Origin of the sequence: Brevibacillus migulae, from assembly GCF_004521915.1 — a bacterium.
Classification (GTDB): domain Bacteria; phylum Bacillota; class Bacilli; order Brevibacillales; family Brevibacillaceae; genus Brevibacillus_F; species Brevibacillus_F migulae.
This window is the reverse complement of the sequence record NZ_SDKD01000002.1, coordinates 1-56,714: the sequence shown is the minus strand read 5'-3', so window position 1 is coordinate 56,714 and position 56,714 is coordinate 1. Positions and strand designations below refer to the sequence as shown.

Sequence of the window (56,714 nt, the reverse complement as noted above, 5' to 3'; positions counted from 1 at the left end):
CTGTTTGATCAAGGGTCCAATTGCTACTGCCGTTACCAGCGTACCAACCGATACCGGCCCACCGAGCAAAAATCCTGCCAGAGTGACCGTGCATTCAATCCCGATTCTGACTTTGCTGATGCCCCAGCCCATTCGTTCATGTAAGGCAAGCATGAAGCTGTCACGCGGTCCTGCCCCCACTCGCGGTGAGATATACATCCCCGTTCCAAACGTGTAAATAAGCAGACCGGCAGCAAACAAGCCGATCCTCTCTCCCAGCGTTTCGCCAACAGGGAGCCAGTTCAACCACATGAACAGGTCGATAAACAGCCCGAAGAAAATCATGTTCAAAAACATCCCTGCATTCGGCTTGATCCTGCCGATTACATAGGAGGCGAGAATAATGAATGCGCCAGCGATTTGCGACCAGATCCCGATCGTCAGTCCAAATGTCTTTTGCAGTCCGATATGCAGCGTATCCCACGGCGCAACTCCTAGATTCGCCTCAATCATCATCCCGATCCCGTAGGCCATGACAGCCAACCCTGCCATAAAGACGCTGTAGCGAATCACTAGCGGATGAAGCAACATTGCTCTTTCCATGATGTGTTTCCCCTCTTTTTTTGGGTAATGCCCCCATTTTTCATGGCTTATTTTGCGCTCAGGGGAGGGGATTGGCTAAACAGCGTCCATCGATTTCTCTCCATCCTTGCGATCACCATCCTTGGCCTTTTGTTTTTCCGCAGCCTTTTTCCACCCGAAAGATATGTACGATACGTTGTCCCCTATACCTGACGAAGTTATTCCATGTTGCCAGCAGTCTTTTCCCCATTTTCATACAATTCATATTCTTTGTCTACCCAAAGCAACTCTTTCCTGATGATTGGGAGCATAACAAATGTAAAAAACCGCCAAAAGAGGCGGTTAGAAGGGAATTAAACCAATTTATTGATTGTCTGTGCCAAGGCAAAGTCTTTTCCGGTCAATCCGTTCGCCTTGCGGGTGGAGAGCGTGAGTGTCAGCTGATTGTCCATGAGCTTGATCTCTAGGTGCTCGTGGTCCTGCCCGATGTACTCGGCGATCTGGTTGATCAGGCGAACAGCGGAATGAAAATCATCACAAGAAAAAGTACGGGACAAAGCCAGCGGATGATCAACCAATTTCCAGCCAGGAATTTTCCCGAGGTTAAACTTCACCTGTTCCAGCGTTAATTTACTCATGTGGTTCCCCTCCTTTTGGCAAAGTGAACGTAATGCCTTACCACATCCTATTCACGTCCATCGGAGGTTAGTCACAACAATCTTGTCCGTATGCTTGCCTATTTCTTGTGGGCGAAAAAGATCATCCGCGGAGAACGCTGTGAATCAAAGCCGGTGTAGGTATAGTCGCCAAACAATTGAATCGCAGTAAACCCGGCCTCGACAAGCATCGCCTTCATCTCGTCCGCCTCGAATAGCCGCACTTGCTCCATATACTCACGCGGTTCATCCGCTTCCGCATCCTTGACGACAATCTTTTTCTTCACATAGCCGTCCTCGATCCAGCGTGTTTCCTCGATGTAGAGTCCCTCGATCTCTTTGGTTGATTCCGGGATCAGATTCGCTTTTACGTAAGCCGGGTTCAAATAATCAATGACGACCTGACCGCCTGGCTTCAACGACTTCGCCATATTGGCAATCACTTGTTTGTGCTCCTCGTCCGTGGAAAAATAGCCAAAGCTGGTGAACAAATTCACCACAATATCGAATTCGTCCGCAAATGGGATCTTGCGCATGTCGTATTGATAAAAGGCTAAATGGTCGTATGTGTTCTGATCTTCAGCAAGCTGCAATAAAACAGGAGATAAATCAACCCCGACAACCTCATAGCCTCGTCTGGCAAAAGCGCGGGCATGTCTTCCGCTTCCACAGCATAGATCAAGCACGCGCCCCGACTCTTTGATCGGCAAACAAGCAAGCAGATTCGCTACCTCTTGATCTGCAGATTCTTCGTCCCGATGACGATAAACCAGGACGTAATCTTCGCGAAAACTGCGTTCAAACCAAGCTTCTTCCATTCTTTTGGCCTCTCCTTTTGTAAGTTGCTTTCGCCATTATACCACATGTTGAATGGAAGTTTTACGCTTTCAAACGCGTACGTACACCTGCGAAAAAGGAAAGCAGTGTATGGCAGGCCGAACGGACGGAGACACCGGCGATATCACGCAAAGGGTCCAGTTCTACCAGATCCAGGGCCAACACTTTCGGCTCCAATCCCAATAGAAAAACAGCCTCAAACAGCTCCCATGCCATCATCCCCCCAGGCGCTGCCCCCGGCGATCCGGGACATTGCATGGCATCGAGCACATCCATATCCACGGTGACGTAGATCAAGTCAACCTTTGCCGCCAATTCGGAAGCGATCCGACGCACCAGCGGCTCGGTGCCGATTTGACGCAGCTGGCGCATTGTATAGTAGGTAATGCCTTGCTCGCGCACATAATCCCGGTAAGCCACTGCGTTGGAAAACCCGTGAATCCCCAATTGCACGATATGCTCGCCCTTGATCACCCCATCCTCAAGCAGACCGCGAAAAGGAGTGCCGTTGCTCGGACCGCCATCTTCCAGATTGCGAACGTCAAAGTGAGTATCAAATTGGATCAGGCCGATGGTTTTTCCCGGGTGCGCCTTGGCAAATGCTTTTAGGGATGGCCTGGTAATCGAATGGTCGCCACCGATGACGACAGGCAGCATAACCGGCTCCTCCTGATACAACAGCGCCAATCCCTGTTCGATCTGATCCTGACAGCGCAAGATATCCGTCGTATGCATGGCGATATCTCCCATGTCACGGACGATCAGATCGCTGACATCTACATCAAAGTCCGCGTACCAGGTACCAAAGCCCTTCCAAGCCAAGCGCAGCGCATTAGGGGTTTCACTGGCGCCTGATGCGCTGATCGAGGAACGGGAAAGGGGAGCCCCGATGAGCCCCACCTCCACCTTTTCTCCTGGCTCCCACGGTTGGATCCACTGGCTCGCTTTGGGGTCGAGACGATCAGCCCCGCCCAGACGATTGATCAGCCCCGGTGGTCGCAAATACGGATTAGGATTCATAGACCAGCTTACCCCCCTCTACGACGACCTCGCCATTTTTCAAGACCGTATCGGTATGATTCACCCCGTAGTGATATTGCAGGTGCTGATAGGTTGGAACATTCATGATCAGGATATCCGCCTGCTTGCCTGCTTCCAGACTACCCACACGCTCCGCTTCCCCGATCGCATGAGCCGCATTGATGGTTGCAGCCACGATGACTTCCGCAGGTGTCATTTTCATGTTCAAGCAGGCCAGATTCATGATCAGCTGCAGATTTTCGGTAGGCGATGATCCGGGATTGCGATCGGTAGAGAGTGCCACCGGGACACCGGCCTCGATCATGCGACGGGCGCGCGCCGGTGCAGTCATCAGGAAAAAGGCAGTGCCCGGCAGCAGCGTAGCGACGACACCGGCTTTGGCCATAGCCTCGATCCCTGCGTCAGAAGCCTTGAGCAAATGGTCGGCCGAAATCGCCCCGATCCGCGCCGCCAGCTCCGCTCCCCCCATCGGCTCAATTTCATCCGCATGTATTTTCGGACGCAGCCCGGCCTGTTTGCCTGCCGTCAAAATTCGCTCCGACTGCTCGATGGAAAAAACACCATGCTCACAAAAGACGTCGCAAAAGACGGCCAGCTCCTCCGCAGCGATGCGCGGCAGCATGTCGTTGATGATCAGCTCTACATATTGATCAGGCTGTCCTTTATATTCGGCAGGGATTGCATGTGCGCCCATGAACGTCGAAATGAGATCGATCGGGTGGGCTTGCGTCAGCTTTTTCGCGACCCGCAGCTGCTTCAGCTCATCATCAACCGTCAATCCATACCCGCTCTTTGCTTCAACCGTCGTCACGCCATGCTGCAAAAACGAGTCCAGACGCTTCCAGGTTTGCGCAAAAAGCTCCTCCTCACTCGCGGCTCGCGTCATCCGTGTCGTGGCCAATATTCCGCCACCCTGCTGCAAAATCTCCAGATACGTCGCACCATTCATACGCAGCTCCAGCTCATATTCACGGGAGCCGCCGAACACGACATGCGTATGGGGATCTATCAGCCCCGGCATGACGAGCTTACCGCTTGCATCGATCTCCTGAATCGATTCGTCCGCGATCCCCATTTCTTTGACCGCTTGCAAGACTTGGGCTTCCTTTCCGACCTGCACGATCTTTCCCTGGTGAATCGCAATCACTGTATCCTTTTCTTCCCGAATGCCAAGATCACGCATGCCCTCCCTGGTGCGGGGTTTTCGATTATCCCCTGCCAAGGTCAGGATCTGGCTGGCATTACGAATGATGGTCGTTTTCTTCTTCATTACCCTACTCCTTCATCATCGGGATCCGGACCCCTTTTGCCTTGGCGGTCTCGATCGCTTTCTCATAGCCTGCGTCTACGTGCCGCACTACCCCCATGCCTGGATCTGAAGTGAGCACGCGTTCCAGACGGCGGGCCGCTTCCGGCGTACCGTCCGCGACGATCACCATGCCCGCATGGAGAGAATAGCCCATGCCGACTCCACCGCCATGATGAACAGATACCCAACTTGCTCCATTCACTGCGTTGATCATCGCGTTCAGAATGGGCCAATCGGCTATCGCATCACTGCCATCCTTCATCGCCTCGGTCTCCCGGTTCGGCGAAGCCACCGAGCCGCAGTCCAAATGGTCACGGCCAATGACGATCGGTGCCTTCAACTCCCCTCTGGCGACCATGTCATTGATGATCCGGCCAAATTTGGCGCGCTCGCCATATCCCAGCCAGCAGATCCGGGAAGGCAAGCCTTGGAAAGCCACTCGCTCCTGCGCAAGCTTAATCCAGCGAACAAGCGCCTCATTTTCGGCAAACTCGCGCATAATCACTTCATCTGTCTTGTAAATATCCTCGGGATCCCCCGATAACGCGACCCAACGGAACGGACCTTTCCCTTCGCAAAACAACGGACGGATGAAGGCCGGCACAAAGCCCGGGAACGCGAAGGCATCGGCAATTCCTTCTTCCTTGGCCACCTGCCGAATATTATTGCCATAATCAAAGGCAACCGCTCCACGACTTTGCATATCGAGAATCGCCTGCACATGCTTGGCAATGCTTGCCTTCGCCAGCCTGATGTACTCGTCGGGATCTTGCTGGCGCAGCTTGGCCCCATCTTCCAGAGAAAGGCCGATCGGCAGGTACCCGTTCAGCGGATCATGGGCAGACGTCTGGTCCGTCACCAGATCCGGAATTTCTCCACGGCGTACCATCTCGGGCAGCACTTCCGCCGCATTGCCTAGCAGTCCGATAGAAAGAGCTTTCCCCTCAGCTTTTGCCTCTTTTGCCAAACGCAGCGCCTCGTCGAGATCATCCACCATGACATCGCAATAACGCGTATCGATCCTGCGCTGGATTCGTGTCGGATCACACTCGACCGCGATCACCACGCCTTCGTTCATGGTAACGGCCAGAGGCTGAGCCCCTCCCATGCCGCCGAGTCCTGCCGTGACCGTAATCGTTCCTTTTAGGGAGCCGCCAAAGTGCTGTCTTCCCGCCTCGGCAAACGTCTCATATGTACCTTGCAATATGCCTTGGGTGCCGATATAGATCCAGGAGCCGGCAGTCATCTGCCCGTACATGATCAACCCCCGCTTCTCCAGATCGCGGAACACATTCCAGTTGGCCCATGCCGGCACCAGATTGGAATTGGCCAGCAAGACCCTCGGCGCATCGGGATGTGACTTGAATACCGCCACCGGCTTTCCGGATTGAACCAGCAATGTTTCATCTTCCTCTAATGTTTTCAATGTTTCGACAATGGCATCAAAGCTTTCCCAGTTGCGCGCTGCTTTGCCAATGCCACCATATACAACCAACTCCTCCGGTCGTTCAGCTACCTCCGGATCAAGATTGTTCATCAACATACGCAATGCCGCTTCCTGAACCCAGCCTTTGCAATCCAGTTCGCTTCCTCTTTTTGCTCGCAGGATACGCGATTGACTTTGCTGCATGGCAAGTCCTCCTCACAAATGGTTTTTGGATAACTGCTTCTATCAGTAAGTACAACATATCGGATGAAAGCGCTGCAAGTCAGTGGAGCAGCACGTTAGCTATGTATTCCTTTATCTGGGTAAAGAATCCGTTTCCCCTTCACAAGTATATGTAGTAGAAACCGTTGACAGCGCTTTTCCTAAATGTTAACCTACACTCGTACATAAGTTAACAAACATGGAGGTGTCCACATCATCATGCAAACTCGTTTACGCGGACTTATTCTATCTGCTTTATTCGCGGCGATTACGGCTATTTTGGCACAAGTGACCATCCCGCTCCCGCTCGTTCCGATTACCGGACAAACCTTGGCGGTGGGCTTGGCTGCGACGATTCTCGGCAGCCGTTTGGGCACGCTGTCGATGCTGTTCTACGCATTGCTTGGCGCGATCGGCATCCCCGTATTTTCGGAAGCGGCCGGCGGTTTTCAAGTGATTCTCGGGCCTACAGGCGGATACATCATCGGGTTTATCGTGACTGCTTTTGTGATTGGCTTGATCATCGAAAAAACACGCTTTACCTTTACGAACGCCATGATTGCCAATATCATCGGTATGGTTGTCACTCTAGCGATCGGTGTGGTTCAGCTGAAATTTGTGACTGGCATGACTTGGGATGCGGCTTTGGCTGCAGGTGTGTATCCATTCATCGTCGGAGGAATAGTCAAAGCGGTGATTGCTGCTTATATCGGAATCATCGTTCGAAAGCGGTTGGCCCAAGCAAAGCTTTTGCCTGCTCCCGTCCAATCATTAAAATAAGAAGAAGACCCGGAGCTTCGCTTAAGACGTTTTCTTTTGAATCACAAAAATTGAATTCGCAACACAAATAGGGTACGGAATCGCAATGGTTCCCGTACCCTATTTTTTATTAATAGATCAGGGATTATAAACATTAGGCATATAAAATCGCTTGGCAAATCGCAATATAATTTTTACAACAGGAAGGATATAATTTATATGAAATAAGAGAGATCAAGCCAAAGGAAAAGAAAACTTGTTAGAAGTTTGCGTTTGTCAAAATTCAATATTAGTCCTTTTGTAACGAGGCAGGTTAATAAAAAAAAGGGTGTGCAATATGAAAAAAGGATTATTGATTTGTATTACGATAATGTTGACGCTATCTTCGGCTTGTGAAAATGTTGAAACAACATCAACTACAAAAACATCAAATACTTCGAATAATAGCGTAGAAAATGCAACTGTTTCCAAAGGTGCAGATACTTCTCAAACAAATACTGCCAGTGAGCATGAATCTGAAACTGATGAGTCCATTATTCCACAAAATCCCGCTGAATATTGTGATGGGGTATTTACAACTTTGGATAGTGAAACTGAAAAGTCTTTCTATGGAACTTGGAAAGTTGAGAAACTTTTGGGGTTTGCAAATTCATACAATGATGCTTCCGAATATCCAACAGGGCAAAAAATTATTGGTGATGAATTTATCATCAAAAAAGACTTCTTTTCATCAAAAGGACTTAAAAACTATAATGATTATCAACATGAACTGAAAAACCCATTATATAGGCTTGATTTTATATGCTATAACACAGACTCTTTTTATCGTTTATTTAAAACAGATCCCGATCCTTTACATATAAAAATAAATGATAAAGTAAAATACATAGTAATCAATGACTCTTCTACAAAACTTGGCATACCTCTAAGCTTTTTTATTGTGAATAATGATCGGCTAATCTTGTTATTAGAGGCAACATCTTTTGAACTAAAAAAAGTCACTGATTAAATGAATTGAGGTTATGTAATAAAAAAAGCTGATGCCTAAGATAGAAGGATATTTTTAACAAAGTTGAAACATAGAGAAAAAGCATGACCTATTCTACATGTGAATGGTCATGCTTTTTCTCTTGTTCATTCATATGATTTTTTGCATTTTGTAATTCAAAAGAGAACGTCTTAGGCTTAGCTTCGGGTCTTTTTGTATTAGCGAATATCCGAAAGTTTGCGTGTACGGTGTTTTACATAGCTCGATCACCAATAAGCTTCCTTCTTTTTTCCAAAATCGTGAGGAAAAGCAGAATCGCCAGCGGATACAACCCCGACCACCCAAGGGAAGGATACAGACCGAGTGATACGATCAGCGAGATCCATGCGGACAGATGGCCGATCTTGCTGTCTTTGAGCAGCCGAATACCGGCAAGGCATCCTCCAATATAGGTAGCAAAAAAGGTAGCGTTGGGCAGTTGAATCAGCTGTGTCAGCGTGAAAATTTCACTGGCTAGCAAGAAAAGGACGAGAAAAAAGAAAAGCAGGATAAAAGCAAGCCCGCCGATCGGGGTATGGTATCTTGGGTGCATCACACCAAACCATTTGGGCGCGATTCCTTGCTGGGAGAGCGAAAAGGCAATCCGCGCGGCCGCACTGACATAGGCATTGCAGGATGCGATACAGATAAACAGCGCGGTCACGGCGACGACCCACCCGCCTACCGGTCCGAGCGACAGCTGCACCATCACGCTGAGCGAGGCTGCCGACATGTCGTTGCCATAGCTGTGTGTAGCCACGGTCAAATAGGCGACGCCAAAATAAAGCAGCGCGACAAATCCGGCACTCCATAAGACACCGCGAATGGCATTTTTCCGCGGATCAACAAATTCTTCGGAAAGATGGGTGACCGCTTCCCACCCGATAAAGCACCAGAAGATGAGACCAGCCGTCTGCACGACACTTATCCAGCCATGCGGCATAAATGGTGTCATATTCGCCTGGTCGACATGTGGAATCGCTGTGACGATCGCCAGCAAGATAATGGCAATAATCAGGGACACGACAATCGTTTGCACCTTGCCGGCTAGCTGCAAACCAAATACGTTCAAGATAATCACGGTTAAAAAGATTAAAGCAGCGACCGTATAAAGCTGTACATTCCCCCAGTTCAGCAAGATAGCCACATATTTGGCTCCGGTCACGGCCAATACTGGTCCTCCGATCGGTACCGCAAGCAGAAAAAACCAGCCCACGGCATTCCCGTACCGATTACCGAAAGCGAGCCGTACAAAATGGGACACGCCGCCGGAATTCGGATATTTCGCAGCTAACAGGCCCATCGTGATCGCCATCGGAATGACCAGAACCGACATGACCAACCAGGCAATCATGGAGGCAGGTCCAGCCAGTTCAGCCGTAAGCCCAGGAATCAGCAGGATCCCGGAACCGACCACAGCCCCCATGTAAAGGGCCGCAATCTGCGGCAGCGACAACGTTTTTTGAAACACCGATTGTTTCACCGATGCGTTTTCCATATGATGTTCCCTCCTTCCTTTAGCGGATGCGGATGGTATTTACCCGTTTCGGTCGGCGTACAAGCTCTCCATTGCAATTCGGGCAGATGGCATTCATCTCACTTGTGCAATCACGACAAAACGTGCATTCATAACTGCAAATGTATGCTTCTTGATCGATACCTACAGGTGCTTCACATCTCTTTCACAACAAGCTCTCATCTCCAGCGTCATCAACTTCGGCTCCTTTTCCTTTTCTTGGATTTCATCATACTAACGTTACTGACCTTTCATAAAGGTGCAATTTTAATAATATGTATAAGGTCAAAATACAATTCGATACGATCCTTTGTGACGAACCGGAAAAATAATGTGAACTTGTTCTATTTTGCGGAGGGCGATATCTACTTCAAGGCTTTATGGAATACTGCTTGCAAAGCGAGCAAATATTATAGCTGTTACTTTGGAAAAGGAGGGAATACTCATCCATATTCAACGTGCCCAAGAGATTGCAGCATCCCCTGTCATGGCTCAAGTGACTTACAATGGAAAACCCATCTATATCCAACACGTCGATGAGAAAAATGAGCTGGCGCGGATCTATCTTCTCGATCAGCCAGAGCACGAAATTGATGTCCCTTTGCAACAGCTGACTGAAGAATAGCTCACCTCCGCAAATGAGAAAACTTGACGCAGCCAAGTCTTTGGCGGAGCCTTAGCTGCAATAATGAAAAAGACCTCAGCGGCTATCCCGTTGAGGTCTCTTTCTTACTGTATTCAAAATGTATAAACTACGAGAAAAATCAACCTGAACCAGCATGAAAAACTTCCGCTAAAGAATGACTCGACAACTTCTTCGAGAGGACTTCAATTGGGTTTTTCTTAATTGTAGGAACGAATCGAACGTCCCAGGTTGATTTTTTCGGCTAAGCGAGGAAGGATAACCTCGACAGAGCCTTTATCTTCCACGCAATTGTACTCGTTAATGTTGATGCGCAGCACTGGGCAAGCGGAGAAGTTCGTAATCCAGTCTTCATACCGTCGGAACAAATCTTCCCAATACGCAAGCGGGGTCTGCTGTTCCATCGGACGTCCGCGTTCTCTGACGCGCTGCACGATTTCATCAAAGCTGCCTTCCAGATAAATGAGGACATCCGGATGCGGGAAATAAGGAGTCATCACCATGGCCTCGAACAGCTGTGTATACGTCTGGTAGTCATCCTCGCTCATGTGGCCTTGCTCGTACAAGTTTCGCGCGAAGATTCCCGTATCTTCGTAGATCGATCGATCCTGGACGAAGCCGCCGCCATACTCAAACATCCGCTTTTGCTCTTTAAAACGTTCTGCCAAAAAGTAAATTTGCAGATGGAAGCTCCAGCGGGAGAAATCATCATAGAAAAGTCCCAGGTATGGATTGTTATCCACCTTTTCTACCGATACACGAAAGCCCAGCAATTCTGCCAATGCATGCGTGAATGTTGATTTTCCTACGCCAACCGTACCGCCAATCGTAATAACCGCATTATGAGGGATCCCGTATTTTTTACGAAGTTCGCTATTTTTAAAATCAGTCATGAAAAAGCTAACCCCTTATCCTATAAACTGAAAACACGTATGAAAAGACAATAAAATTATGATACCGGTTGATTGATAAATGGTGCGATCTTACTGAGTACAAAGCGCAGATCATCCGGATTATGTACATAATCAAGGTGATCGCAGTCAAATGTTAAGACTGGCACTTCCGGATGGCGGATCTGGAACTGCTCCATAAACTCTTGGTAATCCGCAATCAGATTTTCCATATAATGCGTATCCATATTTCGTTCCACTTCGCGATCACGCATGGCGATCCGCTTCATGACGGTTTCCAGTGATGCGGTCAAATGGATAACCAGGTTCGCTTGCGGGGTATCTCTTGTCAAGATGTCATAAATTTGCAAGTATTTGGGCAAATTATTCTCGTCCAGTGTCCGTTTTGCAAAGATTGTGTTTTTAAAAATATTATAGTCAGATACTACAGAGGTTCCTTTGTCCAGATGATATGTTCCAATATCCTGCAATTGCTTGTATCGATTGCAAAGGAAAAACATCTCGAGCTGAAAGCTCCATTCTGCCATGTTTTGATAAAAGTTGCTCAAGAACGGGTTTTCATACACAATCTCCTCCAACAGGGTAAATCCATATTCCCTGCTGATCGCACGCGACAAGGAGGTTTTCCCAATCCCGATTGGTCCTTCCACAGTGATAAATAATGGCTTCATCTTGTTATGCGATCCTCCCCCAACTGATAGAGCGAATACTATTGTACCATGCTTGTCCTTGTTTGTCGAAATGATTCGAGTATCTTCGACAAAATGCTATCCGCATTCCTTTTAAACCGATATGATATAATGGATTATCTCGCAAAGCGATGAAGGAGTGAGTATGCATGCGTGTTGCAGCACATATGGGAGAACTGATCGGACAAACGCCTGTCGTACGGTTGCGCCGCTTAGTCGACCAGCAGATGGCAGAAGTGTACCTCAAATTGGAAAAATGGAATCCTAGCGGCAGTGTAAAAGATCGCGCCGCTTACCATATGATCGTCGACGCAGAAGAGTCCGGCCGCCTTCAGCCGGGAGCCACTATTATTGAGCCTACCAGCGGAAATACGGGGATTGGCCTGGCCATGGCGGCAGCTGTGAAAGGCTATCGCGCGATTCTAGTCATGCCGGATACGATGACCCGCGAACGGATTGACCTGCTGAAAGCCTATGGCGCCGAGGTCGTCCTCACCCCTGGAGGAGAGCGTATGCCCGGTGCCATCCGCAAAGCACAGGAATTACTGGAGCAGATCCCTGGCAGCTTTATGCCGATGCAATTTGAAAACAAGGCAAATCCGGAAATCCACCGCAGGACGACAGCCAGAGAAATCCTTACCCAAATGGAGGGGAATTTGGACGCGTTTGTCGCGACGGCGGGAACAGGCGGAACCATTACAGGCACCGGAGAGGTATTAAAGGAGGAGCTGCCTCATATCCATATCGCGGTGGTGGAACCAGCTGGCTCTCCCGTTCTCTCTGGCGGAGAGCCCGGCCCGCATAAAGTGGTGGGGACAAGTCCCGGATTCATCCCACCGGTCCTGAATCAGTCCATTTATGACGAGATTATACAGATTACCGATGAGCAGGCATTGGAAACCACACGAGCGCTGGGGCGTCTGGAAGGCATTCTTGTCGGACCTTCCTCCGGTGCAGCTGCCTTTGCTGCCCTTCAAGTGGCAAAGAAGCTCGGTCCGAATAAAAAAGTGCTCGCCATCTGTGCGGACAGCGGCGAGCGATACCTCTCCATGCGGGAGCTGTTTGGCGGCGAATAACAGGTAATTTTCCCCCATGATCCAGATCTTCTATGAGATCATGGGGGGTTCTTTTTTACCAATCAACCTGATCCAGCATGAAAAACTTCCTCTAAAAAGGTACTCGACAACTTCTTCGAGCGGGCTTCTGTTGAAGTATTTCTTACAGAACCCCCAGTGTGTCATCTCCCAGAATATGCTCGATGTGGTGGACATCGAACTCCAAGGTCTGTAAATGCTTTTTCAGCATCGCCTCTGTACCATAATCCCCGGCATTCACGGCAATCCGGATCATGTCGCGAACGCGCATGATGATTTGCTGGTAGGCACCCATATCGTTGGTCAGCATCGTGCGCAAACCAAACACGCCTTCTTCCTCCGGCACAAAAAGACTCAGCTCTTGCTGTTTGCGCGGGGTCGATATCGGATAGGCTCCCAAAACGGTAACACGCTCCGCCACTTCATCCGCAATCGTCAACAGATTGGTCGCCATCTCATCCAGCAGCAGATGCAAATCGCGGAAATTGGGACCTTCCAATACCCAGTGATGCTTTTTCAGTTGATGGTACAGGGTATACACACTTGCTAGGGCCACGTTGAGCGCATCACTGATCTGCTTTGCCTGCATCCGGTCCAACCCGATCGGATTTTCTTTCACTTCCCCGAGTTTTTGCAGGATCATCTTCTGCATTCCAAGCATGTGAGCTTCCCCCTCTTGTCGGTTTGTTTCCACCTTATTATGGACTCAGGTGAAATACTCAATGCGAGCTTGCGGGAAGTGACGGGCGATTTCACGCTCCAGATGGGCCTGCAGTGCCTTTGCTTGTACATCGGGGTAAACATATTTGCCTCTGCCGTATTTCCCCCACTTGTATTTCCGCTCCTCTTCGTTCATCTCCAGCTTGGTTTTCGGATAGCGCTTCAAGATCAAATGCTTGGCGACCTTGGTAAAGCGATGCTGGATCAGCTCAAAGGTGAGATCTTGCTTTGCTTCTTCTGTCAGCTGTTCACTCAGCTTCTCTATGAGGCTGGAGTACCCCTGCTCCCATCCTTCATGCCAATAGAGCGGGGCGAGGATGAAGCCAAGCGGATAGCCTGCTCGGGCTACTTTTCCCGCTGCTTCGATTCTTTGCTCAAAGGAGGACGTTCCCGGTTCAAAGTGTTTGATCACGTAATCGGCATTCATGCTGAAGCGAAACCGCGTATGCTTGTTGTGCTTGGCATCCAGCAAAGAGTCTACATGGTGAAACTTGGTCACAAAGCGCAGCCTTCCATGCGGTTGACGCCCCATAAATTCGATGGCACGCTTCAAGTTGCCGGTAATGTGCTCGATGCCGACCGGATCCGAGGTGCATGCCGCTTCGAAGCGTGTGATTTCCGGCAGCCGCTCCTGGATGTACTTTTCGGCCTGCGCAAAAATGTCGTCCGTATTGACGTACACACGCACATACGGCTTCGATCCAATGTTGGTGTTGAGGTAGCAATAGTGACAATGTGCGGCGCAGCCGGTTGCAAGCGGAAGCGCGTATTCGGCGGATGGTTTGGAAGGCTCAAATTTTAATGTCTTGCGGACGCCGACCACGAGTGTTCGCTTGGCATTGCGATACTGCTCGATTTCGTTTTCCCCTGGAATGCCGCGAACCTGATTGTGGCTCGTCGTCATTCGGATTGGAATCTGCTCCTTCTCGTAACGCGCGTACAGCTCTTTCCCCAATGGATATTCCAATGCCTGTGGTTCGAAGAAAACCAGATCAGGCACAAAGAGGGAAGACCTTGTCTTGGATTGTTGATCTTCATGTTCTTTTGGTTTCTCCAACAATGCATTGGCCATTATCGGATCCCTCCTCTCCGGGTAGTATCCCCGAGCGAGGTGATGGGTAAGTTGGGGGTTGGTGGTTCCTTCAACGGTCGCGGAACTGCTTCAGCAAAAGCGTCGCCCGCTCTTTTTGCTCAGCCGCTACCAGCACTTGATATACATAGATCGATCGCTTTTCCTTGGTGGTAATCTTCACACGGATCCCCTGATTTTCCAAGTATAGCCGCAATGCCTGTGCCGCCCGCGGCAGCCCGTAGGATTCGTGTATGGCAATCCATTTGGTCAACATACAGTCTGCTCCGCCCTTTCTCACACGGTCTTACCATAAAATAAGCGAAAACTGGGCGGATGGTGCGAAATACGTAACGTTACGGCCACTTGAAACGTCTTTTCAATGATCAGATAGAAAAAGGCGGTGCCTGCAGTGAATCGAAACAATCGCTGGTATTTACCCATCGTAGTCGGGTTGATCATCCTGACTCTGACCATTATCCGATTTACTTCGCCTGATGAAAATGTTGTGACAGACCCGTTGGCAGGGCCAATCACCATCGAGGAGCAGCTTGGGCATGATCCGGGTCTTTTGACCGCGTGGCAGAATGATTTCGCGCAACAGATCGATGCGGTTGATGAGCATGATGGTGTCCGTTTCCATGTCCAGCAGATGATCGCAGATGAGCTGCGCATGGCCATTTTGTATACGTTGGAATCGACGATAGAGGGTCGTCCATTTGCCATCACCGACTTGAAAATGACCGATGAAAACGGCAATAGTCTGCGGGCAAGTTACTCATATGGTGATCCGAAGCATACGACAGATGAGCGAGTCCAAGACATGGTTGACATCACGTTTGCTGAAGGGGCCGGACTCCCTCATCAAATTACGCTTACCTTTACGGCGGCTTTAAGCGGTACGGATCAACTACCGCTCCCCCCGAATGGAGCTACGAAAACCTATTCGGTGACATTCCCGGTCAAGCAGGAACAATTCAAAGGGAAAAAGCGGGATTACCCGATCAATCAAAGTGTAACGCTTGCAGGGCAGTCGATCACCGTAAAACGCATCACCATGTACCCCACAAAAACAGCGGTGGAAATGATGTACGACCCGCAGAATACCCACAAGATCTTTGGGATCGACAACCTGCGAATTGTGAGCGAAAGCGGCAAAGAGTGGAAAAGTACGGATGGGCTGACAATCTCGCAATTGGCGGAAGACCATGTGATCTACTACTTGGACAGTGCTTATTTTTCCGCTTCAGAACCATTCCGCTTAGTTGCAGATAGCATCCGTGCCGTACCAAAGGATCAGCTTGATGTAGTGCTCGACATACGCAGCCAAAAACTTTTGAAGACGCCGGACGATTCCATTTCCTTGGAAAGGTTCGAGACTGGAGAGGATACAGCAACGATTGAGTTTGCTGTCAACGAAGATGATCGAAATGCGCCTGGGAATCCTACTGCGCATCTGTTCTTCTCGAGTTTCACCGATAATCTGGGGAAGCAGTTTGAATCGGCGGAGCATTTTTACCGCAATGGAGAAAAGCAAGCGCGGGTGGGATTCACCTTGGAGGATTATACGTACGCTCCCAACCGCACGATGCTTACCTTGCGCTTGTCTGACTATCCCGCACGGCTGGATGGAGAATTTTCGATTCCTTTGCAGTAACGCATCCATGAAAAAAAACCAGCTTTTCACCTTGATGAAAAAGTTGGTTTTTTTCATGTATCCTCATGCATGGGTTAGTCAATGGACGCCCAATGGTTGGTCGGGCCATGTCCGCCGCCCAACTGAGGGGCTGTGGCAATCGCTTGAATGATGAATCGTTTGGCCTGCTCAACGGCTGCAAGGATATCCGTCCCTTTTGCAAGTTGGGCCGTCAATGCAGCTGAAAATGTGCAGCCGGTTCCATGGGTGTGTCTGGTATGGACCCGCTGATGCCCAAACGTGTGGAATTGTTCGCCATCATACAGCAGATCGGTAATTTGATCGTCTTCCATGTGCCCGCCTTTGACGATCACATATTTAGGGCCCATTTGATGGATCAGCACGGCCGCTTCCTTCATGGCGGGCAGATCCTTGATCGTCATCCCCGTCAGGCATTCAGCCTCGGGAAGATTGGGCGTGACAACCATGGCGAGCGGCAGCAGCTGCGTTTTCAGCGCCTCAATGGCTTCATCCTGAAGCAGCTTGGCTCCCCCTTTTGCGACCATGACCGGATCCACTACGACTCGCTTGACCCCATGCTGCCTGATTTTTTCCGCTACCGTTGTAATGATCGGCGCGTCAAACAGCATCCCGGTTTTCAACGCATCCGTGCCAATATCGCGTAACACCTCTTCAATCTGCTGGGCAACGGCGTCCACACTCATCGGGTAGACAGCTGCCACCCCCAACGTATTTTGGGCGGTAATGGCGGTCAATGCACTCATGCCATACACCCCCAACTGATGAAAGGTTTTGAGGTCAGCTTGGATGCCAGCTCCGCCGCCGCTGTCCGAGCCTGCTATCGTAAGCGCTCTGGCTAGTGTATTCATCGATTTCTACTCCCCTCGCCATACGTCATTCTCGTTCCAAGTATATCACCAGCTTGACCCATTCGGTATACTAGTAATGAAATGGGAGATAAAGGTTGGGAAAAGCATGACATATCGCAAGCTCTACTTTTTAACGGTTTTCGTCCCCCCGCTCGTCATCGGCACCTTCGAATTTTTGCGGCATGATTGGTTGCTCGCCTACATTCCGATGGAGACGGGCAATTTGCTGATCACGATCATTTCCTTTGCGATCTCCTTCTTGTTTGCCTCCTGGGTCTTTCGGATGATCCGCCGGATGAATGATCGGCTTGTGGAGGAGCAAGCTCGCCGCGCGGTATATGAGGAGCGAGAGCGGCTGGCTCGTGAACTGCACGACGGCATTGCCCAATCGCTTTTTTTCCTGAATGTGAAGCTGCGGCAAGGTCATGTAAACGAAGCGCGTGCTGCTGTATCCGAAATTGACAAGCATGTACGGCAAGCGATTTTCAATTTGCGCGCCTTGCCGGAAGAAGGCAGCTTTCCACAGCGCTTGGAAAAATGGCTTACCCAGTGGAGTTCGCTGACCGGTGTTGATGTCGATTGCCTGATGGAGATTCCGGAATCAACCTTTTCTCCTGCAGAAGAAGTGCAGCTGTTCGGCATCGTGCAGGAAGCCTTTGCCAATATTCGAAAGCATGCGGCTGCCAGCCATGCTACCCTCACCTTGCAGGTCAAGGCTGAACGACAATGGAAGCTGGTTATTACAGACAACGGCAGCGGCTTCGACCAAGGCGCCATCTCGGCTGATCATTACGGCATCGTGATGATGCGCGAACGGGCTGAAAAGCTTGGGGCCATGTTTTCCTTATCTTCACAGCAATCCGGCGGCACCATGCTGTCATTGCATTCCAAATAAGGAGGGGAAAAAACGTTGCAATATCGTGTACTGATCGCAGATGATCACCCTATGGCGAGAGCCGCCATCCGCAGTTTGCTGGAACAGGACTCCTCTTTTTCACTGATTGGAGAAGCAGCCGATGGACAAGAAGCGTTTCGCCTGTGCAGCGAGCTGTCCCCTGATCTGATTTTAATGGATATCAACATGCCGAAATGGGATGGCCTGAAAGCGACAAAAGAAGTGAAAAAAGCGTTCCCCCATATGAAAGTGGTCATCCTGAGCGTCTCGGATGATGTCGGCGACCTGATTACGGCCATTCAATACGGCGCACAAGGGTACCTGCTCAAAAATTTGGAGCCGGACGATTGGCTCAGCTACTTGCATGCTTTGCTTGATGAAGATGCGGACATCCCTCGGGATCTGGCCTCTCGATTACTCCATCGCTTTCGCAGCGAGCAAGTGGAAAATGATCCTGATCCAAGCGTGCTGACGCCGAGAGAGAAGGAAATTCTCCTCTTCATCGCGGCAGGTAAAACCAATCGGGAGATCAGCGAAGGGCTGTTCATCGCTGAAAATACCGTGAAAAATCATATCAAAAACATCCTGGAAAAGCTGCATCTTTCCAATCGGGTTCAACTAGCTGCCTATGCAGTGCGTCATGGCTTAAACAATGAATCGATAGGCAAGTGACCTTCTAACACTTGCCGCATATGCTATTCATCATCAACCATTCAAGCTGCCTGCAGGAACACTACTTTTGCACAAAGGAAACTTTCTTTCGTGAGGAAAATAGTGTTGCCGCAGGTCATTTTTTTGTGCTAAAGTTGCACCAAGGAAACTTTTGTGTATATAGAAAACAATATTGAGGAGGGACAAATATGTTTGTGGGAAGCAATTCTTCGCGTCGATTCTGGTATTTTGGAATGGTATGTTTGCTCGCTTTTTCGTTGGCGATCACGGGTTGCACCCCTTCGGACCAACCATCTGCACAGACGGATGGAAAGTGGCAGATCACTGCGACCACTGGAATGGTCGCAGATATTGTTGCCCGCGTAGGCGGAGACAAGGTGAACGTCACTCATTTGATGGGCCCTGGCGTCGACCCGCATTTGTATAAAGCATCTCAGGGCGATATCAAACGGATTGAACAAGCCGACCTGATTTTTTACTCCGGGCTTCATCTCGAAGGCAAGATGGTAGATATTCTGGAGAAAATCGGCAAGCAAAAACCGGTGAAAGCGGTCACCGCAGGCATCCCCGAAAATATGCTGCTGAGCAATCCTGCTTCCCCGCAAGCATTCGATCCGCATGTCTGGTTTGACGTATCCCTATGGATGAAGGCCGTAGAACAGGCACGCGCCGATCTGGTGGCTTTTGACCCCGCAAATCAATCCGTCTATGAAGCAAACGCCAGCAAATACCTGAAAGAGCTGGAAGAATTGCATCAATATGCGATCACTCAGCTGGCTACCATCCCGCAAGAACAGCGTGTTCTCGTCACAGCCCACGATGCCTTTGGATACTTTGGGCGTGCCTATGGCGTGGAAGTCTTGGGATTACAGGGCATCAGCACCGCCTCCGAATACGGATTGAAAGACGTGCAAACCTTGGTCGATACGCTCGTTTCGCGCAAAATCAAAGCCGTCTTTATCGAGTCCTCCATCCCGAAGCAATCGATCGAAGCTGTCGTCCAGGGCGCAGCCGCCAAAAACCATACCGTCGTCATTGGCGGAGAACTGTTTTCCGATGCGATGGGGGCGCCCGGCACACCGGAGGGCACTTACATCGGGATGGTCAGACATAACGTCGACACCATCGTAAAGGCGTTGAAATAATTCAATGCCCAAAAAGGAGGATGTCCGATGAAAGGAATATCAAATGCTTCCCCCCTCACCGTTCACGATCTGACAGTTGCCTATCAAAAAAAGCCCGTACTGCGCAATGTGTCCTTGACCATACCCGAAGGAAAACTGATCGGCATCATCGGTCCAAATGGGGCTGGCAAATCGACGCTGATCAAAGCGATTCAAGGCCTGGTCCCGGTCGCTTCCGGGCAAACGCAAATATACGGAAAACCGTACAAGCAGCAAAGAAAGCTGGTTGGCTACGTTCCCCAACGTGAGACCGTTGACTGGGACTTCCCTACCAATGCGCTTGATGTCGTGCTGATGGGCCGTTATGGCAAGCTGGGCTGGTTCCGCCGCCCCGGCAAGCATGACCGTCAGCTGTCACTGCAGTGCTTGCAAAAGGTAGGAATGTCTGATTACGCGGACCGTCAGATCAGCCAGCTCTCCGGCGGACAGCAGCAGCGTGTGTTTCTGGCTCGGGCGCTGGCACAGGAAGCGCAGCTTTATTTCATGGATGAGCCCTTTGCCGGTGTGGATGCAGCTACCGAAAAAGCCATCATCCAGCTGCTGACTGAGCTTAAGGTGCAGCAAAAGACGGTCCTGGTCGTCCATCACGATCTGCAAACCGTCGAAGAATACTTTGATTGGGTGATTATGCTGAATCGGCGCATCATTGCAGCCGGACCGACTCAGGAAGTATTTACGACAGAGAACCTGCACAAAACCTATGGCGGACGACTGCAGCATCTCGGAGCAGTGCTTTCCTCCTCGCCTGATGCGGTTTTGCCGGAGGAGGAGCCGCTATGAATGTGTGGATGTCCTTGCAAGATCCCAATACGCAATGGGTGCTGTTTGGCTGCATGCTGCTGGGGCTATCCGGAGGGGTTCTGGGAAGCTTTGCGTTTCTGCGAGGTCGCTCCCTGATGGGGGATGCGCTTGCTCATGCCGCACTGCCCGGGGTCTGCCTGGTCTATCTGCTGACTGGCTCCAAATCGGTAGGGCTGTTTCTCATCGGGGCCGCGATCGCTGGACTCGTGGCCACCACCTGCATTACGGCGATCACCCGTCACACGCGGATTAAGGAAGACACCGCGCTTGCCATCACGCTTTCCGTCTTTTTTGGAATCGGCATCGTTCTGCTTACCTTTATTCAACACAGTCCCACTGGCAATCAGAGCGGGCTGGATAAATTCCTCTTTGGGCAGGCTGCTTCACTCGTCTCGGGCGATGTGACCCAAATGATTATCGTTTCGATCGTTTTGCTGTCGATCACGACCTTGCTGTTCAAGGAGTTTACGCTGCTCACCTTTGATCCGGGCTACGGACGTGGCTTGGGCTTTCCGATGGGCTTGCTCGATAGTCTGCTCATGCTGATGCTGCTGACAGCGGTGGTCATCGGTTTGCAAGCTGTCGGGGTCGTATTGATGGCCGCCATGCTGATCGCGCCGGCAGTGACCGCCCGCTACTGGACCGACCGGCTTTCCTCGATGGTTATCCTCGCAGGGCTGTTTGGAGCCCTCAGCGGCATGCTCGGTACGTTATTCAGCACACAAGTCGAAAATCTGCCGACAGGACCCATGATTGTCTTGGCAGCCACTTGCTTCTTCCTCTTTTCCTTGCTGTTTTCACCACGGCGAGGGCTGCTCTTTCGCCTGCTTCGTTTTCTGCGCTTGCGAAAAACCATCCTGGAGGAAGATGTGCTATGCGCCTTATATGAATGGTTTGAACTCTCTCCTGCGCATTTCTTGAAGGGCTGCTCGCCGGAAAGCCTGATGGAGAAAAGCGGGAAGCCCCTCCGGACACTGCGGCGCGCGCTCCTTGCCTTGCAGCGCAAAGGCATGGTCGACTATCGCAAATCCGGCGGCGAACAGCCCGGGTGGATCTTCACCGCCGCTGGTCTGCAACACGCTCATCAGCTCATCCTGAATCAGCGCCTCTGGGATCTGTATTGGATGAATGAACAGCAATATCAAGCACTGTCAATTGATCCTAACAAGGGGGATTTTGTGGGGCAGCTTGTACCCGAGCAATTGGCCCCGATTTTGCGTGACTTGGATTCCTACGGTCTGACTCCCAAGCTATCTGCCATCCCTCATCCCGTTATCACGCGAATCGATCAGAAACGGAAAGGAGTATCCGTATGAACACCCTCTGGATTATCCTGACTGGCGCCCTGGTGGCTGCTTCCTGCGGCTTCCTTGGTTGCTTTCTCATATTGCGGCGGATGGCTATGCTCGGAGATGCCATCAGCCATGCCGTGCTGCCGGGGATTGTGCTTGCCTTTTTGGTGAGCGGAAGCAGGGACACGCTGCCGATGCTGATCGGAGCTATGGTCGCCGGGCTGCTGACTGTCTTTTTGATACAAAGCCTGCACCAGAGCGGCGTCAAAACGGATGCGGCCATCGGCGTTACTTTCACCGCTCTCTTCTCTATCGGGGTTGTGCTGGTATCGTTATACACGCAGCAAGTCGATCTGGATCTCGACTGTGTCTTATATGGAGAGATCGCCTATGTGCCGTGGGATACCTGGCAATGGGGAACGATGGATATGGGTCCGCGAGCGGTCTGGTTGATCGGCGGCGTATTTCTTCTCAGTCTCCTGACCGTTGGCCTGTTCTACAAGGAGATCAAGCTCTGCAGCTTTGATCCGGCGATGGCAGCAGCAGTCGGCATTCCCGTCCTGTTCTTTCATTATCTGCTGATGGGGCTGGTATCCTTGGCAACCGTTGCCTCTTTTGAAAGCGTGGGGGCGATCCTGGTGGTGGCCATGCTGGTGGTACCCGCTGCGACTGCCTACCTTCTGACGGATCGTTTACCCGTAATGCTGTTTCTCAGCATGGGCGCCGGTATCCTCAGTGCCGGTGGCGGGTATTTGTTAGCGACCTGGCTTGACAGCTCCATTGCCGGGGCCATGACAGCCGTTGCCGGTCTTCTTTTCCTGCTAAGCTTTGTTTTTTCCCCGCGTTATGGGCTGGTTGCGAAGGCTTTGGCGCGGCGCAGGTTCCGTTATGAATAAATGGCATGAAAGAAGCGGCAGCTCCGGACGCGATGATTGCGTCCTTGCTGCCGCCTTTTTGTTTTGTCGCAAATTCCAGCCGCGAATATTCAAAATTTTCCTTTGTTCATTTATAATGGGTTACGCAATCCTCACGCTATGAGAGAGGCGGTTACTCGTATGTCAATTTCGGAATCGGGACGTTCATCTTCCCCGATTGCCTCATTTATGATTCGTAATCTTCCTTTTTTTCAAGGAATGGTTGTCCTGTTTTTCGTTTTGACAGCAGCTATTGTTTTTGGCTGTATTCCCGTTTATTTTGATGCCATTTCGGACAAATGCTTGCGGGAGCCCTGTTTAATCGGACCTTCTCCTCCTTATTCGGTTACCGAGCTGGCCTTGCATAACCTCACGCCCCAATCCTACGCAACGTCGTTTGTGATTATCGACTGCACGCTGATTTTGGCCTATTATGCAGCGGCGCTGATCATTTTGATCAAGTGCTTTCGGGAACCATTGGGACTTTTGGCGGCAATCATGCTCGTTTCGTTCGGGACAAACTTTCCTACACTCCCCATAGCCGCCGCAGAAGGGAATCTTTTGCTGGAAGCGTGGCTGGAGATTGAAAACGCCGTTGGTTTGAGCACTTTTTTTCTGTTCTTCTTCCTTTTTCCTGATGGCCGTTTTATCCGTCGAAAGCCGGTTATTCTTGTTTATCTGCTTTGCCTGCTTTATGTCGCTTTCCATGTTGTTCCTACAGGTGTCGATTACCATGAGTGGCCGTTTGCCCTGCAAATTCTGTTGCTGTTGATTCCGACCACGCTTTTGATGGTTACACAGATTTATCGCTATCGACACATTTCAACTCCGGAAGAAAAACAGCAGACAAAATGGGTGGTCTTTGGAATGACGATTGCCCTGACAGGTTTAATCGGAATCAGTTCCGTCTATGTGCCTCCCTTCTCACACGGTCCGCTGTGGTTCATAGCAATCAATGCGGTCCTGCATCTATTTATGATCATGATCCCGCTGACCTTGAGCATGGCTATCCTGCGGCATCGTCTTTGGGATATCGATCCGATCGTCAATCGTACGCTGGTCTACGTGGCGCTTTCTGGTGCTGTTATCGCCGTTTATACGTTGACAGTTCTGTATCTTGGCCGGTTGTTTCATTCCGAAGATCATTTTTTGGTGTCACTCGTAGCAACCGCCCTGGTGGCTGTCATGTTTTCCCCATTAAAGGAATGGTTGCAGCGTCATGTCAATCGGATGCTGAAAGGGAGGCACGATGACCCGTACGCTGTCTTATCCGAGCTGGGGGATCAATTGATCAAACCGATTGAGCCGGACGACATGCTGTATGTAGTGGTCCAATCCATCCGAGATGCTTTGCGCCTTCCTTATGCCAGCATCTCCATCGACATTAACGGGCATGACAAGCTGGCAACCATGTCAGGGCAGCAGCCTGAGGACACCGTGTCCTTTCCCATCATTCATCAAGGCGAGACGCTTGGGACTTTGTATGTCAGTCCACGTTCACCGGGAGAACCATTTACGGCAGAGGATGTCAAATTATTGTCCATTCTCCTGCAACAAGCCGGTCCAATCGTACAAAATGTCCATATGACCTTCGGGATGCGGCTGCTGGCGGATGATTTGCAAGAATCACGCGAAAAAATGGTACTCGCCCGGGAGGAAGAACGCCGGCAGATCCGTCATAATCTTCATGATGATCTTGCCCCACGGCTGGCGGCACTTGCCCTGAACGCGGCCGCCGCGGAAAAGTATGTACGCCAGGACCCGGATCTGGCCGTAGGCATTCTCGCAGATTTTCGCCAGGTCATCCGCTCTACGGTCGATGAAATACGCACCCTCGTCCATGATTTGCGGCCTCCTACTTTGGATGAATTCGGGCTCGTGGGTGCAGTGAGGGAGCGCATCCGCGAACTTACAAAGGTGATGTTGGCTTCTTCAGAGGAGAGGCTGCCCCGTATAGAGCTGGTGGCTCCTGACCAGCTGCCGCCATTGCCCGCAGCGGTGGAAGTGGCCGCTTTTCGCATCATTACGGAATCATTGGTCAATGTAGTCAGGCATGCAAATGCTACCCATTGTCTCGTCCATTTGGAACTGCTTACTCCTGCCATGCTCAGCATTACCGTCACTGATAACGGAAAAGGAATCCAGACGGTGCCTGTCTCTTCAGAAAATGGAGGCATCGGGCTGGTGTCGATCAGAGAAAGAGCGGCGGAATTGGGGGGACAATGCTCCATTGAACGCCTCGAAGGCTCCGGTACTCGTATTTCTGCCTTATTGCCCTTGCCATCATTGCCGACTATATCCGCACATCAATAACCCCCGTACAGGCTTCACGCAATGGCCTTTCTGTACGGGGGTGCTTCTTTTTATTGCGGGGTATCGAAGGAATAATAGACGTATGGATCCTTCGGTGCTTTTACCGGCTTGACCTGCTCCGCCTTTAACACGAGCGTGTCATAGTCATCGACGGTCCTGCTCTCCAAGGTTCCCGTCACTTGCACCCAGCTGTCTTTGGCAAGCTTGCTTCCTTGCTCACTTTCTACCAAAAGCCCGTACACGGCGGCATCGGCAGTGCAGCAAGAGACGGAAAAACGTGCAGTGACAAACTGATTTTGTGCCATTCCCTGTTCCCGATAAACAAAACCCATGGTGGTCAGTTTTTTTCCGGAAAACTGCTTGGGATACAACTCCAACGTGGTTAGGCCATCGAGGAAAACCTTGTCATCCAGTTGAATGACGGGCTGCTTGTAAAAGCCGACAGCGAGCGATGTATAAAAATCGCCGAATTGCTGCTCGGCAAACATCTGGCGGATGTCTTCCTCCGTCTTCGGTTTTTTCCCCGCTAGCTCTGCTGAACTGGCTTTTGACTGTACAGCAGGTGGTGTTGGTGGAAGTCCTTCTGTTTGACCTTGACCTCCTGATGAGCTGCTGCCATTGGCATTTGCTTGCGTCAGCGCAATCTCTCTTTTCACCTCTCCCGCTGCCAGGGTCAGGCCCCTTTTTTCCGCTACAGCGCTGCCGAGTATTTTATCTGGCAGAAAAAAGCTCATCGCCAGCGGCAGCACAAACAAGGAGTAGATCACTGCTGACTTCCAGAATCCATGCGGCACTCCATGTGAATCCGCACAATCACAAACGTACTGCGTCGGTCCCATGATCGCTTGGCGAAAGCTTGCACCGGTCAAAATGATCAAAATGGCCAATGTGACATAGGCCAAAGCATGCATGCGCGGTGCCAAATAATAGCCCAGCTTTCCTGTCGCGGCCAGATCAGCCAAAAGAAAGCAGAAGCCCAGCAGCACATAGCTGCGGATAAAGTAATGTCGTTTCAAGCTTGCAGCATTCATCGTTCATCCTCCTTTTACAAGGGCAGGAAAATGGTATAGACGAGCACAAAAACCGTCACGAGCGCGATCAGCCTGCAAACAAAAGCAAAGCGAAAGGTGCTCATCAGCATGAGGGTGCTCTTCAGATCCACCATGGGCCCATACACGAGAAAAGCAAGCAGCGAACTTGCCGTAAACGTACCGGCAAACGAAGCGGCAATAAACGCGTCCGCTTCGGAGCACAAGGAAAACACATACGCCATCCCCATCATGGCCAAGTGGGACGCTAATGGGGACTGTCCAATCTCGAGCAATGCCTCTCTTGCCACAAACACTTGAATCAGCGAGCTGATCAACGCACCGAACAGCAAATATTTGCCCATATCAAAAAATTCATCCACCGCATGAGAAAAGGTAGCCGATAGCTTCCCCTGATTCTGACGCGCATGCTCTTCTTCATGGCGCAGCTCACGATCCACTCCGTGCTTCAACGGTGACTTGCGCATCGTCAGCCATAAGATGATCCCCACCGTTACAGCGACCAAAAAGGCGAGCACGGCCCTATTGACCGCCATCTCCGGCAATCGCGGAAAAGCCACATAGGTGGAAGCGAGCACGACCGGATTGACAACCGGTCCCGCTAGCAAAAAGACGATACCCACTGGCACGGGCATCCCTTTTTGAAGCAGTCTGCGGACAACGGGAACAATCCCGCATTCACATACCGGAAACAGACAGCCAAGAACCCCGGCAAATGGGATGGCGATCAGAGCCGATTTGGGAGTCCAGCGTTTGACCTGCTCAGGAGTGACGAAGGTCTGGAGCAGCGCGGAGAAAAATACCCCCATTAATACGAACGGAATGGTTTCCAAAAGCAAACTCAGAAAAAACGTTTTCACTTCGAGCAAACGGTCAAGCATCGTTCCCCTCTCCATTCCTCTCTGTAACAAGTCAGCTCGTCCACCCTTATTATGGAAAAACGCAAAAAAAGCGGCAAGCCTTTTCTTTAGGCTATGCCACTTTTTCCGACGTTTATGACAATTCGGTTAATCTTCCAGCGTAGAGAGGTCTCCGGTTGGCAATCCAAGCTCCCATGCTTTCAACACACGGCGCATGATTTTCCCGGAGCGTGTTTTCGGCAGCTTGTCACGGAATTCGATTTCGCGAGGAGCGGCATGTGCAGCCAGGCCTTCCTTCACAAATTTCCGAATGTCCTCCATCAACTGCTCGCTTGGTTCATATCCGCTGCGAAGCGCGATGAAGGCTTTGATGATCTCACCGCGTACAGGGTCAGGCTTCCCGATCACGCCAGCTTCCGCTACTGCAGGATGCTCGACCAGTTTGCTTTCAACCTCGAATGGTCCTACCCGCTCGCCAGACGTATTGATGACATCATCAATGCGACCTTGGAACCAGAAGTAGCCGTCTTCATCCATGTAAGCGGAATCTCCGGAAACATACCAACCCGGGATGCTGAAGTACTCCTGATACTTCGCCGGGTTATTCCAGATTTTACGCATCATGGACGGCCAGCCTGTACGAACAGCCAGATTCCCCATGCGGTTCGGCGGCAATTCGTTCCCTTGGTCATCGATGATGGCAGCGTAGATGCCGGGGAACGGTTTGCCCATCGAACCCGGTTTGATGTCCATGGATTTGTAGTTACAGATCATGTGTCCGCCTGTTTCTGTCATCCACCATGTGTCATGAATGCGCTGCCCGTATACCTTGAGACCCCAATGCACGACTTCCGGATTCAGCGGTTCACCTACGCTCAGCAGGTGGCGCAGCGAGGAGAGATCATACTTCTTCACGCTTTCATCGCCTGCGCCCATCAGCATGCGCAGTGCGGTTGGCGAGCTGTACCAGACGGTTACTTTGTTTTTCGCAATGGTGGTGTACCAGTCGTCCGGGCTGAATCGGCCACCGCGCACGACATTTGTCACTCCGTTTAGCCACGGAGAAAAAATTCCGTACGATGTCCCTGTCACCCAGCCTGGGTCGGCATTGCACCAATATATATCATCCTCTTTGAAATCGAGGACCCATTTCCCTGTCTGCAAATGCTGAATCATGGCATTGTGCACATGCAGGACACCTTTTGGCTTTCCGGTAGACCCTGAGGTGTAATGCAAAAGCATGCCATCTTCCCTGTCTACCCATTCGATGTCGAGGTCGGCGGAAGCCTGCTCCATTTCTTGATGGAAGTTGACTTCATTTTCGGCCCAATCTGCCTTGTCTCCCACGACAATCACATGCTTGAGCGCTGGAAGCTCGGCAACCGGTACACGGGGAAGCAGGCTTGGTGTCGTCACAATCGCTACGGCTTCACTGTCCTGCAAGCGATCGCGTACCGCCGCTTCCATGAAAGCTTCAAACAACGGCCCTACGATGGCACCGATTTTTAATGCTCCTAAAACGCTTACATAAAGCTCCGGCGTACGAGGCATGAAGACAAAAACACGATCACCTTTTTGAATCCCACGTTGCCGCAGCACGTTACCAAACTTGTTGGACAGCTCACTCAACTGGGCGAAGGTATACGATTCCTCCCGATTGGGATCGCTGTACAGCAAAGCCACCTTATCTTTTCGATCGGTCAGCAAGTGACGATCGATCGCCTCATAAGCCATATTGACTTTACCTGTCTCATACCAGCTGAATTCTTTTTCGACATCCTCCCAGTTGAAGCTTTTGTATGCCTCTTCATAGTTCTGGAGGTTATGATTTCCTTCCACTGCAGGGACCAGTTCCACTTTCATACGTTCACACTCCTCGCCATCACGTTTTTCTTCTCTAACTTTCATAATATTTCTTCATTTACGGCCGAATTCCTTTTCTTTATAAATGACTTTTTCAATTTTTGACAAATTAAGCCTTCCTCCCAATAACTACTTACGATTTCGTCGAATGAATCTAGTATAATGAACTCTATCATTGAATTGACGAGGTGATAGAAAAGATGATCTGGACGATTCTGTTGATACTCGCCGCTGTTTTTTTGTTCCGTGCATATCGGAATACTTTCGATGTACAAATCAATCATGTTCCTTTGAAGCTGAAATCCTCTGAGCGAGTTAACGTGGACGACGTACAGCCCCTTCACATCCTGCACCTGTCAGATCTGCATATGGAGAACCTTTCAGTAAAACCCGATGACATTGTAAAAGAAATGAAAGAGCAACCGATCGATCTGATTGCGATCACAGGAGATCTGCTTGATCGTGTGAAAAATATACCGCATGCTGTTCGCTATGTAGAACGCTTGATGCAAATCAATCCGAAGCTGGGTACGTATGTTGTGTTCGGCAATCATGATTATCTGCTCGGCGCGAACAAATTGGCCCTGCTGAAATCGGAATTGGAACGAATCGGCTGTCAAGTGTTGTGCAATCAAACGGTTACCGTCGATCACCATGGTCAGAAGCTTCATATTATTGGGATTGATGACTACGGGACACGTCACAGCGACGTGGAAAAAAGCTACCGCACCGTTTCGGATGACGGTCTGCGTTTGATCTTGACACATGACCCGAACCTCGTGTTGACCATGAAAAAATATGATTATGACTATTTGCTTTGCGGTCACTTCCACGGCGGCCAGATTCACTGGCCAAAACCGTATCATCTGGTGAAAATGGGCAAACTGGCACGGATGAATATTATCAAAGGACTCCATTTCCAGGATGGCCGTCCTTTCTATATCAGTGAAGGTCTTGGACAGACAGGCGTAAACATCCGACTGCGCTCGCGCCCGGAGATCACCCTGCATACGCTTCAGCCTCAGGAATTGCCGCAGCACCAAGCTTCCCAGCTGCAGCAGCTGATGGCGGCAGAAGCTGCTCCCACCCTAGCCTTAGAATAAGCTATAATGAGAGAAACGATGCATATCCCGATTATGCTCGTTTCTCTTTTTTATGGAATTTGCAAGCATAAGGAGAAACTGCGATGGACCAATGGGAAAAAATTGTGGAGCGCATTCAGCAAGCCACAGGACTTGCAATCCAGCTCGATCATTGCCCGTCATCCGAGTGGGAGCGAGCCCGCGCTGCAGTCGAACAAAACAAAGGTGAAGTAGTGCGCCATACCCTGCATCAAGGTCATATATGGTACATATCGATCACATCCGCGGATTGGTCACAGGAAGCTAGAGCCTTGCTCTCTCTCTTGCTGGCTCCGTCGTTTCCTGTAGAACAAACGGCAACCGAGCTGGCCACAAGCTGGCTTTCCTCCGTGCTTGACCAGCGCCTTGAGCCCATTCCTGCCTCTTTGGAAGCCAAGTGGCAATGGCGGGAGCCTCGGGCTTGCTTTCTGATCGAACGTCTGCATGCCAACCGCCCTGCCGATGTGGAGCAGTGGCAGCAGCTCTTGCAGCAGTTTTTTCCTTCCTCTCCGGCTCCCATGCTGCTCCCTCTGTCTCCCGCTTTTTTCTTGCTGCTGGTCCCTGCCTCTGCCCTCCCCGAGGTGGATGGCTGGCAAGGCGAAGAGAAAGGGCTGTGGCTTCATTGGGGTTATACGCTGCATGAGCTTCTGGTCGCCGAAACAATGGAGATGATCCGGGTAGGAATCACCCTGCCGATTGAAGCTCCATCACAACTCCCCATCGCCGTAAAGAGTGGGCTGGACACTCTGCGGAGCGTGCAGCTGTATCGCCCAAAAGAGATGGTTGCCGCCGATTGGCAGTTCCCCTTGGAGAAATGGGCCTATTCCCTGCCCGCCGCCTTGCGTGAGCAGCTTCACCACACACTTGGACCGCAGCTTTCATTATCCGACGAGCAGCAGGAGGTATTGCACGCGCTCTTTTCCAACCAGCTGAATGTCAGCGAGACCGCACGCGCCCTTTTCCTCCATCGCAACACGCTGTTGTACAGGCTGGATAAGCTTAAAGAAAAGACCGGCCTGGATCCTCGCGAGTTTTCCGATGCAGTCTTTTTACGTCTTGCCATGCTTTTTCGGCAAATTACCTAAATCTTTTGTACAATATCGCCATACTCCCTTTCTTCCAGATGGATTAGACTGGAAAACAAGAATATGGGAATGGGAGGAAATCAGATGGCAAGAGTGCAATTGAATCATATTTTCAAACGCTATGGAAATAACGTGACGGCGGTTAACGACTTTCACCTGGACATTGAGGATCGTGAATTTATTGTCTTGGTCGGTCCATCGGGCTGTGGAAAATCCACGACGCTGCGGATGATTGCCGGACTTGAGGAAATTTCGGAAGGCGATTTGTATATTGGCGATCGACGCGTCAATGATGTTGCGCCAAAGGACCGCGATATCGCCATGGTATTCCAGAGCTATGCCCTCTACCCGCATATGAACGTATACGAAAATATGGCGTTTGGTTTGAAGCTGCGCAAGTTTTCCAAGGCGGAGATCGACAAACGGATTCAGGAAGCCGCTCGCACCCTCGATATCGCCCATTTGCTTGACCGGAAACCGAAAGCGCTCTCAGGCGGTCAGCGCCAGCGTGTGGCTCTTGGACGCGCGATTGTGCGTGAACCGCAAGTTTTCCTGATGGATGAACCGCTTTCTAACCTGGATGCGAAATTGCGCGTCCAGATGCGCACCGAAATCTCCAAGCTCCACCAGCGTTTGGAAACCACTTTCATTTATGTCACTCACGATCAAACGGAAGCGATGACGATGGGCGACCGGATCGTCGTCATGAAAGACGGCTTGATCCAACAGGTAGCGACTCCTACCGAGATTTACAATCATCCTGTCAATCAATTTGTCGCCAGCTTTATCGGCTCGCCTGGCATGAACTTTATCAAAGGAAAAGTGCGCGAAGAAGCAGGTCAGGTGCTTTTCGAGACCGCCGGTTTTCAGATCCAGTTCCCCGAGGATAAGGCGAAGGTGCTCCGTCAGCAGGAATATGTCGGCAAAGATGTCACCTTTGGCATTCGTCCTGAAGACATTTACAGCGACAATCAATTTATCGAAGCCAATCCGTTCAAGAGCACGATCCAAGCAGAAGTGGACGTCGTGGAAAACATGGGCTCGGAATTGTATGTGTATTTCAACAATATCGGCAACACCGAGATGATCGCCCGCGTCGATGCCCGTGAAGGCTTGAAGCCGAAAATGAATGTGACGCTCGGCATGGATCTCTCCAAGTGCCATGTGTTTGACAGCCAAACCGAAAAAGCCGTGTTTTAAACCGTTTTTATCATTTGTTCCCCCGGCATAGCCATATGCCGGGTTTTTCTCTTTCAACTTTTTACCGTCATAAACATCTTCCCCTTGCAGCAGGATAAGCGTAATCAGCATGTAGGGAGTGGTGATGTTTATGCACAAGGTTACTGCGATCTTGACCGCTGCCCTGTTAGTCGGTCTCGTTGTGATACCCGTTCAACGTTATCACCGGCAAGAGATGCGGGAGCCCCATCCGACTGTGACTTCGGTGGATTCGAGCGTCCCCCGCATCAACTATATTGAGCAGGTCAAAGATATACGGCGCGATATCGAGCGTAAGCCGCACATCAAGGAGATTTACCATAATAAAAAGGACCGCAGCCATTTTGTGGAGCATGAGGTGGTGGTGCGTTTTTCGCCGCGACCTACGCCCGAAAAGATTGAGGCCATGCTGAAAAAAGCAGATGCCAAGATCAAGCGGGACTACGGCAATTCCATGATCATCAAGTCGAATTCACTGAGCACCCAGCAGCTGATGAAAATGTTTGCGGAGCATCCCGACTCCATTTATGCGGAGCCCAACTATCTGCTGCTGCCAAACCGTCGCCCCAACGACCTATTGTACACCCGCTACCAATGGAACCTGCCGATGATCGATATGGAACGCAGCTGGGAGCAAAGCACCGGCAGCAAGAATGTCACTGTGGCTGTCGTGGATACCGGCATTGATCTCGACCATCCCGAGTTCCAAGGCAGATTGACAAAAGGCTACAACGTCATCGAAGACACGGATTACCCCATGGATGACAATGGACACGGCACGCACGTCGCTGGAGTCATCGCCGCTCGTTCCAATAATGGCGACGGGATCGCCGGTATGACCTGGAACAGCAAGCTCATGCCGATCAAAGCGATCGGTGCGGACGGCTCCGGTACGGCCTTTGACATCGCCCAAGGGATCCGCTGGGCAACCGACCATGGTGCAGATGTCATCAATCTGAGCGTCGGAAACTATACCTCTTCGGCTGCTCTGCAGGATGCATGCCGCTATGCGTACGGGAAGAACGTCGTCTTGGTGGCGGCAACTGGAAATGACGCAACCGATCAACCCGGCTATCCGGCTGCCTACAAGGAGGTATTCGGGGTTTCTGCAATCGACCACAACCGCAAGCGCGCAGACTTCTCCAACTTTGGAGACTATGTCGATGTGGTTGCGCCTGGTGTGGATATCCCAAGCACCTATATCTACAGCGATTACGCTGCCCTGTCTGGCACGTCGATGGCATGCCCGCATGTTTCCGCTCTGGCTGCGTTGATCCGCTCGGTGAATCCCCACCTATCCCCTGATGCGGTGATGAAAATCATGCGCAAGACTGCGGTAGATTTGGGTTCACAGGGGAAAGATAAATATTATGGATACGGCATGATCAATGTGAACGCAGCACTGACACAAGCCAAAACAAATGCGACGACTCCGTTCAAAACAGAACAACCCCCAGAGGACTTGGGCGGTTTGCTGAATAAATTTTTGCTGCGCCTTCGCTTCGGTTTGTAACCTATCCGCACAGGAGGTTTCTATCCATGAAAGCAACCATTTTGTTCGCCCAACCAGGGGAAAACAGTTTTACCCATGAAATGCTAGTGCGCACGAAAGCCGCCCTCGAGCAAGCTGGAATCTCCTACAACGTCAGGGATTTGTATAAAATGAACTTCCAGCCTGTGCTGTCCCCTGACGACATGGAAAGAGTGGAGAACGGCAGCGTTTCTTCCGATATCGGGGAAGAGCAGGAATTGCTGACGGATGCGGATTTGCTGGTGATGATCTATCCGATTTGGTGGTGGTCACAGCCTGCGATTTTAAAAGGCTATTTCGATCGCGTCTTGACCCATGGCTATGCCTTTCGCTATGAGGAAAACGGTCCGGTCGGTCTCATGCATGGGAAACAGGCCATCGTCTTTACATGCACGCGGGAATCTGAGGCAGAAATGAAAAAAGACGGGTTCGACACGTTGATTAAGAAACAGATTGTCGATGGGGTTCTCTCGTTTATTGGCTGCGACCGGGTTGTTCATAAAAACTTTGCAGCGGTGAGCGAGGTTACAGATCAAAAACGGTCCGAAATGCTTCGTGAGGTCGAGGAAACCGTCGCCCAGTTTGTCACACCAGTGCCTGTGTAACATCTCACGCGGCTGTTTCAGCAGTCGAACGTTTTTTAGAGCGTACATTACTTACAAAAAAGGGTAAGTGCCTTTTCCTGCACTTACCCTTTGTATCTTCATTTCCTTATGCCGTTGTGAGCGAATGCCTCTTTTTCGCAAGATAATCTGTTTCATAATAGTGCAGCTCGTCACGCAGCTGTTCAAAAACCTTCGACAGGCCGAGAACCAATTTGGCTAGCTCCGCCGTCACCTGCTTGCGAAAGATAATCACATCTTCGCCCGTATAGGAGCGGCGCCCGTCTTCATCGTAGCCTTCGCCTTTTGGGTAGTAGAAGCCGTTAATGCAGCTATGATAGACCTGATACAACAGCTCTTCCGCCAAGTTCTCGTCAAAGCGCGCCCGCCGTAGTGCGGCTCCCAGCTTTTCATAAGCATTTTCCGAATAGACGAGCAGATGGCGCAAATCGGAAAGAAAAGAACGATAATAGTCAGCATACTCTTCGGGATCACCAGACTGTTCGACTAACTGTGCTAAGGTTACCTGATTCAGAAAGCGCTCCACTTCCATACTCACTTTTTTCAGCTTGTTGTAAGTAGTTTCACACAACTGCTTCAAGTGTGTCTCGGACATATGAACCTCCTCGGCATAAATGGTCGTATGCTTTCTCCCATTTTATGAAAACCCGCGGAGAGACTCAAGGAATTTCTTTTTACACGATTCCCGATTGTTCGGCGGTAATAATGCTGTTTTTCGCGGTTGCCCGCAGATAAGTGACGTACGCGATAAACAGCCCAACCAAGGTCATCAAGAGTAGCACCGTAAAGTCATGTGTCAAGTAAGACAATCCGTGTCCTTTCGACAAAATCTCCCGAGTGCCATGCAGGAAATAGGTTAACGGCAGAGACTTTCCGATCGCGGCAACTCCTGCTGGCATCGCGGTCAACGGCCATGTAAAGCCCGAGAGCATAAAGGACGGCACGGCGATCATCATAGCGGTTTGCGTCGCCTGAAGCTGACTCTTCGCGTAGCAGGAAATGGCAAAGCCAATCGCCAGCACGGCAATGTTAAAGGCCGTCCCGATCATGAGAAAATGCAGCAGATTGCCGTAGTAGGGAACGCCAAAGCCTTTCAGTAAAATCGCGTAGGTGCCTACCAGTGTAAAGGTGGAGATCAGCAAATACGGTCCTGCTTTTCCTGCCAAAAGCTGCAGGAAAGAATGCTGGGACACGGTCTGCTTCCAGGTTCCCTGCTCCTTTTCGCGGGTGATCGCCAACGCGATGCCTAAAAAGAGCGTTTGCTGCAAAACAGTACCACCCAGTCCGAATACCATGAACGACAAGTAGCTAAAAGTAGGGTTGTACAGGACGCGGTAACGATAGTCGATGCCCGTAAACATGCTTTCTCCGGTTTCTCCCCACGCGCCTTTTGCCTCCAACTTTTTCAGGGTCACGCCGGCCGATACCGTCTTCACAATCGTACTGGCTGCGCGCACGACGGTATTGGAGATCATCATGTTGCTGCCGTCAATCACGGTCAACACTTCTGCCTGCTGCCCCGCCTTCACCTTTTTCGTTAACCCGTCCGGTACGAGAACGGCTACCTGCGCTTGACCTTGATCGATCAGCTGCATCGCTTCGGTTTCGGAGCCGACAATCGTTTGTACAGCGAACGACTGGTCAATATCAAATGCGCGTATCAGTTCCCGGCTGAGCTCGGTCTGATCGCTATCTACCACCACAGTTGGAACATCCGTAATTTTCTTTTCCTCATACAGGAAGCCAAATAAGGAAAAGTACAGAAAAGGTACCAACAGCATGATGGAGACGAGAGTCCGGTTCTGAAAAATCGAGCGCCACTCCTGCCCAAAAAGCTGTGCGGTCTTATTCACGGCTACCCGCTCCTTCAAGATTCCATTCCACCGTATAACCTGGTCGGATATCCTTATCATTCAAGCTGATCTTCACCTGGAACGCACGAAGATCACGATCACCCAGCTCTTGCGTTGCTTTTTTCACGGCAAAGTCTGCAGCTGGCGCAACCAACGATACGGTTCCCTCTACGTCCTTTTTCAATGCTGGAACGTAAAGTGTCGCTTTATCGCCCGTTTTGACCGCGCCGATCTTATCTTCTTCCAGATAGAACTTCACGAAATTGTCCTCTTGGGCTTGAATCGTCGCAACGGTAAATCCTTGCGCCACCAGCTCGCCTTTTTGGACGGCAACCGATTTGATGACACCATCCACCGGGGCAGTAAGCTTGGTGTTGTTCAAATAAGCTTCGATCTCCTCCAAGGCCCCTTTCGCTTGCTGTACACCCGCTGCTGCCTGCTGCACATCCAACTCACGAAGACCCACTTGTCCTTTACCGGCTACGGCTTGTTGGTAAGCGGCTTCTGCTTGCTGCCATTGCGCTTTTGCTGCATCAACCGCTTCCTTGCGTGAGCCGGATTGGGCCATGCGGAGCTGTTCTTCAGCTGCAGAGTACTCCGCTGCTGCTTTGTCAAATTGCATTTGCGCTTCTTCCACCTTTGTCTTAGGCACTGCACCCTCCGCAAACAGCTGATTGGTCCTCGTTAATTGCAGCTGGGCGACTTCTTTTGCCGTTTTGGCAGCAGTCAGCTTTGCTTTCAGCTGAGTAATCTCCTCAGGACGAGCCCCGTTAATGTTCGCTTCGTATTGTGCTTTTGCAGCTTGTACCGCTGCCTGTGCTTGCTCGATCTGGGCTTTGCTGGAATCATCCGTCACTCCTACCCCTTTTTTCGCCTGCTCCCACTTCGCTTGGGCCAATTGATAAGCAGCCAGAGCCTGTTCCTTTTTTGCCAGGAGTTCTTCATTATTCAAGGTGGCGATCAGTTGTCCGGCCTTGACCGTATCCCCTTCTTTGACGAGGATCTCTGCGATCGAACCGCCTGTTTTAAAGGCGAGATCAACCTCGGTACCTTCGACAACTCCCGCTCGCTGTTCTGCAACCAGCGCGGCGCTGTTGGTACCCGGCATCAGCAAATAGCCACCCACAAGCGCAATGCTGATCAAAAAGCCTCCGATTCCTACCCACGAACGTTTATTCATGATGTTCCACTCCTTTATCAATGTTTATCCCCAGCGCTCTAGCGCACAATATGAGCAAGGTATGTCTTGTTTCGTCGGTATAAACGGGCTCTTCGCGAAACATTTTCCGCAAGACGGTCATGCCCACCATGCCAAACAAGGAAGAGACTACCGTTCTTACTTCCAAATCTGCCTGCAAACGACCTTGCTGCTGTAGCTCGGTGAAGAATGATTCCATCATTTGGAAATAGTCGGTAAGCAAGGTCCCGATCAGGCGATCCCGCTGACTATCACCGGAAATGCTTAGCAGAAGCATGCACAGCTCCCGATTGTCGGCGAAAAAGCGAAGATGCTCATCCAGTACGTGAAAGATGCGTTCGGTTATGCTGATGCTCTGATCGAGAATCGCTTCTGTAACAGATGCGATCAGCATCTCCACTCCCTTTTGATTGACGTACACAAACAGCTCTTCTTTGGTTTTAAAGTGGTAATAGAGAGTCCCCTTAGCGACATTGGCCGTTTCGGCAATCGTATCCATTGTGGTTTCACTATATCCATTCCGCGAGAACGCTACTAATGCGCCCTTGGAAATCTGGTCTTTTTTCGATGCTGCCAACTGCATCTCCGCCTTTCCAACTTAAACTGACTGGTCAGTACAAAAAATAGTGTAATCCTCTCGACACCATCCGTCAAGCAAAAAAATAATGCCCACACTTGCCGTTTTCCGGCCAAGGTGGACATTTCTCGATCAACTGGTGAGATTATAGCCCTTGGTTGTATAACCAATATCATTTAGCAAAGCTTTCAAATCCGTATCGCTTACCGTTTCCCCGTTCTTGATCCGTTCATGAACCTCCGCCACCCGATGGTAAATAGCCGGGTTGGTAGTCACCCAGAGAATATTGTAGCCAGACTGGGCTTGCAAGTATTGGCGGATCTCATTCACCACCTGGTTGTGCAACCCATCCGGGCTGTTTTTCACCGCATCGTTTGGCTCGATAGGCGTAGATTCGGTATCGACGCGTGTGTTCATGAGATCCCGCTTCGGAGCGTTGCTCGGCAGAACAGCAAATACCAGGCTGTCCATGTAGGAGATGACCTTTACGTCTGCAACGCCGCGCATTTCCTCTACGCGTCGCTCCATGGTTTTGATCAGCTGCGGCTCTTTCCGCTCTCGATTTACCTGCAAATACATCTGTGCCGGTCCCATGTCTCGATACCGATTCCCAAATACCTTCGTGCCCAAAGAGTCGTAGTACTGGGTTACTTTTCCTCCTCTTTCCGGCTGTTCCGACACTCGTTCTTTGTCAGGCGTTGAGGAGCACCCTGTCAGCGTTACGGTTATGGCTAGCGCAACCAGTCCGGTAATGGATGTTTTCATGAAAACACCTCCTTCTACCAATAGCTTGGCTTCCGGAGGTGAATTTACACGAGTTAATGTTTGGTTTTCTGGGAATTAGTCACGAACTTCGAAAGTGCCCGAGAATACATCCTCCGCACCATCCGCTACCGCTTTGATGGTGAAATCTTCGATGTCCGGGTCTCCATTCAGATCCAATTCAAACTCACCATCATCATTCAGGTTAACTTCATACGTTTTTCCATCGAATTCAACCGTCACTTTGTCGGTTTCATCGGAAACAGTACCTTCAATGTGGTAAGCACCGACCACACCAACAATATTGAAAGAAGTCGCCATGATCGAATCTTCATCGATCAAAGCCGCTTTGTTTACTGGTTCAGCAGCAGGCTGTGTGTTTGTTTGTTCTTGTGGCTGCTGAGTCGCTGGAGTCTGTGCGACTGGGTTGTCCGAAATTTTTACGGTTTGCGACGCTTGTTCCCAATCCACTTTATAGTTCAACGCTTCCGCGATAAAACGAACAGGAACGACAGTACGTTGGTTCAGGATTTGCGCAGGTACATCCAATGTGATGGTCTCGCCGTTGCGTTTTGCAATTTTTTGGCTCACCACCAGGCTCACATTGCTGGTGCCTTTATTGATGGTCACGGTGCGAGTTTTTTCATTCCAACCGACTGTGAATCCCAAGCTTTCCGCAATTGGACGGATCGGCACCAGAGTACGGCTATTTAAAATCACAGGTTTTTGGTCTGGGAATTGAATCGCTTTTTGATTGTACGCTACTTTAATCTCGGCTTTCTGAGCTGGTGCTGCAAAAGCGGCTGCAGGCATCAAAGCGAGTGTCAAGACCAGTGCGGTCATTTTTTTCCACATGTGTTCTCATCTCTCCTTTTCAAAAACTAACAACAGTTCCTAATCTACTATATATTGTAGGCAGATTCAAGTTCGATAACTGGATACACTGGAAAGTCGAGGAGAATTTAATATTTGACCGATCGTTACAAAATTTCTATAATGGTGTTAGTTCCCAATAATAAGGTGAAATAATTCGTTTTGTGAAGGGGTGAAACGTACATGAGTGCCAGACCTCGTGAATTTAAAGATACAACCGTGATCGACGCTGCCATGGAGGTATTCTGGGAACATGGCTACGAGGGAAGTTCCGCCGAGAAACTATGCGAACATACGGGGCTTGGCAAGGGAAGTCTGTACAATGCTTTTGGCAGCAAACACGCACTCTACGAGAAAGCGTTAAAACGTTACCAGGAACTCGGGATCGAAGGACAGGTTGACATTTTGGAACAGCCCGGACCTGTCAAAGACAGATTGCGCTCACTGATGGAGTGGGCCATTGATCAAGATTTCAATGGGGAGGAACGGCGCGGCTGTCTGGCTATAAATGCTGCCATCGAGCGTGGTGGAAAAGACCCGGTAGTTGCAAGCTTGGTTAGCGGTCATATCGGACGCCTCGAAAAAGCGCTGAGCCAGCTGATCGCTTCAGGTCAACGCTCAGGTGAAATTTCATCCAAACGCCCCGCAATTGTGCTCGCCCGCTCTTTTTTGAGCAGCTATTACGGCCTGCGCGTCCTTGGCAAGGTCGTTGAGGACCGTAAAGTATTGGAAGATGTTGTGGAAGGTACGTTAGCCGCATTGTAATGTAGCGTTCACGACCATTTTTCGAGGCTGGATGCCTGCAGATTGCTCGCGGGCAATTTGCGCCCTTTTTTGTACTGATCATTACAAAATATAACTGAATGGATGAGGAGAGATTAACATTGCCTATAGCTGTTTATGTATTAGGGCTTATGATTTTTTCCATGACCACCTCAGAGTTTATGGTGGCCGGGATGATGACTTCCCTATCAAAAGAGTTTAACGTGTCCATCGCAGCCATTGGATACCTCATATCTGCATACGCTGCTGGAATGATTGTCGGTGGTCCACTGCTGACGATCTGCTTATTGAAGGTCCCGCGCAAACAAGCGTTTCTTACCCTTGCCTTCATCTTTCTGGTTGGCCAGACAATTGGCGCTCTTGCCTCCAGCTACGAATGGATGATGGTGGCGCGGCTGATCACCGGCATTTCCTCGGCTGCTTGCTTTGGCGTATCGCTTGCAATTTGTTTTACCCTTGTCAGCGCTGAGTCTCTGGGGCGGGCAGCTTCCGTAGTCCTCGGCGGTTTGATGGTCGCTACTGCAATCGGTCTACCCGCGGCGATGGTGTTCGACCAGTATTTCGGATGGAGAGCGAGCTTCTGGGCAGTCGTTGTCCTGGTTCTCGGTTCCGGGGTCTTGGGGCACTTTGTCATTCCTTCGGCGCATCAGCCGGAGTCAGTCCGCATACGGGATGAATTGTCGTCCTTCCGCAATAGTGAGCTATGGGCTGCATACGCGACAAGCATGCTGATCATTGGCGCTACATTTGCAGCTTTCAGCTACTTTTCACCGATATTGACCGAATTGACTGGATTCCACTCATCAATGGTTCCCCTCCTCTTGGCCATTTACGGTGTGGCTACAGTGATTGGGAATATCATCACGGGGAGGCTCGCGGATCAGTATAGCATGCCAATCATGACGATAGGGCTTATCCTCTTGTTTGTTTCTTTGACCTTGTTTGGCCTCTTTCCCCACAACAAGTTGGTTTCTATGATCGGGGTCATACTCGTCGGTTTAGTGGGTGTGCCAATGAATCCTGCCATGACAACGAGAGTGACGCGTATAGCAAATACCGGATCTCTTGTTACCACCGTCCATGGCTCCGTCATAAGTCTCGGTGTCGTCGTCGGCTCTGCTATGGGTGGATTTGCGATTGATACCGGGTTAGGCCTACAATCGCCGTTGTGGGTCGGCGCGTTGCTAGCTATACTCGGATTGCTTTCCTTACTCCCCTTTTTGCGAGAAAAGAAAACCAAAGAAGGAGATGCTCCTGATATCCAAAAGACTCAGACCACGATTTTATAATCGCAGCATCCGGGAAATAAGCAAATTTGGCTTCGCCAAGCCTTTGGCGGGGCCAAATTTGCACAAAAAAACCGTTGGGCCTCCCAACGGTTTTGATTTCAAGATATATATGGCGGAGGGAGAGGGATTCGAACCCCCGTGGGCTTGCACCCTAACGGTTTTCAAGACCGCCCCGTTATGACCACTTCGGTATCCCTCCGTATATTTTCGACAAGTAGTAATATAGCATAATCCTTTTGCCGTTTGCAAGCGTTTTACGCGAGAAATTTATGAAGGGCATGGGGCCTGGTTGCTTTTCAGGCCCCGCTTCATTGCCCCTTAACGTTTGATGGCTACCAGCTTTAACTCGGTCATTTCTTCAATCGCATACTTGATGCCTTCCCTGCCCATTCCGCTTTCCTTTACGCCGCCATAGGGCATATGATCGACACGGAAGGTAGGAACATCGTTGACCATAACACCGCCTACGTGTAGGTCGTCTGCAGCTTGCAATGCGGTTGCCAGATTGTTTGTATAAATCCCTGCTTGCAAACCGAAGCGCGAATCATTTACAAGGCCAATCGCTTCTTCAATCGATTCGACTGGATTGATCAGGACAACGGGGCCGAATACCTCCTGGCAGGAAACCTTGGCATCCACCGGAACTCCGGTAAGCACGGTCGGCTGCAGCATGCGGCCAACGACTTCCCCACCGCATTCGACACGGGCGCCGCGTTCTTTAGCTTCTTCTATCCAGCTCAATGCGCGCTCTGTTTCCTGTGGTGTGATCATTGCCGAATAATCGCTATCTTCCTGCAATGGGTCACCGCCGCGCAGTTTTTTCGTTTCCCGGATAAAGCTTTCCAAAAATGCCGGGTAGCTGTCCTGATGTACGTAAATACGCTGTACCGAGATGCACACCTGCCCCGAATAGGCAAACGCTCCGAAAATACAGCGCGGGATCACTTCCTCCAGATTCACATCCCGGTCCACGATCACCGCGGAATTGGAACCCAGTTCAAGCGTCACGCGCTTCAGGCCGGCCCGGTTGCGGATCCCTATGCCGACTGCTGGGCTGCCTGTAAACGTGATCGCTTTGATGCGAGGATCTGTAACCAATTGATCTCCAATGGTGCTGCCGCTTCCGGTGATCACGTTCAGTGCCCCGGCCGGCAATCCCGCTTCCGCCGCGATTTCGGCTAAAAACAGGGAAGACAACGGCGTTTGTGAAGCAGGCTTCAGCACGATGGCGTTCCCGGCTGCAATCGCCGGTCCCACTTTATGGGCCACCAGATTCATCGGAAAATTGAACGGAGTAATCGCCCCGATCACACCGAGCGGTTCCCGTACTGTATAAGCAAGCCTGCCTTCGCCGCCAATGGCAGCGTCCAGCGGAATCGTTTCACCATGAATACGCTTGGCTTCTTCTGCCGCAAATTTGTAAGTCTGGATCGTGCGAATCACTTCGCCGCGCGCTGTCTTGATCGGCTTGCCTGCCTCCAACGCGATGATGCGTGCGGCTTCCTCCAGACGTTCATCAAACAAACGGGCGATTTTCTCCAATATGGCTGCCCTTTGATAAGCGGGCATTTTTCGCATGACTAGAAATGCATCCTGAGCGGCTGCGATCGCTCGTTCCACCACTTCCTGATCCGCAAGCGGCACCTCTGCAATCACTTCACCGCTGTAAGGGGAGCTCAACTGTGTGTATCGACTGCCTTCCACCCACTCACCGGCCAGATAAAACTTTTTTTTCATAACCCTCTCCCTCTCTGTTACGAATTGGGGGTGCACAACTCTTCCAATACGCTTTCCATCACCAGTAATCCTTCTTCCAACTGTTCGTCGGTGATCACCAGCGGAGAAAGGACGCGGATCACGTTGCTGTATAGCCCTGCGGATAGGACAACCAGTCCCCGGTGATTGCACGCCTGCACGATCTTGCCCGTCAGCTCTTTGTCTGGCTCCTTGCCCGCCTTATCTTTTACGATCTCGATTGCGCACATAGCGCCCAAGCCCCGGGCATCGCCAACTTGATGAAAGCGGTCGCGGAAGCTTTGAAACCGCGAGAGGATTTTTTCTCCGATGATTTGCGCCCGTTCGCACAAACGATCCTGCTCCATCATGTCGATCACGGCCAGTGCAGCCACACAGCCAAGCGGGCTGCCGCTGTAGGTGCCGCCGATTTCTCCCGGAGCAGGCGCATCCATGATTTCCGCACGCCCTGTCACGGCGCTGATGGGTAATCCCGCTGCAATGGATTTGGACATGACCACCAGATCGGGAACAACATCAAAATGCTCCATGGCAAACATCTTTCCGGTGCGTCCAAAGCCGGTTTGCACCTCGTCTGCAATCAGCAGAATGCCGTGCTTTTCGCAGATGGCTTTCACTCCTTGCACAAACTGCTTGGAAGGAGCGACAAAGCCTCCTTCGCCTTGAACAGGCTCCATGATAATGGCAGCTACCTCCTCGGGGGCAACCTCGCCCAGGAAAAAGTCTTCGAAGCGGCGCAAAGCTTCCGCATCGGTTTCTCCCGGTGTCATGGCATACGGAGCCCGATAATAATACGGGTAGTTCATCTTGTAGATCTCAGGCGCAAAAGGACCGAATTGATATTTGTACGGCTTCACCTTGCTCGTCAAGCTCATGGCCAGCAGCGTCCGTCCATGATAGCCGCGTTCAAAGGAAATGATCGCTTTTCGCCCCGTATATTTTCGCGCGATCTTGATGGCATTTTCCACCGCTTCCGCCCCGCTGTTGAGGAAAAAGGTCTTCTTCGCATGTGTTCCCGGGGTGATCTCGTTCAGCTTTTCCGCCAATTTTACGTAGGGTTCATACATCATGACGTTGAAGCAAGTATGAATGTATTGATCAAGCTGCTCTTTCAAGGCTGCGACTACCGCTTCGGGACGGTGTCCGGCGTTCATCGTGCCGATCGCTCCGGCAAAATCGATGAACGTGTTGCCGTCCACATCAGTGAGGATGGCCCCTTCCGCCTTGGCGACAAACGTAGGCGACGTGTTAAAAGGTCCGCGTGGAACGTTGGTCTCTTTTTTCGCTAATAGCTCTTTTGCAATCGGTCCCGGCAGCTCCGTATGTATCTGGATGAATTTGGTTTGCAATTGGCTCATTTACTGTTCCCCCTCTTCTGATAATCCACACCATTCGATCAAAGTGAGTGCGAGTATTTCCGCGCATTGGAAAATCGCTTCCAGCTCGATATATTCGTTCGGATAATGAGCTACCTGCGTCACACCCGGTCCGAACACGATCGCTGGAGTGTCTGCCAGCTTGGTTAACAGTCCGCCATCGGTTCCCCAAGGAGAGGCTTCAATGATCGGGTCCGTACCACATACCGTACGATACGCGTCTGTCAACAATTCCATCAACGGATGCTCCTCGCTTACCTCGCCTGGCACCCATCTCGCTCCGTACCATTCCAGCTCGACAGGTTGCTCGGCAAACCAAGGATCCTGCTCGGCCAGCTGCAACAAGGCTGTTTCCATCTCTGCCTTGGCGCTCTCCATCTCTTCGCCCGGCGCTACCCCCATACGTCCCTCTAGCGTCACGAGATCGGCAACCGAGGATGGCCATTTACCGCCCTCGATCACGCCGATATTGATCGGGATCGGGATCGGCAGCTTTTCATACAAAGGATCGGTGATGCGCTCGTTGCGCCTTTTCTCCAGTTCGCCAATGGCCTTCACGACGATCATGCTCTTCTCGATGGCGCTGACGCCTTCATAGCGAGTGCCGCCATGGGCCGAGCGCCCTTTTACCCGCAGGCGAAACCACATAGAGCCTTGCTGCTTGGGGAATATTTTCAGATTGGTGGGCTCTGGGACTATTGCGGCATCGGCTCGGTAGCCGCGCAGGATCGTCGATAAAGTGCCTGCTCCTCCGCTTTCTTCTTCGACCACGCTTTGAAAGATCACATCGCCTTTTAACCTCACCCCTAATGCTTGCAAGGTTTCGATCGCCAACATGGCGGCCATGTTACCGCCTTTCATGTCCGTGGCACCGCGGCCATACAGCTTGCCGTCGATTACGGCTCCGCTAAAGGGGGAAGCCTCCCACTGTTTCTCATCCCCCGCAGGGACCACGTCCACATGCCCATTCAAAATCATCGAACGCCCGCCGCCAGTCCCTTTCCATATGCCGACAACATTGGGACTCTGGGCAAAATCATCACGAGGAGAGACAAAGTAGGGATGGTTCAGCAGTTCTTCTCCTCCCATGACCCACATATCCACCTCCAGTCCCATCGCAGTCAGGTGCGCTGCGATTTTTTCCTGGATGGATCGCTCCTCGCCTTGTACGCTTCGTTCTCGCACCCACTCCTGCAGCAGGGTCACTGTGGCTCCACGCTCCTGAGCGATCTGCGCACGAATCCGCTCTTGCCAAGGATGAATCAGTTGCTCTGTCAAGAGAACTCCCCCTTTCAGGTAAATGTCTTTACATCGCCTTCGATTTTCAACTGTGCTTCCGTCGCCCCAATGACCTCTGCTACGGTGTATGGTGCCATTACCTCACGCAGATACAGGCCATCCTCCTTCACTTCCATGACGGCCATGTCGGTGATGACCAGATCAGCTGCCTCCGTTGCGGTTAATGGCAGATTGCAGCTTTGCACGATTTTGGAGCGACCATGCTTATCCAGATGAGTGGTCAGCACCATGACTTTTTTCGCTTTTTGCGCCAATTCCATCGCTCCCCCCATCCCCGGCACCCGTTTTCCCGGGACGATCCAATTGGCAATGTCGCCACGCTCGCTAACCTCTAGCGCTCCCAATATGGTCATGTCGAGCAAGCCTCGGCGGATGATGGCAAATGCAGTGGCGCTGTCAAAAAAGGAGGCTCCCGTTTGCAGGGTCACCGGAAATCCGCCTGCATTGCACAGCATCGGATTTTCCTCCCCCGGAGCCGGACTCGGACCCGTGCCAAGAATCCCGTTTTCCGCATGAAAGAACACTTTTTTCTCCGCAGGAATGTAATCCGCCACCAACGTCGGAATACCGATCCCCAGGTTGATGATCATGCCGTTTTCCACCTCTTGCGCGGCCCTGCGCGCGATTCGCTCCCTGTAACCTTCCGCTTGTTTTACTTCTCCCACGCCCATCGCCAATTCACCCCCTCGCTTTGCACGATCAAGTCTACGAATACGCCAGGTGTCACAATCTCCTCTGGCGACAGCTCGCCAACCTCGACGATCTCGTCTGCCTCGACGATCGTCACCTCACCCGCCATTGCAACCAGCGGATTGAAATTACGCGCGCTCGTGTCATACACGAGATTCCCGAACCGATCCGCCTTTTTCGCATGGACGATGGCGACCTCAGCAGTCAGCGGTGTTTCCAACAAATACTCGCGGTCACCGATCCGGATCTTTTCCTTCCCTTTTTCCGCGATTGTCCCGATACCGATGTCAGAGAGAATCCCGCCCAGTCCGACACCTCCTGCCCGTACCCGCTCCGCCAGAATGCCTTGGGGGCAAAATTCCACTTCCAATTCCCCTGCTGTCATCTGTTCCCCTGCCCGCGGATTGGAGCCAATGTGCGAGGCGATCACTTTCTTTACTCGCTTCTCCGTGACGAGCTTTCCGACGCCTATATGAGGAAAAGCGGTATCGTTGCTGATGATCGTCAGCTCGCTGATTCCTTCATCCAGCATCGCTTGGATCAGCGTAGGCGGATTGCCCACACCGCCGAAGCCCCCGACCAAAATACTCATCCCTGAATGGAAATGACTCATTGCTTCTTCGATGGTAACAACCTTATTGAACGGATCGACTGTTCTTGTCATATGCCTACTCCTTTCTTCAGACTCTCAGTCCTTCTTTCGCCAATTCCGATTCGATTTCTGCCAGGACATCTGCTACGATGGCCAGCAGCTGATCAAGCTCTGCACGTTCAATCGTCAGAGGCGGAGCGATGATAATGGCATCGCCAGCCACCCCGTCCAGACCGCCGACTGCCGGATAGAGAATCAAGCCTTTTGCAAACGCCCGCTCCAATACCCGGTTGGTCACCCCTGCAGACAGCGGAAAGGGTCGCTTGGTTTCTTTGTCCTGCACCAGTTCAATCGCGCATAATAAGCCGAGACCGCGAGCTTCCCCGACGATGGAGAACTTCTGCTCCACTTTTTTCAGCTCTCCCAGCAAATACTCGCCTTCTTTTGCGGCACGTGCCACGAGCTGATGCTTTTCGATATACTTGAGTACGGCCAGGGAGGCGGCTGCCGATTGTGGGTTGGCACTGTAGGTGTGTCCCGCCATGATCGCCCCGCTGCCCTTCGCAATCGTCTCGATGATGTCCTCGGATGCCATCGCTGCCGCCATCGGGGTATAGCCGGCACTCATCCCTTTTCCCAAAGCCATCATGTCAGGCTCGATCCCCCAGTGATCCATGCCAAAGTTGCGTCCCGTACGTCCGATCCCCGTCATGACTTCATCGGCGATAAACAGCACCTGGTATTTGTCGCAGATTTCGCGGATTCGCCTGAAATAGCCTTCCGGGGGCACAATCGCTCCGCCCGATGCCCCTACGACCGGCTCTGCGATAAAGGCAGCTACATTTTCCGCACCGATCCGCACGATCGCCTGCTCCAATTCATCGGCGCACAGCCGTCCGTAGGCTTCTTCACTCAAATCAGCCGGTTTGCGGTACAGATAAGGTGTCTGCACAGCAGGGTAATCCGCCAAGAGCGGTACAAAGCGCTTACGCCGCAGCACATGCCCGGACATGGAGAGCGCCCCCATCGTAATCCCGTGGTAGCTCATCCATCGTGAAATGACCCTGTTTTTGCGCGCATAGCCTTTTTCCTGCCAATACTGAATCGCGATCTTCTGCGCAGTCTCTGTCGCCTCCGACCCGCTGCTGACAAAAAAGCTCCAGTTCACCTGTCCGGGAGCCAGCCCGGCCAGCTTTTCCGCCAGCTCTTCCACAGCATCGCTGCTAAATTGGGAGCGATACGCGAAGGACACCTGCTTCGCCTGTGCATACATCGCCTCGGCAATTTCTTCGAGACCGTGGCCAATGCTTGCCGTAACCGCGCCCGAGCAGCCATCCAGATAGGCTTTTCCGGCTTGGTCGTACAAATAGACACCCTTTCCATAAGCGACAAAGGGATATTGCTTCGCCAAGTCCGGCTTGATGACATAACTCCTTTTCATCCGCTCCACCTCATTCATTGGTTGTTATGCTTACTGTAGCGCAGCTTGAGGAATGCGACATTCTCCGGGTTGGCAAAAAAGAATGGAAAAGTGACGAAATTTTTTATACATTTTGTATAAACGATTCGTAGTATGGGGGATGGTCCGTAAATGGGTATTACAATCCGTGAAGCGCTGCAGCTGCCTGATATGGTCCAGACTCGCCTCGTCGCAGGTGAAAAAGGATTGGACAATGTAATCCGTTGGGTAACCATCGTGGAAGTGCTGGAGGATGCATCCCGCCTGACGGAAGGCGAATTTCTGATTACAACGGGCTTTGGCCTGGAGCAGGATCCCGATAGAATCCATCGCTTTATTCCGTCATTAGCGGAGCGTCGGCTGAGCGGAGTCGCCCTGCACACTGGCTTTTATTTGCGGGACATTCCCGCCGTACTTTTACAAGCGGCCGATGAATACCAGCTTCCGTTAGTCCAGATTCCGGTCGAAATGAATTTTTCCACAATCACGAAAGCGATCCTCACCCCGATCATGAATCGGCAATTTGAAACGCTGGCCTATTCGCAAGCCATCCATCAGCGGCTGATTACCGCGGCGCTTGACCAGGGGGGACTCCCCTCCATTCTGGGAGAGCTGGAAAAGCTGACGGGTGGACAAGCGGCAATTCAGGATTCGCTTGGGCATCGCCTGCAGACGGAGCATCTGCATGCCATGAAACAGCAAAAGGACATGACCAAAGAGGTACCTATACGTGCCCATCGTGAAACGTACGGAACCTTGCTGCTGACAAAACCTGTTCTTCAATGGCAGGAATTGGATGAGGTTGCGATGCAGCACGCTGCAACTTTGTGTGCGCTGGAATATGTAAAAGAACGAGCCGTTTCGGCGACCGAATGGCGTTTGCGGGGGGATTTGGCCGACGAAATTCTTCGCGGTCAGATTGCCAATGACAGTGAGCTTGAAACACGCAGCAGGATGCTCGGTTATCCGCTTGGCGGCGGGCACTTCATTGCGGCGCTTTGTGCGGAAAAAGTGGAAGATGATCATTTGCCGGGCATCCATCAGAAAATGAATCTCCTGCTAAAACGTCTGGCCGACCTGAGAGGCATCCGGTATTTGCAACGGGAACGCGCCAACCATCTGTTTGTCATTTTGCCGGATGAGAAGCGGAGTCTGGAATTACTGCAGGAATTGTCCCGTCAGTGGCATAAGCTGGCTTCCGAGCCTTCCCTGCGCATCAGCTACAGTCTGCCGCGCAAGCATCTCGCCGATTTGGCCAGCGCGGCGGAGGAAGCCCTGTTCGCTTTGCAGGCCTACCCGCTGTTGACGAACAGCCCCTCCGTCCTATCCTATGCCCAATTGCAGGGATACCAGCTATTATTTCCTTATCATCAGGAGCCTGATCGCTTGGAGCAGTTGTGGCGGCCATTATTGGAGCCATTGCTTGCCTATGACCGGAAAACGGGCCAACAGCTGCTGGAAACGTTAACCGTCTATTTCGCCCAGAGCATGAATGGGCTGAAGACCTCGCAAGCGCTGTTTATCCATCGCCATACGCTGAAATACCGCTTGCAGCAGATTGAAGCCAAAACGGGCTGCAGCTTGGAGGATGCAGCCGCTTGCTGGCAATTGCAGCTGGCACTGATGGCGCTTCGCTTGCAGCGCGTGCTTTATCCAGAGTTACTCCCAGACCGGACGTAGAGGCTTCACCCATATATTCATATCTTCAAAACCTGTTGCGATGATGCAATTGTTAATCAGCCGTCCGCGGTATTGAAAGCCTTGCTTCGCAGCCGTGATATTCATGGCAGCCGATTGAGCCCGCGTCAACGTGTACAAATAGTAAATGCCTTGCTTCTCCAGATGTTCTTCCAATGTGTGGAAAAGCGGCTGCAGCAGTCCTTTTCCTGCATGTGCCGGATGCGTGGCACAATCTGTCAGCTCGGCTGAACCAAAGGCTTTCGCAATTTCAGCCGAAGCAGCACAAGCGATTTCTCCGCCTTTTTCCGCAACGACATAGTACGTCCCTTCTGCCATCGTCTTTTTGACATAAGCGGGGTCATCCATGGGCGTGGGGTATGCTGAAAAAACCTGATGATATAAGCGAGCCAGCTGCTCCGCATCCTCTGGAGTCGCCGCCCGCATGCGGTATTCGTCCGGGAGTGCCTTCTTACTCGCTTCGCCCGCTTTTTGCAGGCTGACTCGCAGATTGGCTTCTGCCAACTCAGGAGCCCGAGAGAGACGGCGCTCTTCGCTCAGGAACAGGCTCAGCATGTAGGCATTTTCGCCTTGAAAAAAACCGTCTATTTTTCCCTCCTGCTGGTATCCCCGCTGCAAAAAATCGGGGCAATCGGCTTTTTTGGCGTAAATGATGATTTTATCGAATCCGTTCTCTTGCGCGATGCCCGCGAGCGCTTCGTGCAGCTCAGCGATTTGCTCAGCCTCGTAGGAAAGCACACGGATTCGTTCGTTATGGGGATCCATGACGATACCTCCACTGCTGATCTGCTGCTCGATACTCATGATCTGTCCCTCCTTTTGCCGAACCTACTTACAGACATTGTAGCACGGGGGCTCATAGCGTCATCGTTCAAAATGTACAATGTTTCCTTTCCATTTCTCTTCGCACCCATTGGGCTCTTTTGTGCATACAGATAAAGAAGATGGGCGAGAGGAGTGTACGTTGATGGATTCATCAAGCAGACTATTTCACGAAGACCATATGATCTTGTTGGTGTTGTTTGTCTTATTGGTGATTCTGTTTCTGGTTATCCAGGACTAATCACGGTTTTTCCCCCGACGCGTGAATCGGGGTGCTTTTCTTTTCTATTCATTGCATAAGGATGTAGGGATAGGTGGAGATTTGAAGAGCCAAAGGAGGAAACATCCATGAAGCCTCTCGTCTACGCACACAGAGGTGCCTCTGGCCGCTTCCCGGAGAACACACTTGAGGCATTTCGTGCGGCGATCAGACAGAAAGCTGATGGAGTCGAGCTCGATGTTCAGTTTTCCAAGGATCGAGAGCTGGTGGTGATCCATGACCATATGCTCAATCGGACGACGGATGGCATTGGTATCGTACAGCAGTTTACCTTCGCAGAGCTGCAGCAGCTTAGCGCGGGTGCATGGTTCGATCCGCAATATGAGCAATCGCGTATCCCCCGTTTGGAAGACGTTTGCGCTCTGCTTGCTCCTACTTCCTTGCGTCTCATCATTGAGTTGAAAAATTTTTTTATTCCCCAGCCAGGCTTGGAGGAAAAGGTAATCGCTACCTTGCAGCAATATGCGCTGAGCAATCGGACGACAATCTCTTCCTTCAATTTTGACAGCTTGCTCACAATCAAGCAAATTGACCCACAGCAAAAAACTGCCTTGCTCTACATAGGCGCATTGCAAAAGCCGTGGGAAATCGCAGCGCGCTACCAAGCACAGGAACTGCATGCTCCCAAAGAAGTCATTACCCCTTCACTGGTCAAACAAGCGCATCTGCATCGCGTACCGATCATTGCCTGGACGGTAAACAGCGAAAAACGGCTTCGCCAATTGTTCACATGGAAAATCGATGGCGTGATCACCAACTATCCGTTTCGAGCTCGTAAAATGAGAAATGTCCGCCGATGACAAAAAGCCTTCCGCTGAGTGAAGGCTTTTTGTCACGTGTCATTTCATTTTTGCGGCGTCCACAGCTTCCCCTGCCATGTATTTCGGCGGGCAAGCTCTGCATTGATCCCGTTGAGAACTTCCCACTTCCTGCGGCTCCACATGGGTCCTACCAACAAATCTGCCGGACCATCTCCTGTGATGCGATGGACAATCATTTCCGGCGGCAGCATTTCCAACGTATCCACTACCAGCTTCGTATACTCTTCCTGAGTCAAAAACTGCAAAAGCCCCTGTTCGTATTGTTTCATCATGGGCGTTTTGCGCAAGAGATGGAGCAGATGGATTTTGATCCCCTGCACATCAAGGCCGGCTACAGCTTTGCCGGTTGCCAGCATCTCTTCGTGCGTCTCTCCCGGAAGACCATAGATGATATGCGAGCAGACCCGAATACGATGCTTTCTCAGCTTCTCCACGCCCTCCAGGTAGCATTCGTAGTCATGAGCCCGATTGATCAGCTGCGCTGTTTTTTCATGAATCGTTTGCAGCCCCAGCTCCACCCATAAGTAGGTACGCTCATTCAATTCCGCCAAATACTCGACAACATCATCCGGCAAGCAGTCCGGCCGGGTCGCAATGGACAAGCCGACGACCCCCTCCTGCTCCAGAATCACCTCATACATGTCCCGCAATTCAGCGACAGGCGCATACGTATTCGTAAAAGCCTGAAAGAATCCAATGTACTTGGCTTGCGGCCATTTTTCATGCATCCGGTTTTTCACGTCATGAAATTGGCGCTGCAGATCCATCCGCCGATCACCTGCAAAATCGCCTGACCCCCTGGCGCTGCAAAAGGTGCATCCGCCTATCGCCGCGCTCCCGTCACGATTCGGGCAAGTAAACCCGCCATCCAACGGCACTTTGAATACCTTGTCGTGAAACATCTGACGAAGATGATAATTCCATGTATGATAACGCTTGTCTCCCCAGCACGGTGGCTGCTGCAAATCAAGCTGTCCTGCAATTGGGTTCACCCTAAAGCTCCTTTCGCTACACTAGCCGCTATTGTTCCATTATAACAATTTTTTCAACGGGCACGAAAAGCAAATCCTGTATCGTATAGGGCGGTGTGCTCTGTATCATATTAATCACTGTGCCCGCCAATGGCACCTGAACGAACCATAAAGGGGGATTCATCATGCCAAACCAAACTTTTGCTCCGCACGAATGTCTGGAAGTTCATGAGTTGGTTGGGTTTAAAGCGGTCTGCGTTGAAAAGGCACAGACTTATCTCCAGCAGGTTACGAATACGCAGCTGAAAACATTGATCCAGCAGGATATTCGTACTGCCCAGCAGCATATCCAGCAGCTGCAGCAGGTTTTCAGCTAATCGTATCCCTCTGATTACACTAACCTGAAGGAGGTATTCCCTTTTATGACGACAGCCACTCCTGTAAAAACCTTAACCGAAAAAGCGATTGCGTTGGATATGCTGAATAGTGCAAAGGCAGGCGTAATGGCCTATAGCCGTGCCATCAACGAATCGCAAAATCCACAGCTTCGTGCGGCGTTGGAAAGTCAATTGCGTGATGCGATCAACTTCCAGAATAGTGTTGCCCAGTTTGCGATCCAACAGGGCTACTATTCGCCACAGGTTCCTCCCCAACAGTTAGTTCAGCAAGACTTGCAAGAGGCGGCACGTGTCATTGGTCAAGCCAATCAAACCATGGCCTAAGCCACGTGACAAAAAGAAAAACCACAGGGGGCTCCTCTGTGGTTTCTCTTTCTTTTCGTTATTGCATTTCTTCGATCCGGATCGATCGCGTATGGACGGTATGACTCCACTCTTGATTGTTCTTCGTGAAGAAGGCGTAAATGAAGATCGGCAGCCACGTCAGGAAGAAAATCGGGAGTAGCAGTAAACCTAGGTACCCACGTAGCGGCACTTTTTCCAGGAACAAAGCCAATACAGGCAAAAGGTAAAACAGCGCCGTAGACCCGTAGACCGCCCAATCCGGGAGGTACGACACTGTATTGAACGTCCCCCACTCGAAGAATCGACCGATAAACAGGAGCGACATCAGGGATACGATCAACACATACATTGGCTGGAACAGATAAAACGCTGAGTCAAACATACCAATCCGGCGCTGCTTCACGCCGTTTTTCACAACGCTTCCGATGTAACGGCCAGCTACATCATAGTGACCCTGCATCCAGCGCAAACGTTGACGCATGGAAGATTTCAGATCAATCGGTTTTTCATCGTATACCTTCGTATCATGGCACCACGTCGGGTAAATGCCACGCTCGATACAGCGTGTAGCAAACTCCAGGTCTTCCGTCAGACTGGTTGCTCCCCAGCCCATCTCTTTCAACAGGTCGCTTTCGATGCAGAGACCTGTTCCGCCGAGCGTATTCGGGAGGCCTAAATTATGACGTGCCAATTGCCACATCCGATTGGTAAACCAGTAAGTAACCGCATAGGATAGGGTAATCCATGAATCAAATGGATTTTTGGAATCCAAGTAGGCTTGAATGACGCGAGCACCTTTGCAAAGACGATCGTTCATCGCCATCAGGAAGTTTTTCTCCACCAGATTATCTGCGTCAAACATGACGACCGCATCATATTGACGAGGCATTGCCCACAGGTTTTCCAGCATCCACTCGATACCGTACCCTTTTCCACGCTTCGACGTATCGAATCGCTCACATGCGTATACCCCATGCTGCCGGACGATTTCAGCAGTATTGTCAGTACAGTTATCGCAAATAACAAAGATATCGTACATTTCTCGTGGATAATCCAATTTTTTCAGGTTCTCAATCAACGGTCCGATTACGGCACTTTCATTGTGTGCTGCAATCAAGACCGCGAAAGTCTTCTTCGGTTCCGTTGTAATTGCTTCATTTTTGCGAAACAACCCTGCACAGGAAACGAGTGTTTGATACGTGCTGATGACTCCCACTGTCGTGCTAAATCCGATGAAAAGCCCCTCAATTAATTCTTTTAATGCGCTCATTTTTTCTTCTCCTCGACCTTACCATATATTCTCCTTATGGAAAGGCAGTGATAGTTCTTTTTTTCTCTTTCTCTCCCGAACTCTCAATTGAGTTTACATGAAACGATAGTACACTGCAATCGGACAAAAGTGGCAAAATCCATGATTTTCCGCGATCTAATCAACGAAAGGAACGTTTTTGTTGATTTATCACGATAAGTAATGCTGCTATCACCTTTCCCACGTTGCAGCCATTCTATTCCAAAGACCAATAACTTTGCAGAAAAAAAAGCCTTTTGCGATAAAGGCTTCGATGTAACCGTACAAAGAATCAGANCTTTGCAGAAAAAAAAGCCTTTTGCGATAAAGGCTTCGATGTAACCGTACAAAGAATCAGAAAATGGTGACCCGTAGGGGATTCGAACCCCTGTATGACAGCGTGAAAGGCTGCTGTGTTAAACCGCTTCACCAACGGGCCAAGTCTAGTATATATGTATGGTGCGGTCGGCGAGACTCGAACTCGCACGGGTCGCCCCGCCACCCCCTCAAGATGGTGTGTCTGCCAATTCCACCACGACCGCAATGCATGAACCTATAATGGCGAGCCTACCAGGACTCGAACCTGGGCACCTGGTTCCGGAGACCAGTGCTCTATCCTCTGAGCTATAGGCTCATTACTTTTGTTTGTGTATGAAAAAAATGGCGTCCCAGGAGAGATTCGAACTCCCGGCCCACAGCTTAGAAGGCTGTTGCTCTATCCAGCTGAGCTACTGGGACGCGTTTGGAGGGAGTACCCGGATTTGAACCGGGGCATAAGAGTTTTGCAGACTCGTGCCTTACCACTTGGCTATACTCCCAGAATGGGGCGATCGATGGGAATCGAACCCACGAGTGTCGGAGCCACAATCCGATGCGTTAACCACTTCGCCACGACCGCCATGATTCAATTGTAAGGTTGGCAGGGGCAGTAGGAATCGAACCCACACCAAAGGTTTTGGAGACCTTCGTTCTACCGTTAAACTATGCCCCTATGGTAGCGGTGGAGGGGCTCGAACCCCCGACCTTTCGGGTATGAACCGAACGCTCTAGCCAGCTGAGCTACGCCGCCATAGATTTAGTGGCGGAGAGTGAGGGATTCGAACCCTCGCTACGCTTACGCATACTAACGGTTTAGCAAACCGTCCCCTTCGGCCTCTT

At 51.0% G+C, this 56,714-nt stretch carries 54 protein-coding genes, 9 tRNA genes and 1 pseudogene (1 of these 64 running past the window's edge); 23 read left to right on the top strand and 41 right to left on the bottom strand.

The features are described 5' to 3' along the window. From EIZ37_RS02340 to hutU, 6 genes are all read right to left on the bottom strand, one after another. Positions 1-582 carry the 5' portion of a YczE/YyaS/YitT family protein gene (locus EIZ37_RS02340; protein ID WP_134682952.1) on the bottom strand. The gene continues 72 nt to the left of window position 1, outside the view, so 582 of the gene's 654 nt are visible here — the first part of the coding sequence; it begins with the start codon at positions 580-582; its stop codon lies off the left edge, out of view. A 332-nt stretch (positions 583-914) separates the two neighbouring features. Next, entirely contained in the window at positions 915-1,199 is a 285-nt protein-coding gene (locus EIZ37_RS02335; protein ID WP_134682951.1) for a 4a-hydroxytetrahydrobiopterin dehydratase, read from the bottom strand. Positions 1,200-1,297: 98 nt separating this feature from the next. Further along, the gene (locus EIZ37_RS02330; protein WP_134682950.1) at positions 1,298-2,035 is read right to left on the bottom strand and encodes a class I SAM-dependent methyltransferase; all 738 of its coding nucleotides are present in this window, start codon (positions 2,033-2,035) and stop codon (positions 1,298-1,300) included. A 61-nt stretch (positions 2,036-2,096) separates the two neighbouring features. After that, entirely contained in the window at positions 2,097-3,074 is a 978-nt protein-coding gene (gene hutG / locus EIZ37_RS02325; protein ID WP_134682949.1) for a formimidoylglutamase, read from the bottom strand. Next, a complete protein-coding gene (gene hutI / locus EIZ37_RS02320) occupies positions 3,064-4,365 on the bottom strand; it encodes an imidazolonepropionase (RefSeq protein ID WP_134682948.1) in 1,302 nt (433 codons plus the stop codon). Before hutI ends, hutG begins: the two co-directional genes overlap by 11 nt. A gap of 4 nt (positions 4,366-4,369) precedes the next feature. Continuing rightward, positions 4,370-6,034 carry a urocanate hydratase gene (gene hutU / locus EIZ37_RS02315; protein ID WP_134682947.1) on the bottom strand — a complete coding sequence of 555 codons (1,665 nt, stop codon included), beginning with the start codon at positions 6,032-6,034 and terminating at the stop codon, positions 4,370-4,372. Positions 6,035-6,271: 237 nt separating this feature from the next. Here hutU and EIZ37_RS02310 point away from each other — a divergent pair, with 237 nt between their 5' ends. Both EIZ37_RS02310 and EIZ37_RS02305 read left to right on the top strand, forming a co-directional pair. Further along, a complete protein-coding gene (locus EIZ37_RS02310) occupies positions 6,272-6,832 on the top strand; it encodes a biotin transporter BioY (RefSeq protein WP_205683770.1) in 561 nt (186 codons plus the stop codon). Between the two features lie 316 nt (positions 6,833-7,148). Continuing rightward, positions 7,149-7,820 (top strand): hypothetical protein, encoded by a 672-nt coding sequence (locus EIZ37_RS02305; protein ID WP_134682945.1) that lies wholly within the window; start codon positions 7,149-7,151, stop codon positions 7,818-7,820. A gap of 232 nt (positions 7,821-8,052) precedes the next feature. Here EIZ37_RS02305 and EIZ37_RS02300 read toward each other — a convergent pair whose 3' ends face one another. Both EIZ37_RS02300 and EIZ37_RS02295 read right to left on the bottom strand, forming a co-directional pair. Beyond that, positions 8,053-9,336, bottom strand: coding sequence for an APC family permease (locus tag EIZ37_RS02300; protein ID WP_134682944.1), 1,284 nt, complete (start codon positions 9,334-9,336; stop codon positions 8,053-8,055). 19 nt (positions 9,337-9,355) lie between these two features. Then, a pseudogene (locus EIZ37_RS02295) lies at positions 9,356-9,549 on the bottom strand (DUF1272 domain-containing protein). Between the two features lie 250 nt (positions 9,550-9,799). Here EIZ37_RS02295 and EIZ37_RS02290 point away from each other — a divergent pair. Further along, the gene (locus EIZ37_RS02290) at positions 9,800-9,979 is read left to right on the top strand and encodes a small acid-soluble spore protein H (RefSeq protein WP_134683299.1); all 180 of its coding nucleotides are present in this window, start codon (positions 9,800-9,802) and stop codon (positions 9,977-9,979) included. Between the two features lie 218 nt (positions 9,980-10,197). Here the strand turns inward: EIZ37_RS02290 and EIZ37_RS02285 are convergent, their stop codons facing one another. Then, the gene (locus EIZ37_RS02285; RefSeq protein WP_134682943.1) at positions 10,198-10,890 is read right to left on the bottom strand and encodes a deoxynucleoside kinase; all 693 of its coding nucleotides are present in this window, start codon (positions 10,888-10,890) and stop codon (positions 10,198-10,200) included. Between the two features lie 56 nt (positions 10,891-10,946). Then, the gene (locus EIZ37_RS02280) at positions 10,947-11,579 is read right to left on the bottom strand and encodes a deoxynucleoside kinase (protein ID WP_134682942.1); all 633 of its coding nucleotides are present in this window, start codon (positions 11,577-11,579) and stop codon (positions 10,947-10,949) included. 167 nt (positions 11,580-11,746) lie between these two features. On the opposite strand from EIZ37_RS02280, the gene cysK reads away from it, so the two are divergent. Further along, positions 11,747-12,673 carry a cysteine synthase A gene (cysK, locus tag EIZ37_RS02275; RefSeq protein ID WP_134682941.1) on the top strand — a complete coding sequence of 309 codons (927 nt, stop codon included), beginning with the start codon at positions 11,747-11,749 and terminating at the stop codon, positions 12,671-12,673. A gap of 142 nt (positions 12,674-12,815) precedes the next feature. Here the strand turns inward: cysK and dpsA are convergent, their stop codons facing one another. The 3 genes from dpsA to EIZ37_RS02260 all read right to left on the bottom strand — a co-directional run bounded on the left by dpsA (position 12,816) and on the right by EIZ37_RS02260 (position 14,757). After that, the gene (dpsA, locus tag EIZ37_RS02270; protein ID WP_134682940.1) at positions 12,816-13,352 is read right to left on the bottom strand and encodes a DNA starvation/stationary phase protection protein DpsA; all 537 of its coding nucleotides are present in this window, start codon (positions 13,350-13,352) and stop codon (positions 12,816-12,818) included. Positions 13,353-13,397: 45 nt separating this feature from the next. Beyond that, on the bottom strand, positions 13,398-14,483 hold the full coding sequence (gene splB, locus EIZ37_RS02265) for a spore photoproduct lyase (RefSeq protein WP_134682939.1): 1,086 nt from the start codon (positions 14,481-14,483) through the stop codon (positions 13,398-13,400). A 70-nt stretch (positions 14,484-14,553) separates the two neighbouring features. Beyond that, a complete protein-coding gene (locus EIZ37_RS02260) occupies positions 14,554-14,757 on the bottom strand; it encodes a hypothetical protein (protein ID WP_134682938.1) in 204 nt (67 codons plus the stop codon). A gap of 135 nt (positions 14,758-14,892) precedes the next feature. On the opposite strand from EIZ37_RS02260, the gene EIZ37_RS02255 reads away from it, so the two are divergent. Then, complete coding sequence (locus EIZ37_RS02255) at positions 14,893-16,137, top strand: DUF4179 domain-containing protein (RefSeq protein ID WP_167568625.1); 1,245 nt, start codon at positions 14,893-14,895, stop codon at positions 16,135-16,137. A 74-nt stretch (positions 16,138-16,211) separates the two neighbouring features. On the opposite strand, the gene thiD is transcribed toward EIZ37_RS02255, so the two are convergent. After that, positions 16,212-17,006: a bifunctional hydroxymethylpyrimidine kinase/phosphomethylpyrimidine kinase gene (gene thiD, locus EIZ37_RS02250; RefSeq protein WP_134682936.1), complete on the bottom strand. Its 795-nt coding sequence runs from the start codon at positions 17,004-17,006 to the stop codon at positions 16,212-16,214. A gap of 106 nt (positions 17,007-17,112) precedes the next feature. On the opposite strand from thiD, the gene EIZ37_RS02245 reads away from it, so the two are divergent. The 7 genes from EIZ37_RS02245 (at position 17,113) to EIZ37_RS02215 (ending at position 25,077) form a co-directional block, all read left to right on the top strand. Beyond that, positions 17,113-17,901: a sensor histidine kinase gene (locus tag EIZ37_RS02245; RefSeq protein ID WP_134682935.1), complete on the top strand. Its 789-nt coding sequence runs from the start codon at positions 17,113-17,115 to the stop codon at positions 17,899-17,901. A 15-nt stretch (positions 17,902-17,916) separates the two neighbouring features. Continuing rightward, complete coding sequence (locus tag EIZ37_RS02240) at positions 17,917-18,573, top strand: response regulator (protein ID WP_134682934.1); 657 nt, start codon at positions 17,917-17,919, stop codon at positions 18,571-18,573. Positions 18,574-18,761: 188 nt separating this feature from the next. Further along, positions 18,762-19,718, top strand: a complete 957-nt coding sequence (locus EIZ37_RS02235) for a metal ABC transporter solute-binding protein, Zn/Mn family (protein ID WP_134682933.1) — start codon at positions 18,762-18,764, stop codon at positions 19,716-19,718. Positions 19,719-19,745: 27 nt separating this feature from the next. Then, positions 19,746-20,537, top strand: a complete 792-nt coding sequence (locus EIZ37_RS02230) for a metal ABC transporter ATP-binding protein (RefSeq protein WP_134682932.1) — start codon at positions 19,746-19,748, stop codon at positions 20,535-20,537. Next, positions 20,534-21,874, top strand: coding sequence for a metal ABC transporter permease (locus EIZ37_RS02225; protein ID WP_134682931.1), 1,341 nt, complete (start codon positions 20,534-20,536; stop codon positions 21,872-21,874). The genes EIZ37_RS02230 and EIZ37_RS02225 overlap by 4 nt, the downstream gene beginning before the upstream one ends. After that, a complete protein-coding gene (locus EIZ37_RS02220) occupies positions 21,871-22,746 on the top strand; it encodes a metal ABC transporter permease (RefSeq protein ID WP_134682930.1) in 876 nt (291 codons plus the stop codon). Before EIZ37_RS02225 ends, EIZ37_RS02220 begins: the two co-directional genes overlap by 4 nt. 159 nt (positions 22,747-22,905) lie before the next feature. After that, positions 22,906-25,077: a GAF domain-containing sensor histidine kinase gene (locus tag EIZ37_RS02215; protein WP_167568624.1), complete on the top strand. Its 2,172-nt coding sequence runs from the start codon at positions 22,906-22,908 to the stop codon at positions 25,075-25,077. A gap of 50 nt (positions 25,078-25,127) precedes the next feature. Here the strand turns inward: EIZ37_RS02215 and EIZ37_RS02210 are convergent, their stop codons facing one another. From EIZ37_RS02210 to acsA, 3 genes are all read right to left on the bottom strand, one after another. Beyond that, positions 25,128-26,108 (bottom strand): TIGR03943 family putative permease subunit, encoded by a 981-nt coding sequence (locus EIZ37_RS02210; protein WP_134682928.1) that lies wholly within the window; start codon positions 26,106-26,108, stop codon positions 25,128-25,130. A 14-nt stretch (positions 26,109-26,122) separates the two neighbouring features. Next, positions 26,123-27,007, bottom strand: coding sequence for a permease (locus tag EIZ37_RS02205; RefSeq protein ID WP_235827870.1), 885 nt, complete (start codon positions 27,005-27,007; stop codon positions 26,123-26,125). 126 nt (positions 27,008-27,133) lie between these two features. Further along, complete coding sequence (gene acsA, locus EIZ37_RS02200) at positions 27,134-28,849, bottom strand: acetate--CoA ligase (RefSeq protein WP_134682927.1); 1,716 nt, start codon at positions 28,847-28,849, stop codon at positions 27,134-27,136. Positions 28,850-29,049: 200 nt separating this feature from the next. On the opposite strand from acsA, the gene EIZ37_RS02195 reads away from it, so the two are divergent. The 5 genes from EIZ37_RS02195 to EIZ37_RS02175 all read left to right on the top strand — a co-directional run bounded on the left by EIZ37_RS02195 (position 29,050) and on the right by EIZ37_RS02175 (position 34,409). Further along, positions 29,050-29,952 carry a metallophosphoesterase gene (locus EIZ37_RS02195; RefSeq protein ID WP_134682926.1) on the top strand — a complete coding sequence of 301 codons (903 nt, stop codon included), beginning with the start codon at positions 29,050-29,052 and terminating at the stop codon, positions 29,950-29,952. A gap of 83 nt (positions 29,953-30,035) precedes the next feature. Beyond that, positions 30,036-31,055, top strand: coding sequence for a PucR family transcriptional regulator (locus tag EIZ37_RS02190; protein ID WP_134682925.1), 1,020 nt, complete (start codon positions 30,036-30,038; stop codon positions 31,053-31,055). A gap of 84 nt (positions 31,056-31,139) precedes the next feature. After that, a complete protein-coding gene (locus tag EIZ37_RS02185; RefSeq protein ID WP_134682924.1) occupies positions 31,140-32,255 on the top strand; it encodes an ABC transporter ATP-binding protein in 1,116 nt (371 codons plus the stop codon). 130 nt (positions 32,256-32,385) lie between these two features. Next, on the top strand, positions 32,386-33,786 hold the full coding sequence (locus tag EIZ37_RS02180) for a S8 family peptidase (protein WP_134682923.1): 1,401 nt from the start codon (positions 32,386-32,388) through the stop codon (positions 33,784-33,786). A gap of 26 nt (positions 33,787-33,812) precedes the next feature. Beyond that, positions 33,813-34,409, top strand: a complete 597-nt coding sequence (locus EIZ37_RS02175) for an NAD(P)H-dependent oxidoreductase (RefSeq protein ID WP_134682922.1) — start codon at positions 33,813-33,815, stop codon at positions 34,407-34,409. Between the two features lie 106 nt (positions 34,410-34,515). On the opposite strand, the gene EIZ37_RS02170 is transcribed toward EIZ37_RS02175, so the two are convergent. From EIZ37_RS02170 to EIZ37_RS02145, 6 genes are all read right to left on the bottom strand, one after another. Then, positions 34,516-35,022 (bottom strand): DUF3907 family protein, encoded by a 507-nt coding sequence (locus EIZ37_RS02170; protein ID WP_134682921.1) that lies wholly within the window; start codon positions 35,020-35,022, stop codon positions 34,516-34,518. A gap of 79 nt (positions 35,023-35,101) precedes the next feature. Further along, on the bottom strand, positions 35,102-36,280 hold the full coding sequence (locus EIZ37_RS02165; RefSeq protein WP_134682920.1) for an ABC transporter permease: 1,179 nt from the start codon (positions 36,278-36,280) through the stop codon (positions 35,102-35,104). Then, positions 36,273-37,460 (bottom strand): HlyD family secretion protein, encoded by a 1,188-nt coding sequence (locus tag EIZ37_RS02160; protein ID WP_134682919.1) that lies wholly within the window; start codon positions 37,458-37,460, stop codon positions 36,273-36,275. The genes EIZ37_RS02165 and EIZ37_RS02160 overlap by 8 nt, the downstream gene beginning before the upstream one ends. After that, a complete protein-coding gene (locus EIZ37_RS02155) occupies positions 37,453-38,055 on the bottom strand; it encodes a TetR/AcrR family transcriptional regulator (protein ID WP_205683769.1) in 603 nt (200 codons plus the stop codon). Before EIZ37_RS02155 ends, EIZ37_RS02160 begins: the two co-directional genes overlap by 8 nt. Before the next feature lie 132 nt (positions 38,056-38,187). Beyond that, on the bottom strand, positions 38,188-38,820 hold the full coding sequence (locus EIZ37_RS02150; protein WP_134682917.1) for a sporulation protein: 633 nt from the start codon (positions 38,818-38,820) through the stop codon (positions 38,188-38,190). A gap of 75 nt (positions 38,821-38,895) precedes the next feature. Then, positions 38,896-39,672 carry a copper amine oxidase N-terminal domain-containing protein gene (locus EIZ37_RS02145; protein ID WP_134682916.1) on the bottom strand — a complete coding sequence of 259 codons (777 nt, stop codon included), beginning with the start codon at positions 39,670-39,672 and terminating at the stop codon, positions 38,896-38,898. A 201-nt stretch (positions 39,673-39,873) separates the two neighbouring features. Between EIZ37_RS02145 and EIZ37_RS02140 the strand changes: the two genes are divergently transcribed. Then, the gene (locus tag EIZ37_RS02140; RefSeq protein ID WP_134682915.1) at positions 39,874-40,455 is read left to right on the top strand and encodes a TetR/AcrR family transcriptional regulator; all 582 of its coding nucleotides are present in this window, start codon (positions 39,874-39,876) and stop codon (positions 40,453-40,455) included. A gap of 119 nt (positions 40,456-40,574) precedes the next feature. After that, complete coding sequence (locus EIZ37_RS02135) at positions 40,575-41,762, top strand: MFS transporter (protein WP_134682914.1); 1,188 nt, start codon at positions 40,575-40,577, stop codon at positions 41,760-41,762. 110 nt (positions 41,763-41,872) lie between these two features. Here the strand turns inward: EIZ37_RS02135 and EIZ37_RS02130 are convergent. From EIZ37_RS02130 to EIZ37_RS02100, 7 genes are all read right to left on the bottom strand, one after another. Continuing rightward, positions 41,873-41,961 (bottom strand) — tRNA-Ser (locus EIZ37_RS02130). A gap of 119 nt (positions 41,962-42,080) precedes the next feature. Beyond that, entirely contained in the window at positions 42,081-43,499 is a 1,419-nt protein-coding gene (locus tag EIZ37_RS02125; RefSeq protein WP_134682913.1) for an aldehyde dehydrogenase family protein, read from the bottom strand. Positions 43,500-43,516: 17 nt separating this feature from the next. Then, the gene (gabT, locus tag EIZ37_RS02120; RefSeq protein WP_134682912.1) at positions 43,517-44,875 is read right to left on the bottom strand and encodes a 4-aminobutyrate--2-oxoglutarate transaminase; all 1,359 of its coding nucleotides are present in this window, start codon (positions 44,873-44,875) and stop codon (positions 43,517-43,519) included. Beyond that, positions 44,876-46,171, bottom strand: coding sequence for a peptidase (locus EIZ37_RS02115; protein WP_407921108.1), 1,296 nt, complete (start codon positions 46,169-46,171; stop codon positions 44,876-44,878). Between the two features lie 14 nt (positions 46,172-46,185). After that, on the bottom strand, positions 46,186-46,863 hold the full coding sequence (locus EIZ37_RS02110) for a 3-oxoacid CoA-transferase subunit B (RefSeq protein ID WP_134682911.1): 678 nt from the start codon (positions 46,861-46,863) through the stop codon (positions 46,186-46,188). After that, positions 46,845-47,546: a 3-oxoacid CoA-transferase subunit A gene (locus EIZ37_RS02105; protein WP_134682910.1), complete on the bottom strand. Its 702-nt coding sequence runs from the start codon at positions 47,544-47,546 to the stop codon at positions 46,845-46,847. The genes EIZ37_RS02110 and EIZ37_RS02105 overlap by 19 nt, the downstream gene beginning before the upstream one ends. Positions 47,547-47,562: 16 nt before the next feature. Next, complete coding sequence (locus EIZ37_RS02100; RefSeq protein WP_134682909.1) at positions 47,563-48,915, bottom strand: aspartate aminotransferase family protein; 1,353 nt, start codon at positions 48,913-48,915, stop codon at positions 47,563-47,565. Positions 48,916-49,065: 150 nt separating this feature from the next. Between EIZ37_RS02100 and EIZ37_RS02095 the strand changes: the two genes are divergently transcribed. Next, complete coding sequence (locus EIZ37_RS02095) at positions 49,066-50,613, top strand: PucR family transcriptional regulator (RefSeq protein ID WP_134682908.1); 1,548 nt, start codon at positions 49,066-49,068, stop codon at positions 50,611-50,613. Here the strand turns inward: EIZ37_RS02095 and ablB are convergent. Then, complete coding sequence (ablB, locus tag EIZ37_RS02090; RefSeq protein ID WP_134682907.1) at positions 50,593-51,435, bottom strand: putative beta-lysine N-acetyltransferase; 843 nt, start codon at positions 51,433-51,435, stop codon at positions 50,593-50,595. The genes EIZ37_RS02095 and ablB overlap by 21 nt on opposite strands. A gap of 366 nt (positions 51,436-51,801) precedes the next feature. On the opposite strand from ablB, the gene EIZ37_RS02085 reads away from it, so the two are divergent. Beyond that, positions 51,802-52,533: a glycerophosphodiester phosphodiesterase gene (locus EIZ37_RS02085; RefSeq protein ID WP_134682906.1), complete on the top strand. Its 732-nt coding sequence runs from the start codon at positions 51,802-51,804 to the stop codon at positions 52,531-52,533. Positions 52,534-52,577: 44 nt separating this feature from the next. On the opposite strand, the gene EIZ37_RS02080 is transcribed toward EIZ37_RS02085, so the two are convergent. Next, the gene (locus EIZ37_RS02080; RefSeq protein WP_235827869.1) at positions 52,578-53,546 is read right to left on the bottom strand and encodes a TIGR01212 family radical SAM protein; all 969 of its coding nucleotides are present in this window, start codon (positions 53,544-53,546) and stop codon (positions 52,578-52,580) included. A gap of 164 nt (positions 53,547-53,710) precedes the next feature. On the opposite strand from EIZ37_RS02080, the gene EIZ37_RS02075 reads away from it, so the two are divergent. Beyond that, complete coding sequence (locus EIZ37_RS02075; protein WP_134682905.1) at positions 53,711-53,902, top strand: hypothetical protein; 192 nt, start codon at positions 53,711-53,713, stop codon at positions 53,900-53,902. 45 nt (positions 53,903-53,947) lie between these two features. Then, positions 53,948-54,247, top strand: a complete 300-nt coding sequence (locus tag EIZ37_RS02070; protein WP_134682904.1) for a spore coat protein — start codon at positions 53,948-53,950, stop codon at positions 54,245-54,247. Positions 54,248-54,305: 58 nt separating this feature from the next. On the opposite strand, the gene EIZ37_RS02065 is transcribed toward EIZ37_RS02070, so the two are convergent. The 9 genes from EIZ37_RS02065 to EIZ37_RS02025 all read right to left on the bottom strand — a co-directional run bounded on the left by EIZ37_RS02065 (position 54,306) and on the right by EIZ37_RS02025 (position 56,625). Further along, a complete protein-coding gene (locus EIZ37_RS02065; protein ID WP_134682903.1) occupies positions 54,306-55,538 on the bottom strand; it encodes a glycosyltransferase family 2 protein in 1,233 nt (410 codons plus the stop codon). Between the two features lie 380 nt (positions 55,539-55,918). After that, positions 55,919-55,995: transfer RNA gene (locus EIZ37_RS02060), tRNA-Glu, on the bottom strand. Positions 55,996-56,013: 18 nt separating this feature from the next. Next, positions 56,014-56,098 (bottom strand) — tRNA-Leu (locus EIZ37_RS02055). Between the two features lie 17 nt (positions 56,099-56,115). Beyond that, positions 56,116-56,190: transfer RNA gene (locus EIZ37_RS02050), tRNA-Arg, on the bottom strand. Between the two features lie 27 nt (positions 56,191-56,217). Continuing rightward, positions 56,218-56,294: transfer RNA gene (locus EIZ37_RS02045), tRNA-Arg, on the bottom strand. A gap of 5 nt (positions 56,295-56,299) precedes the next feature. Further along, positions 56,300-56,374: transfer RNA gene (locus tag EIZ37_RS02040), tRNA-Cys, on the bottom strand. Between the two features lie 4 nt (positions 56,375-56,378). Next, positions 56,379-56,454 (bottom strand) — tRNA-His (locus tag EIZ37_RS02035). A gap of 19 nt (positions 56,455-56,473) precedes the next feature. Continuing rightward, a tRNA-Trp gene (locus EIZ37_RS02030) sits at positions 56,474-56,547 on the bottom strand. Position 56,548: 1 nt separating this feature from the next. Further along, a tRNA-Met gene (locus tag EIZ37_RS02025) sits at positions 56,549-56,625 on the bottom strand. Positions 56,626-56,714 lie beyond the last annotated feature (89 nt).

What these genes read in the sequence shown, in the direction of transcription:
- EIZ37_RS02215 (WP_167568624.1), top strand. Translation starts at nt 22,906, where the DNA reads ATGTCAATTTCGGAATCGGGACGTTCATCTTCCCCGATTGCCTCATTT.
- hutU (WP_134682947.1), bottom strand. Translation starts at nt 6,034, where the DNA reads ATGCAGCAAAGTCAATCGCGTATCCTGCGAGCAAAAAGAGGAAGCGAA.
- EIZ37_RS02125 (WP_134682913.1), bottom strand. Translation starts at nt 43,499, where the DNA reads ATGAAAAAAAAGTTTTATCTGGCCGGTGAGTGGGTGGAAGGCAGTCGA.
- EIZ37_RS02310 (WP_205683770.1), top strand. Translation starts at nt 6,272, where the DNA reads ATGCAAACTCGTTTACGCGGACTTATTCTATCTGCTTTATTCGCGGCG.
- EIZ37_RS02140 (WP_134682915.1), top strand. Translation starts at nt 39,874, where the DNA reads ATGAGTGCCAGACCTCGTGAATTTAAAGATACAACCGTGATCGACGCT.
- EIZ37_RS02075 (WP_134682905.1), top strand. Translation starts at nt 53,711, where the DNA reads ATGCCAAACCAAACTTTTGCTCCGCACGAATGTCTGGAAGTTCATGAG.
- acsA (WP_134682927.1), bottom strand. Translation starts at nt 28,849, where the DNA reads ATGAAAGTGGAACTGGTCCCTGCAGTGGAAGGAAATCATAACCTCCAG.
- EIZ37_RS02245 (WP_134682935.1), top strand. Translation starts at nt 17,113, where the DNA reads ATGACATATCGCAAGCTCTACTTTTTAACGGTTTTCGTCCCCCCGCTC.
- EIZ37_RS02225 (WP_134682931.1), top strand. Translation starts at nt 20,534, where the DNA reads ATGAATGTGTGGATGTCCTTGCAAGATCCCAATACGCAATGGGTGCTG.
- cysK (WP_134682941.1), top strand. Translation starts at nt 11,747, where the DNA reads ATGCGTGTTGCAGCACATATGGGAGAACTGATCGGACAAACGCCTGTC.
- EIZ37_RS02065 (WP_134682903.1), bottom strand. Translation starts at nt 55,538, where the DNA reads ATGAGCGCATTAAAAGAATTAATTGAGGGGCTTTTCATCGGATTTAGC.
- gabT (WP_134682912.1), bottom strand. Translation starts at nt 44,875, where the DNA reads ATGAGCCAATTGCAAACCAAATTCATCCAGATACATACGGAGCTGCCG.
- EIZ37_RS02300 (WP_134682944.1), bottom strand. Translation starts at nt 9,336, where the DNA reads ATGGAAAACGCATCGGTGAAACAATCGGTGTTTCAAAAAACGTTGTCG.
- EIZ37_RS02220 (WP_134682930.1), top strand. Translation starts at nt 21,871, where the DNA reads ATGAACACCCTCTGGATTATCCTGACTGGCGCCCTGGTGGCTGCTTCC.
- EIZ37_RS02100 (WP_134682909.1), bottom strand. Translation starts at nt 48,915, where the DNA reads ATGAAAAGGAGTTATGTCATCAAGCCGGACTTGGCGAAGCAATATCCC.
- EIZ37_RS02175 (WP_134682922.1), top strand. Translation starts at nt 33,813, where the DNA reads ATGAAAGCAACCATTTTGTTCGCCCAACCAGGGGAAAACAGTTTTACC.
- EIZ37_RS02180 (WP_134682923.1), top strand. Translation starts at nt 32,386, where the DNA reads ATGCACAAGGTTACTGCGATCTTGACCGCTGCCCTGTTAGTCGGTCTC.
- EIZ37_RS02195 (WP_134682926.1), top strand. Translation starts at nt 29,050, where the DNA reads ATGATCTGGACGATTCTGTTGATACTCGCCGCTGTTTTTTTGTTCCGT.
- EIZ37_RS02070 (WP_134682904.1), top strand. Translation starts at nt 53,948, where the DNA reads ATGACGACAGCCACTCCTGTAAAAACCTTAACCGAAAAAGCGATTGCG.
- EIZ37_RS02160 (WP_134682919.1), bottom strand. Translation starts at nt 37,460, where the DNA reads ATGAATAAACGTTCGTGGGTAGGAATCGGAGGCTTTTTGATCAGCATT.
- ablB (WP_134682907.1), bottom strand. Translation starts at nt 51,435, where the DNA reads ATGAGTATCGAGCAGCAGATCAGCAGTGGAGGTATCGTCATGGATCCC.
- EIZ37_RS02095 (WP_134682908.1), top strand. Translation starts at nt 49,066, where the DNA reads ATGGGTATTACAATCCGTGAAGCGCTGCAGCTGCCTGATATGGTCCAG.
- EIZ37_RS02150 (WP_134682917.1), bottom strand. Translation starts at nt 38,820, where the DNA reads ATGAAAACATCCATTACCGGACTGGTTGCGCTAGCCATAACCGTAACG.
- EIZ37_RS02330 (WP_134682950.1), bottom strand. Translation starts at nt 2,035, where the DNA reads ATGGAAGAAGCTTGGTTTGAACGCAGTTTTCGCGAAGATTACGTCCTG.
- EIZ37_RS02205 (WP_235827870.1), bottom strand. Translation starts at nt 27,007, where the DNA reads ATGCTTGACCGTTTGCTCGAAGTGAAAACGTTTTTTCTGAGTTTGCTT.
- EIZ37_RS02110 (WP_134682911.1), bottom strand. Translation starts at nt 46,863, where the DNA reads ATGGGCGTGGGAGAAGTAAAACAAGCGGAAGGTTACAGGGAGCGAATC.
- EIZ37_RS02185 (WP_134682924.1), top strand. Translation starts at nt 31,140, where the DNA reads ATGGCAAGAGTGCAATTGAATCATATTTTCAAACGCTATGGAAATAAC.
- hutI (WP_134682948.1), bottom strand. Translation starts at nt 4,365, where the DNA reads ATGAAGAAGAAAACGACCATCATTCGTAATGCCAGCCAGATCCTGACC.
- dpsA (WP_134682940.1), bottom strand. Translation starts at nt 13,352, where the DNA reads ATGCTTGGAATGCAGAAGATGATCCTGCAAAAACTCGGGGAAGTGAAA.
- thiD (WP_134682936.1), bottom strand. Translation starts at nt 17,006, where the DNA reads ATGAATACACTAGCCAGAGCGCTTACGATAGCAGGCTCGGACAGCGGC.
- EIZ37_RS02085 (WP_134682906.1), top strand. Translation starts at nt 51,802, where the DNA reads ATGAAGCCTCTCGTCTACGCACACAGAGGTGCCTCTGGCCGCTTCCCG.
- EIZ37_RS02145 (WP_134682916.1), bottom strand. Translation starts at nt 39,672, where the DNA reads ATGTGGAAAAAAATGACCGCACTGGTCTTGACACTCGCTTTGATGCCT.
- EIZ37_RS02170 (WP_134682921.1), bottom strand. Translation starts at nt 35,022, where the DNA reads ATGTCCGAGACACACTTGAAGCAGTTGTGTGAAACTACTTACAACAAG.
- EIZ37_RS02305 (WP_134682945.1), top strand. Translation starts at nt 7,149, where the DNA reads ATGAAAAAAGGATTATTGATTTGTATTACGATAATGTTGACGCTATCT.
- EIZ37_RS02260 (WP_134682938.1), bottom strand. Translation starts at nt 14,757, where the DNA reads ATGTTGACCAAATGGATTGCCATACACGAATCCTACGGGCTGCCGCGG.
- EIZ37_RS02190 (WP_134682925.1), top strand. Translation starts at nt 30,036, where the DNA reads ATGGACCAATGGGAAAAAATTGTGGAGCGCATTCAGCAAGCCACAGGA.
- EIZ37_RS02230 (WP_134682932.1), top strand. Translation starts at nt 19,746, where the DNA reads ATGAAAGGAATATCAAATGCTTCCCCCCTCACCGTTCACGATCTGACA.
- EIZ37_RS02210 (WP_134682928.1), bottom strand. Translation starts at nt 26,108, where the DNA reads ATGAATGCTGCAAGCTTGAAACGACATTACTTTATCCGCAGCTATGTG.
- EIZ37_RS02105 (WP_134682910.1), bottom strand. Translation starts at nt 47,546, where the DNA reads ATGACAAGAACAGTCGATCCGTTCAATAAGGTTGTTACCATCGAAGAA.
- splB (WP_134682939.1), bottom strand. Translation starts at nt 14,483, where the DNA reads ATGGCCAATGCATTGTTGGAGAAACCAAAAGAACATGAAGATCAACAA.
- EIZ37_RS02280 (WP_134682942.1), bottom strand. Translation starts at nt 11,579, where the DNA reads ATGAAGCCATTATTTATCACTGTGGAAGGACCAATCGGGATTGGGAAA.
- EIZ37_RS02335 (WP_134682951.1), bottom strand. Translation starts at nt 1,199, where the DNA reads ATGAGTAAATTAACGCTGGAACAGGTGAAGTTTAACCTCGGGAAAATT.
- EIZ37_RS02285 (WP_134682943.1), bottom strand. Translation starts at nt 10,890, where the DNA reads ATGACTGATTTTAAAAATAGCGAACTTCGTAAAAAATACGGGATCCCT.
- EIZ37_RS02235 (WP_134682933.1), top strand. Translation starts at nt 18,762, where the DNA reads ATGTTTGTGGGAAGCAATTCTTCGCGTCGATTCTGGTATTTTGGAATG.
- hutG (WP_134682949.1), bottom strand. Translation starts at nt 3,074, where the DNA reads ATGAATCCTAATCCGTATTTGCGACCACCGGGGCTGATCAATCGTCTG.